Annotated in this window: 77 protein-coding genes and 2 pseudogenes (2 of these 79 running past the window's edge); 22 read left to right on the plus strand and 57 right to left on the minus strand. The window is 44.1% G+C overall.

Going from position 1 to position 53,334, the window contains the following annotated elements:
- Positions 1-349, minus strand: partial view of an MFS transporter gene (locus JOD21_RS09980; RefSeq protein ID WP_204729482.1) — the start only. It extends 875 nt beyond the left edge of the window; the window shows 349 of its 1,224 coding nt (coding positions 1-349); its start codon is at positions 347-349; its stop codon lies beyond the left edge, outside the window.
- A gap of 199 nt (positions 350-548) precedes the next feature.
- Here JOD21_RS09980 and JOD21_RS09985 point away from each other — a divergent pair, with 199 nt between their 5' ends.
- Positions 549-875 carry a winged helix-turn-helix transcriptional regulator gene (locus JOD21_RS09985; RefSeq protein WP_204729483.1) on the plus strand — a complete coding sequence of 109 codons (327 nt, stop codon included), beginning with the start codon at positions 549-551 and terminating at the stop codon, positions 873-875.
- A 91-nt stretch (positions 876-966) separates the two neighbouring features.
- The gene (locus JOD21_RS09990; RefSeq protein WP_204729557.1) at positions 967-1,254 is read left to right on the plus strand and encodes a hypothetical protein; all 288 of its coding nucleotides are present in this window, start codon (positions 967-969) and stop codon (positions 1,252-1,254) included.
- Between the two features lie 46 nt (positions 1,255-1,300).
- Here JOD21_RS09990 and JOD21_RS09995 read toward each other — a convergent pair whose 3' ends face one another.
- From JOD21_RS09995 to JOD21_RS10015, 5 genes are all read right to left on the minus strand, one after another.
- Positions 1,301-2,854, minus strand: coding sequence for a flotillin family protein (locus tag JOD21_RS09995; RefSeq protein ID WP_204729484.1), 1,554 nt, complete (start codon positions 2,852-2,854; stop codon positions 1,301-1,303).
- Positions 2,855-2,940: 86 nt separating this feature from the next.
- Entirely contained in the window at positions 2,941-3,561 is a 621-nt protein-coding gene (locus JOD21_RS10000) for a GNAT family N-acetyltransferase (protein WP_204729485.1), read from the minus strand.
- Positions 3,561-4,049: a GNAT family N-acetyltransferase gene (locus tag JOD21_RS10005; protein WP_204729486.1), complete on the minus strand. Its 489-nt coding sequence runs from the start codon at positions 4,047-4,049 to the stop codon at positions 3,561-3,563. The genes JOD21_RS10000 and JOD21_RS10005 overlap by 1 nt, the downstream gene beginning before the upstream one ends.
- Entirely contained in the window at positions 4,046-4,831 is a 786-nt protein-coding gene (locus tag JOD21_RS10010) for a nucleotidyltransferase domain-containing protein (protein ID WP_204729487.1), read from the minus strand. The genes JOD21_RS10005 and JOD21_RS10010 overlap by 4 nt, the downstream gene beginning before the upstream one ends.
- A 93-nt stretch (positions 4,832-4,924) precedes the next feature.
- Positions 4,925-5,917, minus strand: coding sequence for a YeiH family protein (locus JOD21_RS10015; protein ID WP_204729488.1), 993 nt, complete (start codon positions 5,915-5,917; stop codon positions 4,925-4,927).
- Positions 5,918-6,019: 102 nt separating this feature from the next.
- Here JOD21_RS10015 and JOD21_RS10020 point away from each other — a divergent pair, with 102 nt between their 5' ends.
- Positions 6,020-6,889, plus strand: coding sequence for a LysR family transcriptional regulator (locus JOD21_RS10020; protein WP_204729489.1), 870 nt, complete (start codon positions 6,020-6,022; stop codon positions 6,887-6,889).
- Positions 6,890-7,172: 283 nt separating this feature from the next.
- Here the strand turns inward: JOD21_RS10020 and JOD21_RS10025 are convergent, their stop codons facing one another.
- Together JOD21_RS10025 and JOD21_RS10030 are read right to left on the minus strand one after the other, a co-directional pair.
- Positions 7,173-7,793: a pyridoxamine 5'-phosphate oxidase family protein gene (locus tag JOD21_RS10025; protein WP_204729490.1), complete on the minus strand. Its 621-nt coding sequence runs from the start codon at positions 7,791-7,793 to the stop codon at positions 7,173-7,175.
- Positions 7,790-8,002: a hypothetical protein gene (locus JOD21_RS10030; protein ID WP_204729491.1), complete on the minus strand. Its 213-nt coding sequence runs from the start codon at positions 8,000-8,002 to the stop codon at positions 7,790-7,792. The genes JOD21_RS10025 and JOD21_RS10030 overlap by 4 nt, the downstream gene beginning before the upstream one ends.
- 127 nt (positions 8,003-8,129) lie before the next feature.
- Here JOD21_RS10030 and JOD21_RS10035 point away from each other — a divergent pair, with 127 nt between their 5' ends.
- Positions 8,130-8,411 (plus strand): hypothetical protein, encoded by a 282-nt coding sequence (locus JOD21_RS10035; protein ID WP_204729492.1) that lies wholly within the window; start codon positions 8,130-8,132, stop codon positions 8,409-8,411.
- Between the two features lie 82 nt (positions 8,412-8,493).
- Complete coding sequence (locus tag JOD21_RS10040; protein ID WP_204729493.1) at positions 8,494-9,627, plus strand: M14 family metallopeptidase; 1,134 nt, start codon at positions 8,494-8,496, stop codon at positions 9,625-9,627.
- Between the two features lie 111 nt (positions 9,628-9,738).
- On the opposite strand, the gene JOD21_RS10045 is transcribed toward JOD21_RS10040, so the two are convergent.
- Entirely contained in the window at positions 9,739-10,164 is a 426-nt protein-coding gene (locus JOD21_RS10045; RefSeq protein WP_204729494.1) for a DUF5392 family protein, read from the minus strand.
- Positions 10,165-10,315: 151 nt separating this feature from the next.
- Between JOD21_RS10045 and JOD21_RS10050 the strand changes: the two genes are divergently transcribed.
- From JOD21_RS10050 to JOD21_RS10060, 3 genes are read left to right on the plus strand one after another with little or no spacing between them, the layout of a single operon-like run.
- On the plus strand, positions 10,316-10,693 hold the full coding sequence (locus JOD21_RS10050) for a group-specific protein (protein ID WP_204729495.1): 378 nt from the start codon (positions 10,316-10,318) through the stop codon (positions 10,691-10,693).
- A gap of 10 nt (positions 10,694-10,703) precedes the next feature.
- Positions 10,704-11,204 (plus strand): RNA polymerase sigma factor, encoded by a 501-nt coding sequence (locus tag JOD21_RS10055; protein WP_204729558.1) that lies wholly within the window; start codon positions 10,704-10,706, stop codon positions 11,202-11,204.
- The gene (locus JOD21_RS10060; protein WP_204729496.1) at positions 11,201-11,434 is read left to right on the plus strand and encodes a hypothetical protein; all 234 of its coding nucleotides are present in this window, start codon (positions 11,201-11,203) and stop codon (positions 11,432-11,434) included. The genes JOD21_RS10055 and JOD21_RS10060 overlap by 4 nt, the downstream gene beginning before the upstream one ends.
- 226 nt (positions 11,435-11,660) lie before the next feature.
- Here the strand turns inward: JOD21_RS10060 and JOD21_RS10065 are convergent, their stop codons facing one another.
- The gene (locus JOD21_RS10065; RefSeq protein ID WP_204729497.1) at positions 11,661-12,434 is read right to left on the minus strand and encodes an arylamine N-acetyltransferase; all 774 of its coding nucleotides are present in this window, start codon (positions 12,432-12,434) and stop codon (positions 11,661-11,663) included.
- Positions 12,435-12,642: 208 nt separating this feature from the next.
- On the minus strand, positions 12,643-13,470 hold the full coding sequence (locus JOD21_RS10070) for a phosphatidate cytidylyltransferase (protein WP_239581534.1): 828 nt from the start codon (positions 13,468-13,470) through the stop codon (positions 12,643-12,645).
- A gap of 165 nt (positions 13,471-13,635) precedes the next feature.
- On the opposite strand from JOD21_RS10070, the gene JOD21_RS10075 reads away from it, so the two are divergent.
- A complete protein-coding gene (locus JOD21_RS10075) occupies positions 13,636-14,193 on the plus strand; it encodes a hypothetical protein (RefSeq protein ID WP_204729499.1) in 558 nt (185 codons plus the stop codon).
- Positions 14,194-14,211: 18 nt separating this feature from the next.
- On the opposite strand, the gene JOD21_RS10080 is transcribed toward JOD21_RS10075, so the two are convergent.
- The 6 genes from JOD21_RS10080 to JOD21_RS10105 form a co-directional block, all read right to left on the minus strand.
- The gene (locus tag JOD21_RS10080; RefSeq protein ID WP_204729500.1) at positions 14,212-14,913 is read right to left on the minus strand and encodes a GDSL-type esterase/lipase family protein; all 702 of its coding nucleotides are present in this window, start codon (positions 14,911-14,913) and stop codon (positions 14,212-14,214) included.
- 90 nt (positions 14,914-15,003) lie between these two features.
- Positions 15,004-15,282, minus strand: a complete 279-nt coding sequence (locus JOD21_RS10085; RefSeq protein ID WP_204729501.1) for a hypothetical protein — start codon at positions 15,280-15,282, stop codon at positions 15,004-15,006.
- A 9-nt stretch (positions 15,283-15,291) separates the two neighbouring features.
- Positions 15,292-15,681 carry an RDD family protein gene (locus JOD21_RS10090; protein WP_204729502.1) on the minus strand — a complete coding sequence of 130 codons (390 nt, stop codon included), beginning with the start codon at positions 15,679-15,681 and terminating at the stop codon, positions 15,292-15,294.
- The gene (locus JOD21_RS10095) at positions 15,681-16,118 is read right to left on the minus strand and encodes a DUF1801 domain-containing protein (RefSeq protein WP_204729503.1); all 438 of its coding nucleotides are present in this window, start codon (positions 16,116-16,118) and stop codon (positions 15,681-15,683) included. Before JOD21_RS10095 ends, JOD21_RS10090 begins: the two co-directional genes overlap by 1 nt.
- Positions 16,119-16,303: 185 nt before the next feature.
- Entirely contained in the window at positions 16,304-16,519 is a 216-nt protein-coding gene (locus JOD21_RS10100) for a hypothetical protein (protein ID WP_204729504.1), read from the minus strand.
- 35 nt (positions 16,520-16,554) lie between these two features.
- Positions 16,555-17,598 (minus strand): DUF2332 domain-containing protein, encoded by a 1,044-nt coding sequence (locus JOD21_RS10105; protein ID WP_204729505.1) that lies wholly within the window; start codon positions 17,596-17,598, stop codon positions 16,555-16,557.
- Between the two features lie 150 nt (positions 17,599-17,748).
- Here JOD21_RS10105 and ltaE point away from each other — a divergent pair, with 150 nt between their 5' ends.
- Positions 17,749-18,774, plus strand: a complete 1,026-nt coding sequence (gene ltaE / locus JOD21_RS10110) for a low-specificity L-threonine aldolase (protein ID WP_204729506.1) — start codon at positions 17,749-17,751, stop codon at positions 18,772-18,774.
- A gap of 135 nt (positions 18,775-18,909) precedes the next feature.
- On the opposite strand, the gene JOD21_RS10115 is transcribed toward ltaE, so the two are convergent.
- Entirely contained in the window at positions 18,910-20,388 is a 1,479-nt protein-coding gene (locus JOD21_RS10115; protein WP_204729507.1) for a DHA2 family efflux MFS transporter permease subunit, read from the minus strand.
- 119 nt (positions 20,389-20,507) lie between these two features.
- Between JOD21_RS10115 and JOD21_RS10120 the strand changes: the two genes are divergently transcribed.
- Positions 20,508-21,047, plus strand: a complete 540-nt coding sequence (locus JOD21_RS10120) for a TetR/AcrR family transcriptional regulator (protein WP_204729508.1) — start codon at positions 20,508-20,510, stop codon at positions 21,045-21,047.
- Positions 21,048-21,200: 153 nt separating this feature from the next.
- Here JOD21_RS10120 and JOD21_RS10125 read toward each other — a convergent pair whose 3' ends face one another.
- The 8 genes from JOD21_RS10125 to JOD21_RS10160 all read right to left on the minus strand — a co-directional run bounded on the left by JOD21_RS10125 (position 21,201) and on the right by JOD21_RS10160 (position 27,658).
- Entirely contained in the window at positions 21,201-22,649 is a 1,449-nt protein-coding gene (locus JOD21_RS10125) for a protein adenylyltransferase SelO (RefSeq protein ID WP_204729509.1), read from the minus strand.
- Positions 22,650-22,730: 81 nt separating this feature from the next.
- Entirely contained in the window at positions 22,731-23,348 is a 618-nt protein-coding gene (locus tag JOD21_RS10130; protein WP_204729510.1) for an HAD family hydrolase, read from the minus strand.
- Positions 23,349-23,455: 107 nt separating this feature from the next.
- The gene (locus tag JOD21_RS10135; protein WP_204729511.1) at positions 23,456-23,803 is read right to left on the minus strand and encodes a carboxymuconolactone decarboxylase family protein; all 348 of its coding nucleotides are present in this window, start codon (positions 23,801-23,803) and stop codon (positions 23,456-23,458) included.
- 111 nt (positions 23,804-23,914) lie between these two features.
- On the minus strand, positions 23,915-24,205 hold the full coding sequence (locus tag JOD21_RS10140; RefSeq protein ID WP_204729512.1) for a DUF5316 domain-containing protein: 291 nt from the start codon (positions 24,203-24,205) through the stop codon (positions 23,915-23,917).
- 21 nt (positions 24,206-24,226) lie between these two features.
- Positions 24,227-25,891: a DUF2207 domain-containing protein gene (locus tag JOD21_RS10145; protein WP_204729513.1), complete on the minus strand. Its 1,665-nt coding sequence runs from the start codon at positions 25,889-25,891 to the stop codon at positions 24,227-24,229.
- A gap of 138 nt (positions 25,892-26,029) precedes the next feature.
- Positions 26,030-26,635 carry an NUDIX hydrolase gene (locus tag JOD21_RS10150; RefSeq protein ID WP_204729514.1) on the minus strand — a complete coding sequence of 202 codons (606 nt, stop codon included), beginning with the start codon at positions 26,633-26,635 and terminating at the stop codon, positions 26,030-26,032.
- Entirely contained in the window at positions 26,617-27,132 is a 516-nt protein-coding gene (locus JOD21_RS10155; protein WP_204729515.1) for an NUDIX hydrolase, read from the minus strand. The genes JOD21_RS10150 and JOD21_RS10155 overlap by 19 nt, the downstream gene beginning before the upstream one ends.
- Entirely contained in the window at positions 27,125-27,658 is a 534-nt protein-coding gene (locus JOD21_RS10160) for a histidine phosphatase family protein (RefSeq protein WP_204729516.1), read from the minus strand. The genes JOD21_RS10155 and JOD21_RS10160 overlap by 8 nt, the downstream gene beginning before the upstream one ends.
- Before the next feature lie 169 nt (positions 27,659-27,827).
- Between JOD21_RS10160 and JOD21_RS10165 the strand changes: the two genes are divergently transcribed.
- From JOD21_RS10165 to JOD21_RS10175, 3 genes are read left to right on the plus strand one after another with little or no spacing between them, the layout of a single operon-like run.
- Complete coding sequence (locus tag JOD21_RS10165; RefSeq protein WP_204729517.1) at positions 27,828-28,253, plus strand: DMT family transporter; 426 nt, start codon at positions 27,828-27,830, stop codon at positions 28,251-28,253.
- Between the two features lie 11 nt (positions 28,254-28,264).
- Positions 28,265-28,942 (plus strand): Crp/Fnr family transcriptional regulator, encoded by a 678-nt coding sequence (locus tag JOD21_RS10170; RefSeq protein ID WP_204729518.1) that lies wholly within the window; start codon positions 28,265-28,267, stop codon positions 28,940-28,942.
- Positions 28,942-29,442 (plus strand): DMT family transporter, encoded by a 501-nt coding sequence (locus tag JOD21_RS10175; protein WP_204729519.1) that lies wholly within the window; start codon positions 28,942-28,944, stop codon positions 29,440-29,442. Before JOD21_RS10170 ends, JOD21_RS10175 begins: the two co-directional genes overlap by 1 nt.
- A gap of 50 nt (positions 29,443-29,492) precedes the next feature.
- Here JOD21_RS10175 and JOD21_RS10180 read toward each other — a convergent pair whose 3' ends face one another.
- From JOD21_RS10180 to JOD21_RS10215, 8 genes are all read right to left on the minus strand, one after another.
- Positions 29,493-29,951, minus strand: a complete 459-nt coding sequence (locus JOD21_RS10180; protein ID WP_204729520.1) for a hypothetical protein — start codon at positions 29,949-29,951, stop codon at positions 29,493-29,495.
- A 15-nt stretch (positions 29,952-29,966) separates the two neighbouring features.
- A complete protein-coding gene (locus JOD21_RS10185) occupies positions 29,967-30,170 on the minus strand; it encodes a hypothetical protein (protein ID WP_204729521.1) in 204 nt (67 codons plus the stop codon).
- Between the two features lie 78 nt (positions 30,171-30,248).
- Positions 30,249-30,752, minus strand: a complete 504-nt coding sequence (locus JOD21_RS10190) for a GNAT family N-acetyltransferase (RefSeq protein WP_204729522.1) — start codon at positions 30,750-30,752, stop codon at positions 30,249-30,251.
- Positions 30,753-30,756: 4 nt separating this feature from the next.
- Entirely contained in the window at positions 30,757-31,743 is a 987-nt protein-coding gene (locus tag JOD21_RS10195; RefSeq protein ID WP_204729523.1) for a glutathione S-transferase family protein, read from the minus strand.
- An 81-nt stretch (positions 31,744-31,824) separates the two neighbouring features.
- Positions 31,825-32,304: a GNAT family N-acetyltransferase gene (locus JOD21_RS10200; RefSeq protein WP_204729524.1), complete on the minus strand. Its 480-nt coding sequence runs from the start codon at positions 32,302-32,304 to the stop codon at positions 31,825-31,827.
- Positions 32,298-32,873, minus strand: a complete 576-nt coding sequence (locus JOD21_RS10205; protein WP_204729525.1) for a protein kinase — start codon at positions 32,871-32,873, stop codon at positions 32,298-32,300. The genes JOD21_RS10200 and JOD21_RS10205 overlap by 7 nt, the downstream gene beginning before the upstream one ends.
- A 6-nt stretch (positions 32,874-32,879) precedes the next feature.
- Positions 32,880-33,254 carry a DUF1992 domain-containing protein gene (locus tag JOD21_RS10210; protein ID WP_204729526.1) on the minus strand — a complete coding sequence of 125 codons (375 nt, stop codon included), beginning with the start codon at positions 33,252-33,254 and terminating at the stop codon, positions 32,880-32,882.
- Positions 33,255-33,336: 82 nt separating this feature from the next.
- On the minus strand, positions 33,337-33,900 hold the full coding sequence (locus JOD21_RS10215; RefSeq protein ID WP_204729527.1) for a helix-turn-helix domain-containing protein: 564 nt from the start codon (positions 33,898-33,900) through the stop codon (positions 33,337-33,339).
- Positions 33,901-34,199: 299 nt separating this feature from the next.
- Here JOD21_RS10215 and JOD21_RS10220 point away from each other — a divergent pair, with 299 nt between their 5' ends.
- Complete coding sequence (locus JOD21_RS10220; RefSeq protein WP_204729528.1) at positions 34,200-35,162, plus strand: DMT family transporter; 963 nt, start codon at positions 34,200-34,202, stop codon at positions 35,160-35,162.
- Between the two features lie 116 nt (positions 35,163-35,278).
- On the opposite strand, the gene JOD21_RS10225 is transcribed toward JOD21_RS10220, so the two are convergent.
- Genes JOD21_RS10225 through JOD21_RS10240 form a run of 4 tightly spaced genes read right to left on the minus strand, consistent with a single transcriptional unit; the run spans position 35,279 to position 37,528 of the window.
- Positions 35,279-36,145 carry an aminoglycoside 6-adenylyltransferase gene (locus tag JOD21_RS10225; RefSeq protein WP_204729529.1) on the minus strand — a complete coding sequence of 289 codons (867 nt, stop codon included), beginning with the start codon at positions 36,143-36,145 and terminating at the stop codon, positions 35,279-35,281.
- Positions 36,142-36,339, minus strand: coding sequence for a DUF4083 domain-containing protein (locus JOD21_RS10230; RefSeq protein ID WP_204729530.1), 198 nt, complete (start codon positions 36,337-36,339; stop codon positions 36,142-36,144). The genes JOD21_RS10225 and JOD21_RS10230 overlap by 4 nt, the downstream gene beginning before the upstream one ends.
- A complete protein-coding gene (locus JOD21_RS10235; RefSeq protein WP_204729531.1) occupies positions 36,332-37,066 on the minus strand; it encodes an MOSC domain-containing protein in 735 nt (244 codons plus the stop codon). Before JOD21_RS10235 ends, JOD21_RS10230 begins: the two co-directional genes overlap by 8 nt.
- A gap of 21 nt (positions 37,067-37,087) precedes the next feature.
- Complete coding sequence (locus JOD21_RS10240; RefSeq protein ID WP_204729532.1) at positions 37,088-37,528, minus strand: NUDIX domain-containing protein; 441 nt, start codon at positions 37,526-37,528, stop codon at positions 37,088-37,090.
- A gap of 164 nt (positions 37,529-37,692) precedes the next feature.
- On the opposite strand from JOD21_RS10240, the gene JOD21_RS10245 reads away from it, so the two are divergent.
- On the plus strand, positions 37,693-38,157 hold the full coding sequence (locus JOD21_RS10245) for a hypothetical protein (protein WP_204729533.1): 465 nt from the start codon (positions 37,693-37,695) through the stop codon (positions 38,155-38,157).
- A 34-nt stretch (positions 38,158-38,191) separates the two neighbouring features.
- Here JOD21_RS10245 and modB read toward each other — a convergent pair whose 3' ends face one another.
- The 5 genes from modB to JOD21_RS10270 form a co-directional block, all read right to left on the minus strand.
- Positions 38,192-38,848 carry a molybdate ABC transporter permease subunit gene (gene modB / locus JOD21_RS10250; RefSeq protein ID WP_204729534.1) on the minus strand — a complete coding sequence of 219 codons (657 nt, stop codon included), beginning with the start codon at positions 38,846-38,848 and terminating at the stop codon, positions 38,192-38,194.
- A 3-nt stretch (positions 38,849-38,851) separates the two neighbouring features.
- Positions 38,852-39,607: a molybdate ABC transporter substrate-binding protein gene (gene modA / locus JOD21_RS10255; protein WP_204729535.1), complete on the minus strand. Its 756-nt coding sequence runs from the start codon at positions 39,605-39,607 to the stop codon at positions 38,852-38,854.
- Between the two features lie 127 nt (positions 39,608-39,734).
- Positions 39,735-40,205: a hypothetical protein gene (locus JOD21_RS10260; RefSeq protein WP_204729536.1), complete on the minus strand. Its 471-nt coding sequence runs from the start codon at positions 40,203-40,205 to the stop codon at positions 39,735-39,737.
- A 108-nt stretch (positions 40,206-40,313) separates the two neighbouring features.
- Positions 40,314-40,835, minus strand: a complete 522-nt coding sequence (locus JOD21_RS10265) for a GrpB family protein (RefSeq protein WP_204729537.1) — start codon at positions 40,833-40,835, stop codon at positions 40,314-40,316.
- A gap of 52 nt (positions 40,836-40,887) precedes the next feature.
- On the minus strand, positions 40,888-41,067 hold the full coding sequence (locus tag JOD21_RS10270; RefSeq protein WP_204729538.1) for a hypothetical protein: 180 nt from the start codon (positions 41,065-41,067) through the stop codon (positions 40,888-40,890).
- Positions 41,068-41,309: 242 nt separating this feature from the next.
- On the opposite strand from JOD21_RS10270, the gene JOD21_RS10275 reads away from it, so the two are divergent.
- The gene (locus tag JOD21_RS10275) at positions 41,310-41,903 is read left to right on the plus strand and encodes an MEDS domain-containing protein (protein WP_204729539.1); all 594 of its coding nucleotides are present in this window, start codon (positions 41,310-41,312) and stop codon (positions 41,901-41,903) included.
- On the opposite strand, the gene JOD21_RS10280 is transcribed toward JOD21_RS10275, so the two are convergent.
- On the minus strand, positions 41,881-42,837 hold the full coding sequence (locus JOD21_RS10280; protein ID WP_239581535.1) for an NAD(P)/FAD-dependent oxidoreductase: 957 nt from the start codon (positions 42,835-42,837) through the stop codon (positions 41,881-41,883). The genes JOD21_RS10275 and JOD21_RS10280 overlap by 23 nt on opposite strands.
- A gap of 111 nt (positions 42,838-42,948) precedes the next feature.
- Here JOD21_RS10280 and JOD21_RS10285 point away from each other — a divergent pair, with 111 nt between their 5' ends.
- A complete protein-coding gene (locus tag JOD21_RS10285; protein WP_204729540.1) occupies positions 42,949-43,362 on the plus strand; it encodes a VOC family protein in 414 nt (137 codons plus the stop codon).
- A gap of 40 nt (positions 43,363-43,402) precedes the next feature.
- Here JOD21_RS10285 and JOD21_RS10290 read toward each other — a convergent pair whose 3' ends face one another.
- From JOD21_RS10290 to JOD21_RS19635, 8 genes and pseudogenes are all read right to left on the minus strand, one after another.
- Positions 43,403-44,344: a sensor domain-containing diguanylate cyclase gene (locus tag JOD21_RS10290; RefSeq protein ID WP_204729541.1), complete on the minus strand. Its 942-nt coding sequence runs from the start codon at positions 44,342-44,344 to the stop codon at positions 43,403-43,405.
- A gap of 206 nt (positions 44,345-44,550) precedes the next feature.
- Positions 44,551-45,201, minus strand: a complete 651-nt coding sequence (locus tag JOD21_RS10295) for an SDR family oxidoreductase (RefSeq protein ID WP_204729542.1) — start codon at positions 45,199-45,201, stop codon at positions 44,551-44,553.
- An 81-nt stretch (positions 45,202-45,282) separates the two neighbouring features.
- Positions 45,283-45,789 carry a redoxin domain-containing protein gene (locus JOD21_RS10300; protein ID WP_204729543.1) on the minus strand — a complete coding sequence of 169 codons (507 nt, stop codon included), beginning with the start codon at positions 45,787-45,789 and terminating at the stop codon, positions 45,283-45,285.
- Positions 45,790-45,878: 89 nt separating this feature from the next.
- A complete protein-coding gene (locus JOD21_RS19630; protein ID WP_204729544.1) occupies positions 45,879-46,082 on the minus strand; it encodes a GNAT family N-acetyltransferase in 204 nt (67 codons plus the stop codon).
- 32 nt (positions 46,083-46,114) lie between these two features.
- A complete protein-coding gene (locus JOD21_RS10310) occupies positions 46,115-46,324 on the minus strand; it encodes a hypothetical protein (protein ID WP_204729545.1) in 210 nt (69 codons plus the stop codon).
- A gap of 110 nt (positions 46,325-46,434) precedes the next feature.
- Positions 46,435-46,938 carry a cupredoxin domain-containing protein gene (locus JOD21_RS10315; protein WP_204729546.1) on the minus strand — a complete coding sequence of 168 codons (504 nt, stop codon included), beginning with the start codon at positions 46,936-46,938 and terminating at the stop codon, positions 46,435-46,437.
- A gap of 67 nt (positions 46,939-47,005) precedes the next feature.
- A pseudogene (locus JOD21_RS10320) lies at positions 47,006-47,737 on the minus strand (alpha/beta hydrolase); the annotation flags it as partial.
- Positions 47,738-47,814: 77 nt separating this feature from the next.
- A pseudogene (locus JOD21_RS19635) lies at positions 47,815-47,962 on the minus strand (alpha/beta hydrolase); the annotation flags it as partial.
- 122 nt (positions 47,963-48,084) lie between these two features.
- Here JOD21_RS19635 and JOD21_RS10325 point away from each other — a divergent pair.
- Together JOD21_RS10325 and JOD21_RS10330 are read left to right on the plus strand one after the other, a co-directional pair.
- Entirely contained in the window at positions 48,085-48,945 is an 861-nt protein-coding gene (locus JOD21_RS10325; protein WP_239581537.1) for an MBL fold metallo-hydrolase, read from the plus strand.
- A 72-nt stretch (positions 48,946-49,017) separates the two neighbouring features.
- Positions 49,018-49,758 carry a YqjF family protein gene (locus JOD21_RS10330; RefSeq protein ID WP_338032896.1) on the plus strand — a complete coding sequence of 247 codons (741 nt, stop codon included), beginning with the start codon at positions 49,018-49,020 and terminating at the stop codon, positions 49,756-49,758.
- A gap of 16 nt (positions 49,759-49,774) precedes the next feature.
- On the opposite strand, the gene JOD21_RS10335 is transcribed toward JOD21_RS10330, so the two are convergent.
- The 5 genes from JOD21_RS10335 to JOD21_RS10355 form a co-directional block, all read right to left on the minus strand.
- Positions 49,775-50,074, minus strand: a complete 300-nt coding sequence (locus tag JOD21_RS10335) for a putative quinol monooxygenase (protein ID WP_204729548.1) — start codon at positions 50,072-50,074, stop codon at positions 49,775-49,777.
- Positions 50,075-50,089: 15 nt separating this feature from the next.
- On the minus strand, positions 50,090-50,725 hold the full coding sequence (locus tag JOD21_RS10340; RefSeq protein ID WP_204729549.1) for a nitroreductase family protein: 636 nt from the start codon (positions 50,723-50,725) through the stop codon (positions 50,090-50,092).
- A gap of 23 nt (positions 50,726-50,748) precedes the next feature.
- Entirely contained in the window at positions 50,749-51,183 is a 435-nt protein-coding gene (locus tag JOD21_RS10345) for a MarR family winged helix-turn-helix transcriptional regulator (RefSeq protein ID WP_204729550.1), read from the minus strand.
- A 192-nt stretch (positions 51,184-51,375) separates the two neighbouring features.
- Positions 51,376-51,873, minus strand: a complete 498-nt coding sequence (locus tag JOD21_RS10350; protein WP_204729562.1) for a cupin domain-containing protein — start codon at positions 51,871-51,873, stop codon at positions 51,376-51,378.
- An 80-nt stretch (positions 51,874-51,953) separates the two neighbouring features.
- Positions 51,954-52,742: a putative hydro-lyase gene (locus JOD21_RS10355; RefSeq protein WP_204729551.1), complete on the minus strand. Its 789-nt coding sequence runs from the start codon at positions 52,740-52,742 to the stop codon at positions 51,954-51,956.
- A gap of 133 nt (positions 52,743-52,875) precedes the next feature.
- Here JOD21_RS10355 and JOD21_RS10360 point away from each other — a divergent pair, with 133 nt between their 5' ends.
- Entirely contained in the window at positions 52,876-53,052 is a 177-nt protein-coding gene (locus JOD21_RS10360) for a hypothetical protein (RefSeq protein WP_204729552.1), read from the plus strand.
- Positions 53,053-53,056: 4 nt separating this feature from the next.
- On the plus strand, positions 53,057-53,334 hold the 5' portion of the coding sequence (locus tag JOD21_RS10365; RefSeq protein WP_204729553.1) for a hypothetical protein. It continues 229 nt past the right edge of the window; 278 of the gene's 507 nt are visible here — the first part of the coding sequence; its start codon is at positions 53,057-53,059; its stop codon lies beyond the right edge, outside the window.

A 53,334-nucleotide genomic window follows, 5' to 3' on the forward strand; every position in this document is an offset into this window, starting at 1 on the left:
AAAATGCTGTAATGAATCTTGCTATAAGAAGCAATGCAAAACTGTCCGACATGGCAGCTGCTGCATTTCCGATAATAAAAACTGCCATTAAAGCCATCAGCAATGTTTTTCTGCTGACACGGTCAGTCAGTGCAGTCAGAACCGGAGCACCAATCGCAACACCCATGGCATAACCTGAAATCAATAAACCGGCAAGTGTAATAGATATAGAAAGGTCATCTGAGATTGACGATAATAGCCCGACAGGAACAAATTCAGTCGTTCCAATTCCAAATGCACTGATCGCAAGTGCAATTAATGCAAGAGTGCCTCCTTTTTGCTGAGGCTTTTCTAAAGAATGTGTATTCATCTTTTATTTCCTCCTCCAAACAAATGATCACGAAGGCGCCTTTCGTGTTGTCAAATGTCATTATGAACCCGTTCAATCCCCTTGAGAAGTACGTACTTTAAAGTGCGATAGGCACCAAAAAGTACCCTATGGACGATTTTGAATGTTTCCGTTAAGATAAATCCAAGTAAGAAATCTCTTGTTAGAAGGAGGTAAAAGAGTGGCTTATAATATTCCGGTTGAAGCGACACTCGAAGTCATCGGTGGAAAATGGAAAGTTGTGATTCTCTGTCATTTAGATAAAGGAGAAAAGCGTACAAGTGAACTGAAAAAATTGATGCCCAATATCACTCAGAAAATGCTGACGCAACAGCTGAGAGAACTCGAAGCAGACGGCGTGGTCAAACGCACTGTCTATGATCAGGTTCCACCTAAAGTTGTTTATTCACTGACTGAATATGGCTGGTCTCTGAAACCGATCCTTGACGTCATGTGCAGTTGGGGAGAATGCCATATCGAACTGACTGAAAAAGATCTTGCTCAGTAAAGCCGCCTGCAAAGTTTCTGCAGCGCGGTTTTTTTGTTTAGAATACAATCCACTGCTCCATACTATGGTTAAAAAGGCAGTGAATCATCCGATGTTTCCTGATATCCATACAAACTTCTGGGATGCAGTCATTGCAGTGCCAGTCGTAATGATACTGACTCAAATCGTTAAACTGACCCTCAGACCTTCAAAGACTTATGTCCCTTTTATTGCCCTTATATTCGGGTTAGGTATTTCTATTTTTATCAGCCACAGAGAAAGTCTGCTAGCCGGTATTTTTATGGGATGGTTCTATGGTTATGCAGCAGTCGGTTCCTACGCTTCACTGAAAACGACGATTCTTGCTTATCTTAAGAAGGTACGAAGAGAGCCATCTTGATGAAATGAAAAAAGCAGCCTCACGAAGAGACTGCCTTTGTTCTAACCTATTCTTCAGAAGTTCCTGACCCTTCTGATGCTGATGGCTTTTGATCAGTTGCATCCGGTTCTTTTGCAGGTGCAGCTTCTGCCACTGCCTGCTTTCCATCCTGATTTGTTACAACTGTGTGCGTGTTACCGCGGTTCACCATGTCAGAAAGCAGCTTGGATACATCAATACCTGTCAGCTCCTTCAATGGCTCCTGAATCTCAAGCATGGTCTGGGTGACACTCTTGCCGTAAGAGGATACGCCATTGCCACCGCCCGTATCAAGAATCTTAACAGAATCAATGTTTTCCATTGGCTTCGCAACCTTCTCAGCAAAGACTGGCAGCATGTCGATGAGCTTCTCAGCAAGGATGACTTCACCGTGCTCAGCAATTGCTTCAGTCAGAAGTCTTCTTGATTCCGCCTCAGCTTTACCGCGCTCTAAGATAACCTGTGCTTCTGCAAGACCTTCTTCACGCTTAATTCGCGCTTTCGCTTCCCCATCAATCTCAGCTTTACGCGCATCGGCTTCCGCCTGACGTGTAACAGAGTAGTAGTCAGCGTCAGCTTTTGCTTTACGGATTTTATTTTCCTCTTCTTCAATATCAACCTGACGTGAACGCTCGACCTGCTGGATGCGCAGCTCTTCTTCTTTACGTTTTGCAATCAGCATTAGTTCTTCCTGCTGAACTTCCTTATCAAGCTTGGCTTTTTCAAGCGTATAAGATTGCTCTGATTTCGCACGGGCACGCTCTGTTTCTTCTTTGATCGCTGCATCTTTCAGATCTTTATTCTTCTGCGCTGCAGCAATTTCTGTCTGACGCATATACTCCTGTTCTTTTGCTTCCTTATCTGAATTGGCGCGCTGAATACGCGTTTCTTTTTCAGAATTGGCTTCAGCAATTTCAGCCAGCTTACGGACTTCTGCGATACGCGGACGCCCAAGGTTTTCTAAGTATCCATTTTCACTATCAGCATCGCGCAGATCAGTCAGCCCGAGTGAAGTGATACGGAATCCCATATCATCAAGCTGCTTCTGTGCGACTTCTGTTACCTGTTTGTTGAACGACTCACGGTCTTCATTAATCTGCTCAACCGTCATCTTTGATAAAATGGCGCGAAGATTAGCACTCAACACCTCTGCGATTTCATCTTCAAGTTCTTCAGATTTCTTCCCAAGAAACTGCTCTGCATAGTTCGCAATCCCTTTTAATGTATCAGCAACTTTGACCATCGCAACTGCATCCGCTACGATTGGCACACCACCATTTGTGTATACACGCGGTGTTGTCAGCTTAAGCTGAAATGATGTCAGTTCAACCGGTGTCGCTGTCTGATGCATACGCAGCAGGTGTCCTCCACCACGGATAATCTTCATAGAACGGCCTTCATTGTCTGTGAAAATATTGGTTTCTTTCTCCGAATCTCCAAGCTTCGGTCCTGTGATAATCAGTGCCTGATTCGAACGGGCTGTTCGATAGCGGATTTTGTAATAGACGAATACAACTATTCCGGCAATCGCAAGCACGACAAGAATCGGAATGATAATTGATAACGCTGCAAATAATTCCATTATGTAGCCTCCCTGATAAAATTTGATTGTTCTGACTATATTTACGGTCCAAATGACAGAAAAGTTTCAAATGTTTTTACAATTTTCTATAACATCTTCACGTATCCATATACCGGCACAACCCGATCATGATCGATCTCTTCCAGACTCTTCTCGTCGAACACTTCGTAAACCGAGTCCACTAAAGCGAACCCTACTCTTTCACCACCAGATTCAGCGATCACTTCCCCGTTACCTGGCTTTACGTTCACTGGCTTCCTGATTCCTTTTTCTACACCAAACACATCAAAATAGGAAACAGTTTTCTCAAATCCCTGTTTTTCATAAAAAGTATTAGCAGCCTGATCATCCCGCGTATACAGTTCAATAAATTGAACATATTCATATGTACGTAACCTCTCCATCGCCTGATCATAAAGCTTCTGGGCAATCCCCTGCTTCTGATAATCCGGATGTACAGCGATCGTCTGTATGAAAGCTCCTTTTTCACTTCTTAAAAACGTCAACTTATTGCTTGCATCATCTACGATCATATCAAGCAGACCAACCACCTGGTCACCCTCAAGTGCAATCAGTTCAATTGAAGTCTGATTGAATACAGGTTTTTCTGTTTCCACATCCTCATAAAAAGCTGAATAAAAGTACGCGAGCAGCCTGCACCTCAGCCAGCTGTGTTCATACTGTTTATCATAGTTTACAATTTTCATCATCGTTCCCTCTCATTCTTTATCATCCTGCTCATCACCCGCTGTTCTCCAACCGGTCCGGTGATTCTTCTTCCCGTATCTTCAAAGCCTGTACTCAGATAAAGTCTGAATGCCGCATCATTTTTCAAATTCACTGACAGCACAACCTCATCACACATCGGAATTTCCTGTCGCACCCACTCCGGGAGCAGGTTCATCGCCTCTTTTGCGAACCCCTTCCCCTGCTGTCCTTTTGTAATGGATAGTGAAGCCAGCAAATATGCAGATTCATTTTGAGTGTAATGATTCAACCGCTCTGACTGCTCTAATACAAAAAAGCCGACAGCTTTCTCATCCGCTGTGATCACTACAGGCCACTGATCACCGGTTAACCTGATCAGCTGATCTGCAGGCAGCGTTGTAAATTGTTCCTGTTCTTTTGGCAGGATAAAGTTTTCGAGGTCTGCCAGATGTTCTTCTGAATAATGAACGAGCCTGACCTGATTCAACTTGTTACACGCTCGCCATCGAGTACTACAATCATCTTTTGCATAAATGTGTATGCATCAGATTGATCGCCCAATGTTTGTTCTAACCATGCAGACTCAGCTTTCAGAAGTTCAACTGTCTTTCTCATTGCCTGTTCATGGTGCTGCGGTGTGATCAGTTCCAGAATATTGATCAGCTGGTTCAGCGGTTCTTCAGGTAAAGACCGCATGGCATCCTTCATCCCAAGCTGGGCACGCTCAGGTGCATAACGGTGAAGCATGACGCGTGTCAAAAACTTCATCATCAAATGCAGCGCCTCCACTGCCCAGACATCATTCCCTCTTTTCCAGGCTTTTCTGTACTGGAATAAAAACCAGCCAATATCAAAAGCCTGCTCCTCTGTCTCTTTAGGTGACAAAGTGAGGTGCTGTTTGTCTTTGAACTGATCCAGCAGATTCTCCGGATCATATAAAACGGTAAAATAATCAGTCGTTTTGAACGTTTCTTCTGTCACTGTAAATAAATCCACATGCAGCAGGTTATCGTATACTGTAATAATCTGTGGGGCAATAATAAAAATACTGTCGTGAAACAGCATTGGTCTGTATGAAGCGAGGTGTTCCACTCTTCTTGCTAAAAATTCATCCGATTTTTCGGGGTCCACAAAGCAGTACAAATCAAGATCTGAGTGGTCATCCCCTTCATTTCTGCCAAGTGATCCTTTCAGCACCACCGCTTTGACTAACGGATCATTTTTTAAAGATTCAGTTATTTTTTCAGCTGCTTCTATCTGTATGTTCATTTGACATCCTGCCTTTCCTATAGAAAAACCCTGTTCAGTACATTGTACCGAACAGGGTTTCCAACTACTACCTTTTTATGAACCAATACATGTCTAGACCACAAAAAACGTCCACACTGAAAGCACGACTGACACACCTAAAATAATCAGAAACGGTCTCAGCGCCTGGCTGCGGATATCCTGCAGACTCACGTTCAGACCAAGTCCAACCATCGCCGCCGTTAACAGCCACGTCGTAAGGCCTGATACAAATTCAAGTACCCCATCTGACACCGGAATGACCGGGCCAATGATATAAGTTCCAGCAATACTCATCGCTAAAAAGCCAATCAAAAACCATGGAAAGGTGACTTTTGCTTCAGCAGACTGCGCTGACTTTCTGTTCATCCAGAACATCAGAATAAAGCATAACGGGATCAGTAAAAATACTCTTCCAAGCTTAGCAAGCAGTGCCATCGCAAGTCCGTCTTCCCCTGCAGGTTCCCCGGCAAGCGCTACATGCGCAACTTCATGCAGACTAAGCCCTGCCCACATGCCATATTCAATATCAGTCATCGGCAGTACAGGACGCAGTAACGTATAAATAATAGCAAATACCGTTCCGAGTAAAGCGATAATCCCGACACTCATCGCCGTATCTTTTTCTTTCACTTTTAGAATCGGTGCCACTGCAGCAATCGCGGCCGCCCCGCACACACCAGTCCCGACAGCAACAAGCATCGAGATGGCTTTATCAGCCTTGAATACTTTTGCAAGCCACACCGTAACTGCAATCGCAAAAATAATGACAGCCGCATCTCTGATCAAAAGACCCGGGCCGTCCTGTAAGACGATTTCTATATTTAACTTGAGACCGTACAATACAATGGCTGCCCTGAGCAGGCGTTTAGTTGAGAAGGTAATCCCGCTTCTCAGTCGATCCGGATAACCAAAGATCTGTCTGTAAAACACTGCAATGACAATCGCTGCAGCAAGCTGGCCAGCTCTGTCAAAACCGGGCACCATGGCAAGCAGATAGCCAAGCCCCGCAATCAAAAATGTAAATAAAACACCTGATAACCAGGCTGTTTTAGAAGATTGTTTCATATTTTCACCCCAGCCTACACTATACGCCTCGTTACATGATTAGGAAAATTAATTATAATGATGTTAACTATAAGTAATACTGATGGAAAGGTGATGAACGAAATGGACCAGCAGCTTAAAGTATTTATTGCTGTAGCGGAATGTCAGAGTTTTTCACAGGCAGCCGCACAGCTTCATATGACACAATCGGCTGTCAGTCAGCATATAAAAAGCTTTGAAAAGCAAATCGGCGCAACGCTGCTTGAGAGAACGAATAAATACGTCAGACTGAATCAGGCTGGGGAGGTTGTGTATCAACATGCTCTTGAAATCACCGGACTCTATGGCAGAATGCAGCGTCTGGTTGATGATCTGACAAACCACGCAGCAGGTCCGCTTAAAATCGGGGCAAGCTATACATTTGGAGAATATGCCCTGCCTCCTCTCATTGCCAGGCTTCATCGCCTGTACCCTGATATTGAGCCGGACGTGACGATCGGAAATACCGCTCATATTGTTGAGCTGGTAAAAAACAATCAGCTCGATATCGGCATTGTAGAGGGACAGGTGAAAGCTGGTCGTACATTGACGATTGAGGAATTTGCTGAGGATGAAATGGTTATTGTAGGCGCGCATGATCATGAGGGAATGACCCCAGACTCTGATACACTCGCCCGGCAGTTATGGGTGTGCAGAGAGCCGGGTTCCGGTACACGGGAAGCAGCCAAAGTGATCTTCAATCAATTTGGCATCACACCTGCGCGGATGATGACCTTCAGCAGTACCCAGGCGATCAAACAGGCTGTAGAATCCGGTCTCGGTCTGACACTGTTATCAAAACTCGCAATTCAAAAAGAGGTTGAATCCGGTACACTTAAAGTGATTCAGGTAGATGGTCTTCCTTATAAGCGTGCTTTCTCTACAGTCATTACGTCATCTTTCCAGACAAAAGCACTGCAGGAATTTCTAAAGCTGTTGTATGCGAAGAATTAGTTTTGGGTCCGGCTGCGGAGTGGACTGTGGAGTTAGAATTATATAAATGGTGATTGTATTACTCCCGGAGCTGATAGAATTAATCAGATTGGTGTAGGAATTCCAGGCGCTTATGGCACTGTCATTGTAATTAGTGTAAAAGGTGATTGAATAACTCATCAAGCTGATAGATATTTTCTAAAAGATGATGCAAATCCCCTTCCCTGCCACAACTACAGCCACTTAAGGCAGATCGAACCCACTTTTGACTCCACTATAAAAAGCAGGCCTGGCGCCTGCTTTTTCAATACAGCTTATTCTGATAGCTATTATTTAACCTTTCCTCGATCCCTACTTCTGTCAGATCAGGCAGCTTGGCATGAGCCTGAATCGCTTTTGCCGGTTTTGGCAGCTCTTCCTTTTTAAGCCACGAATCAGGCTTCCACAGTCCAGACCTGATAAATGCTTTTGCACAGTGAATGAAGCATTCATCCACTTGCACTTTAATTGCAAGAAGCGGACTTTTTCCGTTTACCGCCATCGACTCAAGAACAGAAGACTCTGTCACAAGTACTGCACGGCCATTAACCCTGAGCGTCTCCCCAAGACCCGGGATCATAAACAATAACCCGATACGGGGATTCTGCAGCAGATTAGAGAGTGAATCCGCCCGCTTGTTGCCAGGACGCTCCGGAATAAGCAGATGCTGATCATCCTGAACCATCACAAAGCCAGGTGCGTCTCCTCTTGGTGAAGCATCACAAAACCCGTTTTCATCTGCTGTTGAGATTGTCAGGAACGGGGATTTACTGATGAACGCGCGGCAATGTTCATCCAGATGATCAATCACTTTATTTTGAACCAGTTGACTGGGTTCACCTAAATAGTGTCTCAGCTCTTCTTCTGTTTTGATATCGCCCATCATACAGTCTTCCTCCTGATCTTTTGTGCTAATAAAAAGGCAAGACTCGCAGAACCAAGCACAACCAGACTGTTAATAAGCTTCATGTTATCAGCAAATGCCTGTGTACCCACGCCAGGTACATGTGTACTTGTCAGCCAAAGTCCTGTTCCGATTTGGTAAGCAGCTAATAATAGAATCAAGCTGACGATAAAGATAAAATACTTCTTCACGTCCATCACCTCTTATTTATTTTTACGAATGAAAGATGATTAAGTTTCAATAGACAAAGAGATCGTATTGTTTACAATAACAGGGGATAGGAGAATAATGAAAGGCAAATATGAAAGGAGCGAAAACATGAGTTATTCAATTTTCCGCTGGATACACATTATCCTGACCGGTATCATGACGGTTCCATTCACTCTATTTTTAGCTACTGGATTTATTAGTGAAAACTATGATGATGAGCTTTTCCTTGCCCCGGAGTTTCTAATACTGATCGCAATCTGGCTGATTGGAGCCATACTGATGTTCTTTTCAAAAACAAAGGTGATTGGTATGGTGCTGACGACTTTACCATCCGTTTTTTATGTAGCGATTATCGTTTATTTCCTGTTAATTCCTGCTCTGACCTATTGAGACTGGGGGTCCTGCGTGGTTTATAAATCCTGAAAAGTGGAAAGCAGAAAATAATAAGCATATACAGGAGAGGATGCAGACCATGAAAACCATTGAGGAGTATTTTCCGAATACATATATAGAGTCGAGAGAAACGTTTCGGGCTAACCTTGAACAAATTAAACAGTATTGGCCGGACGCCGAACTGACTACCCGCCAGATCGGGAAAGAAGAAGACAATACAATTGATATGATTTCTTCAGGCGGTACTGAAACGAATGAAAGAGTGCTGTTCATGACCGCTGGTGAACATGGCATCGAAGGCTATGCCGGGGCTGCCATGCTTGATGTGTTCGTTCAGGAAATGGCGAATCAAATTGATCCAAAAAGAACAGGTATCTGCCTGATTCATGCTGTTAACCCATGGGGCATGAGAAACTTCAGGCGCGTAACTGAAAATAATATCGATTTGAACCGTAATTATCTCGTTGATCCCGAAGATGTTCCCGTGGATGTTAATGAGCATTATGAAAATGTGATGAAAGTGTTTTTGCCGAACGGTGTCATTGATAACTACCACCTTGCAAGAATTGACCTTCAGACAAAGCTTGCAAAGGGGCTGGTATCTGAGGGCTACAGCGGATTAACAAAAGCCAAAGGTATGGGACAGTACGAATTTCCGACAGGGGTTTACTACGGCGGTAAAGAAAAAGAGGAGAACGCACAGTTTCTCCAGGCAATTCAGGAAAAGCTGCTTTATGAGTATCCACGCGTGATTCACATGGACTGGCATACAGCACTCGGACCGACCAATGAAGTCACAATGGTGATGAGTGAGGATGACGGCCGTACGTTAAAAGAACTGAAAAATACGTACGAGCTGAAAAACATTCAGCAGTTCACACCTGAAAAGACAAAGGGTGATTCCACCCATCATTTTCATGCGCTGAAAAACCGGCATTACCCGGATACGTATCTGTTTTCAGCATTATTTGAGTTTGGTACATTCGGAACGAGTATGAGCGCTTCTCTGCGTGAATTTATGACGATCATTCTTGAAAACAGACTGCATCATGACGGTGCGATTCACGAAAAAGACAGACAAGCGATCTTAGATGAATTTAAAGCGATGTTTTATCCGGAAGATCAGGAATGGCGGCTTGCTGTACTGACTGAAGGACGAAAAGCGATGAAGAGTCTGATGCAGAGTGAAGGATTATTTACGATCAGAGGTTAAGAAAAAGGTTGCCCGGTTTAATCCGGACAACCTTTTTTAGTTTGTAATATGATAACTGGAGGTGCCGGCTCCGGGTTTGTTTCGGGTCACAAAACCCACATCCCTCAGCGTCTATCCCCAGCGTCCCCGTTTCTCTTTCTGTAAAAATTCTATAAACAAATCCACACCCTGCAGCGCATTATTTCTCACACGTCTCAGGTATTCTTCTTTATAATCACTGTCACTCTCAGCAATCCGCTTCAGCATATAATCCTGCGTCTGAACAACGACTTCCGTCCGTTTCAGTTTTGCTTCTTTCGATAGAGCCATTCCCACTGAGCCGAGCACAGCAAACAAAATGAGTGCAGGGATAATGTCAGTTGAAACACCGAAAGGAAGAATAATTAAAAACAGATTCAATACAGATACGACAACAAGCGGTGTGCCCCAGAGCCGATATTTCATAAACTGTTTGGTAATCGGTTCAATTTTATCATTGAGTTTTGAGAGCTCCTGCCGGATATAAGGCGGGTATTGTTCAAGCTTTTTATCCATCATGGTAAAACCCTCCTCCCGTACATTTTCATTGTCTTTTTATTATACTTTTTTCATTCAGTCACAGTCAAAATAGCAGTCTTGGAAAAAGTTTTGAACCTTTTGAAGCCCCGAGTGGTATAACATGTAAATAACAATTGAAGAGGTGGAAAATATGGATACCGGCTGGATCATTTCACTTGGCGTTATGGCGGTTTGGATTACGATTATTATGGCGGTTATGATTCCTATGCACAAAAAGCACATTGTAAAAGAAAATGGAAAGATCAATTATAAGAAAACCAAGATTTTTTTAAGATGGAACCGTTTTGATACGATGACGCTGATTCTTGCTATTTATACGATTCTTTGTATTCAGGCACTCAATATGCTCCTCTCGAGCGGCTTTACAATCGAAAATCATTTTGTTCAATTCTTTACAAATCAGGGGCAGGCATGGGTCATTGTTGTATTCGCTTATCTGGTCACAAGGGTCACTGCCACATTAAAATCCATTAAAGCACATTGGGGTGATGAGCTTGAGGCAGACTGAAGAAATTGAGATGGCTGCCTATCAGGCCGGAGATGTTGAAGCGCTCGGAAGAATCTACGAGCAGTTGAAGCAGCCTCTCTATCTGTTCATCTACCGTTATACGCGGGATGAACAGCTGAGTATTGACGTTGTGCAGGATACATTTATTAAAATCCAGCAATACAAACAATCATTCAGCCCTGAAAAAGGGTCATTGAAGAATTTTTTGTTTCAGACTGCCTACCGGATCATGATTGATAAGTTGAACAGACGAAAGAAATGGTACCGGCTGATGCCCTTTTTAAAGCCCGAAGACCCTCAGCCTGCCAATACTGAAGATAAATTAACTGTGCAGCAAGCAATCAGCTCTCTTCCTGAGAAGCAGCGCGCCGTGATCCTGCTGACTTATTATCATGACCTTTCTCAGGCAGAGATTGCACAGATGCTAGAGATCCCTGCCGGAACAGTAAAATCCAGACTGCACCATGCGATATCTTCATTAAAAAACATGCTGGGAGGCGATTACCTGTGAATCAGGATCCATTTAAACATGAAGAACAGTTAAAGACATTTTTAGATTCATACCACGTTGATATACCTGAATTTCAGACAGAAAAACCCGGCAAATGGCAGCGGGTGATTCAATGGCTTGCAACACCTGTCAAAAACCCGCTTGATCCACTTGTGGAGACAGTCCGAAGCTATTCTTTAGCAGGCACACTGCCAATCGTGCTCGGTCTTGTCATTGCTGTTCTTACGTGATTATTAAATACAAAACTCTGTTAAAGATGGCTGTTGATTTCCGCTCCAGGGGGAACGCTTTCCGCAGGGCGTGCGGTGAGCCTCCTCGACGCTTCGCGCCTGCGGGGTCTCACCTGTCACGCTTCTCCTGCTGGAGTCGTCCCCCTTCCGCTGCAATCAACAGCTGTGCTAAAACAACACTGGACTTTAAAAAAGCCAAATATAAAAAGCACCTCATGATTCATGATCAATAAGGTGCTTTCCCTTTTTTCTCAGTATAGATGTCCACTGCCTGCTGATAAGTTCCCTCGTCTAATCCGAAACGTCTCACCCATTCCATCACGCCTGAATGATCAAGTGTATGATCCTCAAAACCTGTTTCCCTGAAAATACGTAGCCCGTTATTTCTGAGCGACACAGCAATTCCATCTATATAACCAAACAATTTCAGTGACTGAAAAGCAAACCCATCCTGCCAGTCATGGGTACCGCGGACATGTTCCTTCACCCATTCAAAGCTTACAGGCTCCGTGACCAGTTCTTTTACAGGACCCGGATCCCTTGTGACAATGATCTTCCTGTCACTCACATCATAGGTAAACGTTTCTGCCGGCGCAGTTACCTGGAAAGACTTATACAGCGGATACGCCTGAAAAAGCGGTGCACTGTAACCTGTATCAACATAATAGGATTCACCCTCGAGGTCTACACACAAACAAAGATGTCGCGGGTTCATAAAAAGATAACACACATCAAAACCAAGCTCTTCAAGCAGCTTGTGAAATCCTCTTGCAAGCGTGTAACAGGTACCGCCTGTCCCCTTATGAATGATGCGGTCGAGACATTCTTCTGCTGTTGGCAAATAAGCATCCTCTTCATTTCTTTCAGCATAGTCAATAAATTTTGTGATTGTCTCCCATCTTACTTTTTTCTGGTGAGCCTCAACCAGCCTGTTCAGATAATAAAGTGAGGGAGCTTCTTTCTCAAGATCTAAAAATGCCAGAAACCGTTCTGAAAACATTACCTCTGCCTCCCTGTTTTTAAAAATAGGCTATGCTAAAGCCCAATGTTGTTTTATCACAGCTGGTGATTGGAGCGGAAGGGGGACGACTCCAGCAGGATAAGTCGGACAGGTGAGACCCCGCAAGGCGAAGCCTGAGGAGGCTCACCGCCGGCCCTGCGGAAAGCGTTCCCCCTGGAGCGGAAATCACCAGCCAGATTTAACAGAGCTAAAAAATATAATAATAAACCACATGGAAAAATACAGGCGCTGTATAGGTCAGGCTCTCCACCTTGTTAATCGTCTTACTTTCAATCATCCGCCCGTTTACCGTTTCTCTGAGGAAGAAGTTGCGCTTCAGTACAGACATAACCACCGTTCCAAAGAAACCTGTTACACCGATCAGCAGTCCGGTAAAGATGCTGAAGCCAAATGACATTGGCGTAATATAAGGGGCGATCACAACTGACAGCAGCACCGTTCCGAGTAGCCCTGCAGCGAAGCCTTCCCATGTAAGGTCCGGGTTAGCAGATTCAAGCACTTTTTTCTTACCGAATTTTTTTGATACAAGCAGATGAATGACATCATTCGCCTGGGTGAGCGGCACCAGATAAAGTACCATCAGCGCGCCATACTGCTCTGCTATTCTGACGTCATGTCTGGTAATCTCCGGCATCGTCGCAAACAGGGCCAGGTGACTGATACCGAACACGAGCAGCATCAGTCCCCACTGCGTCATGCTGACTGACTTCAGGAAACCTGCGCTGCCATTTTTAAAAATTCTGACCAGCGGCAGGAATAAGAAGACATAGATCGGAATAAATACAATAAACATGCCGTACCAGCCAATATAGATCCAGTAAAAATTAATCGGAATCGCAAGGTAAGCCCAGATAAAAATCCGTCTGTCCTGTTTTCTCGTCTCAAGCATGGAAAAGTATTCACGCAGTGCCAGAAAACACAGTATCATTAGTGAAATCATTGATACCGTCGGATGAAAAGCCATCGACAGAACAAAGATGATTGCCATCCCCCACCAGAGTTTTGTACGGATCATCAATTCATCATATTTATCACTGCCCTTATTTTTCCTTTTGTGAAAATATGTTATAACAGATACTAGAAGACTGACCGATATGAGAATTAAGAAGATAAAATATATGTATTCTATTAAGTTATTCAATTCATTCACCTCGCTTTTCTGAAAGGAGTGACATCATTTTTGGATGACAAAAAGATTTATATCCTGCTGACAGATACAGGAACTGCTTTTACCAAAACAATTAAGCGCTATACTAAAGCGCCCTATAACCACTCTTCTTTGTCCCTTGATAAAGAACTGATTCAATTATATAGCTTCGGACGCAAAAATCCTAATAACCCCTTTAATGGCGGTTTCGTCCAGGAAGATGTGCTGAAAGGAACCTATAAAAAATTTCCACATACAACATGCGCTGTTTACGAAATGACAATCACTACCCGTCAATACGAAAAAATAAAGAGAATGATTCGTTTATTTCAAAAAAAAGACCGGAACACGATTTATAATCTGCTTGGCGTCCTGGGTGTTGCTTTTAAAGAGCCCTTTGAGCCGCATGGGTCCTATTTCTGTTCACAGTTTGTAGCAGAGATTCTGCACCGGGCTGGTATGAGGCTGTGGGATAAACTCCCTGCCCTGGTGGAACCTGATGATTTCAGAAGGTCAGATCAAACCACATTAATTTATGAAGGGCTGCTGACAGATTATGAGCCCGTTTTAATACGCAGAAAAGCAGAGTGAACGCGCACTCTGCTTTTTCTAAAAGTCGTATTCTTCTATCATTCTGTTTGTAATTAACTCATACCCCTTTTTATTTGGATGGAGCGCATCACTAAAATATTCAGTGCTTTTTTCTTTTAAAATGCCGTCTGTGGCAATGAATTTTACGCGCGGATATTCCTCAAGCATCTGTTTACTCAGATCATTCCAGTCATCAATCACCTGCTGGATTTCTTTATTTTCAGGGTAGGGATTATATAACCCCAGAAACAGAATCGGTGCCTCAGGATTTTCCTTACGAATGATTGCGAGTATGTTTTCCAGATTCTTTTCATAGTCTGCTTTACCTGCCTGAATCCGATCATTATATAGAGGGTTGAGATCTCCGCCGTTTGTTTTGATCAGATCATTTGTCCCAATGAACATCGTAAAATACTCTGCATTTTTCAGCGTTGCTTTCACGTCGTCATCCTGCAGTTGAGAAAGTAACCCGTCAGTCTGCTGACCAGGAATGCCATAATTATAGACTGTCAGCGGTTCCTCACGATTATCATTTATTACTTCTTCAAGGTTTTCAGCATACCCGGCTCCTGACTGATCCCCTATTCCATACGTTAGTGAATCTCCAAGCGCCACCAGTTCCTCACCGCGTTCAGGTGTATTGTGATCATAGATCCATAGCCCGCCGGCTCCCGCTGTAAGAACAGTCAGTGCCAGAAACGCCAATTTCATTTTACTCATCAGAAAAACCTCCTAAAGGATATGAATTCCCCGGGAGGCCTTAGTCAAACTTCTATCTTCACTTTGTCATCTAAAAGATATTTAATCGTATCAAAATACAAATATAATCGTATACAAAATCACTGCCACATTAACGACTGTCAAAATCGTTGCAATCGTAGTAAGAAGGTTTCTTTCCTCACCGCGAATCACTGTAATCACCATAAATATGACACAAGCCGGGGTCAGTACAACAATGGCAAGCATCATCACACTTTCAAGGTCCATACTGATCGTACGGACAGGCTCAAGCAACAGCATTAAAATCGGGACCAGTATACTTAATCCCAGGTAAACCCCGCTCATCCATGTCCGGTTTTGATCTCTCACGTCAGTCTCCTACCTTTCGTTTACCACAACAGCTGCATAACGGTCATGCGCCATGCTTCTGCCGTCTGTCCCCACGTAATCTTCTTTATTTTTCATATACTTAAATCCGCCAATTGTATCACGGTAAACCATCCGTTTTAATAGCTGTTCAGTTGTGAGCGGAAAGCCATCTTCACTTTCAAGTTTCAGCCCCATTGCCTTGTAGCCGACTGTCTGACCACAGCTTTTAAGCTGCGCCAGCTCTAACCCCCACATAACTGCAGTAGGTGTCACCAGGGCATGAAATGCTTCGTTTTTAACTTTCTTTCTGAGTACGTATTCAACACCCGCTGTTACCGCACTGGATACCGCCAAATCAATTAAAATTGCTTTAAATCTTCTTTTCTTAACGTCTTTCATTAATTGTCTGCTCCTTCCGCCGGATACATTTTTTGTAAAAATTCAATCGATTGTCTGATCAAATCCTTTAATACATCAGTATGTACATCATCAAGCTTATTGATATACACACATGCTTTACCCGAAGTATGCTTCCCCAAATCCTTCAGCAGCGCTTCCCGCTCAGGATCGCCCGTCGCAAAATACAGACTGATCTTTGCTTTTCTTGGTGAAAAACCGACAAGCGGAGCATCGCCTTCATGGCCCGTTTGATACTTATAGTGATAAGAGCCAAATCCTATAATACTGGGTCCCCACATTTTTGCTTTATAGCCTGAGGTCTCTTCAAAAATGTCCAGCAGTCTGTATGAATCCTCACGCTTTTTCGGAGATTCTACAGTCTCAATAAATTCAATTACACTGCCATCATGCTCTTTTGTTTTCTGTTCATAAGTCATCACCTGATCACCTCACATTTAAAATATAGCATCGGGCCATTTACGCCTGAAAGTTTCCCGCCTTCATCGCCGATTTGATTAAGTTTGCTAATGATTCTGCGTTCAATTTCTTCCCGGTTATTCGACCTTGTCTCAACAGACTCGATTCAGTATTCAAATTTTTTCATCTCTTGACATGCTCCTGATTATTTTATTCTTCTTTTTTGTATCAGCAGATATCCGCCCTTATAGAGCGCAATCAATCCGTTTACAGATGATGCAATCATAATAATATACAAAAAGAGTGGAACAGAGCCATCACCCACAGGACCGATTCTTTCATCAAAATGAGTGAAATAAATCAGCTGCAATGCTAATCCGGTCATCAGTATCCCGCCAATAATCAATAACCAGCCACGCATCTGTATCACTCCTTTACTTTTATACGTGCCGGCTGTTAAAAAGATTCAGTGCCCTGCCATTTTTCAGCATGCCACTCAAACCACCTGCCATGCCCATCTGTCTCACCAATTAACTGACTGGTCCGGCGTCCATTGACAAACAGATCAACGCGGAGCTTGCCATCAGTGATGTTATTAAAAATGTGTGCAGTATCTCTTTGTTCACCGAGCGCTTCGACCTTTTCCATTAAGTCCTCTCTGACATGTGCAGGCATCTGGTTCGCTACATGCGTGTGAAAAATGCACAGCAGGCTGTCCTTATTCATCTGTTTCGCCAGTTCAGGCAACAGACTGACACCATTTCCTTCTACCAGGCGTGGAGGATTTTCCCTCACGATCATTGAAGCGCGGTCAAAATTGCCTCTTCTTTCATGATGCTCAGGCCAAATCAATGCCTTCAGCCACAGGCGGTCATCCTCGTCTGTAAGATCACTGACATTCAGATCTACACCAACTCTCTCAACAACAGGAGGCACGTCTCCCGGCAGCACAGGCAGACGGCCGTTTTTTACTTCAGCGGTCAGCACCAGTTCAGCATTTTGATTCCCATAAGTTTTTCCGTGATAGGAATAGCCATACTGATCCCATAGCAGCTGCAACCCTGCGCTTGTCCCAACCTCAATCAGCGACAGCGGCTTTTTCAAATCCTGATGTAATGACGCAAATACAGGATACAAATAAGCACACCTTCTTACTTCATTCGTCTGCACGCGACGCGTTTTTAAAAGTTCACGGATCTGTTCATGGTGTGTCAGAACAAACTCTTTAAAAGCCGGAAATGCCTCCTGTCCCGTTTCTGCACGCTTAGTCAGACTAGGATAGAACGCTCTCAGCGCGTGATGCGTTTCTTTCATCAGTATATACTGAACAGCCCCGAATAAAAGGTTCGGTACCGGCTGCCCTTCGTTCGCACCCAGACAGACTTCAAGCACCTCATCATCCTGTGAAATACGCAGAGATAAAGCTTTATATAAAGGACTGGACCCTTCACACTGTTCCATTGCAAATTGCTTAAATTCCTTTGAAAGCTGGCTTTTCATATACGTCCTCCCATTCTCCCCTTTTCATTCATTTACTTCTATACAGCACAAACGAAATCCTGCATATGGAAATTCATGTTCTGATCACTTGCCCGAACTGGTGTTACAGCGTATCCTAAAAAGCAGAGAATTCGTTCAGGAGGGGTATACATGATTGATTTGCGCAGTGATACAGTAACAAAACCGGATGAAAGAATGAGAAAAGCGATGTACGAGGCAGAAGTTGGTGACGACGTATACGGTGAAGACCCGACAGTTAACCGGCTTGAAGAAATGGCAGCTGATCTGCTCGGAAAGGAAGCTGCACTCTTTGTCACAAGCGGCACACAGGGAAACCAGATCGCAGGACTTGTGCATTGCAGACAGGGTCAGGAAGTCATTATGGAATCGCAGGCACACCTGTTTTTATATGAAGCAGCTGCCATGTCCGCGCTTGCAGGCGTTCAGATTAAAACACTGGAAGGTAAGCGTGGTGCAATGAACCCTGCTGAGGTCGAAGCAGCGATTCGCGGCGCGGATATCCATGAGCCCGAAACCGGACTGATCACACTTGAAAACACGCATAATAAAGCTGGCGGTGCAGTCCTCCCGCTTGAAAATATGAGAGACATTCATGAGATTGCCAAAAAGCATCATATACCTGTCCATTTAGATGGGGCAAGACTCTTTAACGCTCAGGCGGCCACCGGTATTTCAGTAAAAGAATACGCGCAGGATACCGACACGGTTCAGTTCTGCTTATCAAAAGGGCTCGGTGCACCGGTCGGGTCGATCATTGCAGGATCACGTGACTTTATCAAGCAGGCCCGCAAATGGCGCAAACGCCTTGGAGGCGGTCTCAGACAAGTTGGCGTCATTGCCGCACCAGGCATCATTGCCCTCAGTGAAAATGCTGAACGTCTGAAAACAGACAACGCCAACGCGAAAAGACTGGCTGACGGCCTGCTGAATATTGATGGGGTTGTCATTGATAATGAAGTGGAAACAAATATTATCTTAATGAACTTATCTGACTCAGGTATGGAAACAGCAGTGTTTCTTGAGCAGTTAAGAGATAATGGCATTATTGCCGGTGGATTCGGTCCCGGCATTGTCAGGTTTGTAACAAATAATGGCGTTTCTGAGGAAGATATTGATGAGACACTTTCTGTTGTGGAAAAAATCGTGCGTGGTTGATGGTTGAGGGTCTTATATGGCTGCGCGGAGGTCGTATCACACTCCGTGATAGCCGTCCCAACCCGTGCCACTAACCAATCACAGCTACAGAACCAAAAAGGTGTCCGGCACTCAAGCGCCGGACACCTTTTTATCTTATGAAGTCATTCTTTTCTCTTCAACAGACTCCGCTTCCACAGCATCTTTCCTTCTTTCTTTCAAAAACAGCACCAGAATCCATCCTACAAGTGCCATCCCTGTTGCGACTGTGAACGTCAATCCGTAACCTGAGTACAGCGCATCAGCAGATACAGCGGCTTCAAGCTGTTCAGCACCAAGCCCTGCATAATTAGACATATCAGGTTCAAAGTTCAGTGAAGCCTGCGTCATAATCGTGATCAGAATCGCTGTACCGATCGCAGCACCTACCTGCTGCATCGTATTTGCCATCGCAGAACCGTGTGCATTCAGCTTTGCAGGAATCTGATTTAATGCGTGTGTCATCACAGGCATCATACCAAATGACAAGCCGAACATCCGGATTGCATACACGACTGTGATCGTCGTAATTGATGTCGTGGCATCAAGCGTTGTGAAGAAGAATGTTGTCACCACAACGATCAGCATGCCTGGGATCGCAAGCTTTTTCACACCAAACTTATCAAACAGAATACCTGTAATCGGAGACATAATTCCAATTACAATTGCACCAGGAAGCAGCATTAATCCCGAATCAAGTGCAGTCATGCCTCTCGCTGTCTGCATATACATCGGCAGAATCGTTTCTGCACTGATCATCGCAATAATCACAAATACTGAAACCGTTAAGCCAAGGGAAAAATCTCTATTTTTAAACACCCTGAACTCAAGAAGAGGCGTTTTAAGACGAAGCTGCCTCAGGATAAACAGTCCAACGATTATGAAACCTCCTGCCACACAGGTGATGACCAGGCCATCATCCCAGCCCCGCTCAGATCCTGCACTAAAACCATACAGAAGACCGCCAAAGCCAAGGGAAGACATCACAATCGAGATCACATCCACTGACGGATTGGTCTGCTCTGTTACGTTTTTAATAAAAATAAATGCCATAATCCATGTCAGAATGGCAATCGGCAGCACTGCGTAGAACAGCATGCGCCAGTTATAATACTCTACTAGAAATCCCGATAATGTCGGACCGATTGCCGGTGCAAATGAAATCACAAGCCCCATAAGCCCAAGCGCAGTTCCGCGTTTTTCAACCGGGAAAATATTCAGAAGGACGGTCATCATAAGCGGCATCATCACGCCTGAACCCATCGCCTGAACTATCCGTGCAACAAGCAGCAGCTCAAATGAATCTGAAAACGCAGCTACTGCAGTTCCAAGTACAAATACCGTAATGGCTGTAATAAAAATCTGTCTTGTTGTAAATTTGCCGATAAAAAACGCTGAGATCGGAATCATGATTCCATTCGTCAGCAAGAATGCGGTTGTAAGCCACTGCACCTGATGCGCGCCAATATCAAAATGCACCATAATCTGAGGAAGTGCAGTTGCAAGAAGTGTCTCATTCAGTAATGCAAAAAAGGCGCCCATCAGCATGACTGCTACCATCGGGCCTTTACGTATATGCTGAAAAGATTCGGTCATTCGAATCACCCTTTCTATAGATAAAAATCACAAACTTTATCATAAAGGATTCAATAGTGGTTTTGAATGATCAATTTTCATATAATGTACAGATAAACGACAGTGTAGGAGATATGTCTATGAAAAAAGAAGATTTGCGCGTGAAGAGAACAAGGAAACTCCTGTTTGATTCCCTGATCCGTCTGCTCAACAAACCCGGCATGACATTTGAAGACGTAACCGTTCAGCAGGTCTGTGAAGGAGCAATGGTTCACCGGTCAACGTTTTACTCACATTACACGGATAAATATGATTTATTTACGGTTGAACTGGGCAGGCTTGATGATGTGCTCAATGAAACAGAACGTGCTGTCAGGCTCACAAAGCCCTTCAGTATTATGCAAAAGCTTGATTACCTTGAAGAGCTTGAACATGTTTTTCTTGCTAACCAGAATGACACCTATCTCGCAAACCGGCTGCAGCAGGCTTTTAAAAAGAATATTGAGCGTGACCTGACACTATTGAGTGAAGAAGCAGGCAGGTTAGGTGTACCGCTTGAGCTGTATGCAGAACACCATGGCAGCACCGTTGCGACACTCCATATGTGGTGGCTCAGACAGGAGAAGTCAATTACAGCGGAGGAGATGGATGTGTATTTTGAGCGTTTGATGCGGGGGTAAGTTCGGGATGGGGTTCATGAGATAAACTTTTATGTTCATGAAATTACTCGTGCTGTTCATGAGATTTTCCCCATGGCTCATGAAATCGTGACAAAAGACTCACTCTATATCCACACAAAAAGCTGCCCCTCACAGGCAGCTTTTTACCTTTAATCATGTTCCGCAAAATGTCCGGTAAGGCCCTGCATCAGAATCCGGACCCTCGCAGTAAGGCGTCTGTTCATCACTATACGCATAAGGATCCTTTAACACATTAAGCAATTTGTGCATAACACTCAAATCATCACGCTCAACCGCTGCGCTGATCGCCTCTTCCACGCGGTGATTCCGCGGGATAACGTTCGGATTGTGTGCCTGCATGACCTTCCGTACCTCTTCAGGCGAAGCATCCTGTCGCTCAAGGCGCTTATTCCAGCGAGCGAGCCATTCGGCGAACTCCTCACCCTGAATCGGCACTTCACCGAGCGTCAGTTTTCTGAATGTATTCGTAAAATCGGCTTTATTCTTATGCATCAGGTTCATAAGCTGCTCAATCAGCTGCTCATCCTCAGTCCCTTCATTGATCAGACCAAGCTTTTGACGCATCCCGCTATGCCAGGCATTGAAATAAAAATCTTTATACTGATTCATTTCATGCTGGGCAAGTTCGATCGCTTTATCCTGATCATCGTGTAAGACAGGCACCAGACTTTCAGCAAACCGCGCAAGATTCCACCCGCCGATATGCGGCTGGTTCCCATAAGCGTAACGTCCCTGCACATCAATTGAGCTGAAGACAGTTGACGGATCATATTCATTCATAAATGCACACGGGCCGTAATCAATCGACTCACCACTGATCGTCATATTATCCGTATTCATAACACCATGGATGAAGCCGACGTGCTGCCAATTTGCAATCAGTTGAGCCTGCTTTTTCATGACTTCCTGCAACAGTCCCACATATGGATTTTCCGTTTCTTTCACATGTGGAAAATGCCGGTCAATTGCATAATCTGCCAGTGCTTTCACGTTTTCTGCTTCTGTCAATCTGACGGCATACTCGAATGTACCAACCCGCAGATGACTTGATGCCACACGCGTCAGCACTGCCCCGGTCAGCATTCTCTCACGCATCACAGTCTCCCCGGTAAGTGTGACAGCAAGACTTCGGCTGGTCGGAATCCCGAGTCCATGCATTGCTTCACTGATGATATACTCTCTCAGCATCGGTCCAAGCGCCGCGCGTCCGTCTCCTCCGCGTGAAAACTTCGTGCGGCCAGATCCCTTCAACTGAATATCCTTTCGCTCTCCGCCTGGCGTAATCTGTTCACCAAATAGCAGCGCACGCCCATCACCAAGCATTGTGAACTGACCAAATTGATGACCTGCATAAGCCTGTGCGATCGGTTTTGATCCTTCAGGCACTTCATTACCTGCAAGGATGTCCTCTTCATCTTCAAGTACTTCAGGGTCCAGTCCAAGTTCTGCTGCGAGCGGTTCATTCAAAACGATTAACTCAGGGCTCGCGACAGGATTTGGCTCCATCTCCGAATAAAAAATCTCCGGCAGCGTGGCATATGTCTGTTCAAGCTTCCATCCTGCTGTTGTTCGCTGTGTCATCGTATATCCCTCCTCTGGCTATTATCTCCTGATTTCAGTGTAACATGCCGGGGATCGTTTTACGTTTCAAAGGACTGAGTGTTAAAAATGCCTTTTCAAATCAGCCAGGTTTTCAATTTCATATTCATAATCACCCACGTCACCAAATCCATACTTTGCATATACAAATGGCACACCCGCTTTGCGTGCAGCATCACGGTCACCCTGAGTATCACCAACATATACAGGGTTCTCCAGTCCATTCCGTTCAATCACCAGCTTAATGTTCTCGCCCTTTGAAAGCCCGGTTCTCCCCGGATTTTCAAAATCATCAAAGAACCGGTCAAGTTTATGGTATTGGTAAAATGCCTCTATATAACCTTCCTGGCAATTACTGACGATGAATAAACGATACTTTCCAGAAAGATAAATAAGTGTGTCTTCAAGACCCGGATACAGCTCCCCGCCGTTTTCTGCAACATACGGAATTTCAATTTCAGTCAGATAATCCATTACTGACTTCTGATCTTCTTCACTCAGTTCAGGGAAAAAGATTTGTGAAATCTCGTGCATCTGCTTACCCATCGTCTGCTTCAGGTCATCAAGCGTCAGTTTTTTATTCACTTTCGGATGTTCATCAATGGCCCTGTTCCAGGACGTCAACACGGTTTCCCGCGGGTCCCATAATGTTCCGTCAAGATCAAAAATAATACTATCCATCTGTCATTCCTCCAAAAGAGCTTTTGTTTGGGTTTACCCGAATTACTACCATCATATGTATGGGCATGAAAAAAGCCCGGCAAACATCTAAGCTGCCAGGCCCTTCTTTACCGGTTACGGAACTGATTCAGCAGTTCCAGCCCCATCGTCACACCATGACTCATCGCAGACCCGCCGCCGTAAGCAGCTGCAACCATCATCGTTTCATGGATCTGCTGGTCGTTACAATCATGTCCTACACATTGATCCATATGGTAAGCGATGCTTGATTCATCTCCATCTTTCACTGCAATCGCGAGTGCAGTCAGATGCTTTTGTGCACGGTCAATTTCTCCGCTCTCGAATGCTTTTCCAGTAAAGCGATTATACTCGCTTACTGCCTCCGGTAAAGCATCATGCACCTCTTCAATCCCTTTTCTGTAGCGGTCTAAAATCTTCTCTCCATTTAAAGTCATCATACCACTCCTTCACTGATTTCAATATTATGCCATTCCTTCTAGAAAAGGTGGTTAAACAATTGAATGTGTTCAGGAAATAGGATGACCTTCAGCGTCTATCTGTATACTTTAATGAATTGAAAAATATAATAGCCCTGCAACTATCAGGTTCGGTAAAGCCAGTAAAGCTGAAGCCTGCGTAACCTTTATCCGGTCCCGCCGTCCTTCCTTAGTCTCGGTGGCAAAGTTCGCTCTCATTTCCCTGCCGCTCGCCATTGCACCTGAAGAAAACATCGACACGACCAGAAACAAGATACCAAGTCCTGCAGGAATCGTATAAATTTCTTCAATTCCCCAGATGATCCATGACAGCACAAGTCCCACCAGTGTGAGACTACTGCCGATACCGAGTGCTTTCATCCAATCACCCCTTATATTGTCTTAAAACGCGCCCGATCCACCGCCGCCTCCACCAATACCACCTGCAGATCCAGTGGAGACACTTGAAGAAGCGCCAGTACTTGATGCAGAAGCGTTGGCTGCGTTGAAGCCCGGTGAGATCGCAGTAGACAGCAGCATAATCGTTGCAATATCAACGGTGTTTGGACTGAAAGTAGGCGTTGCACCTGCAAACTTCTTTTCAACCGGACCGGAAATTTTTTCATCCTGGGTACCTAATCCGTATAGATAGACACGCATCTGCTCATCCTTTGTCCATGTGTCCTGCATAGGATTCTCCTTGATATGGTGCCATTCCCTTTTGACCATCATCCCCTCAAGTGTCCGCGGATAATAAACAAACGCGAAAGTCAGCGCTGCACCTAACAGAAAAATGGTGAAGAACAGCCCTGGCAGTAATTCAAACAGCGGAAATAAAATCAGAAATGGAATCAGCAGTGAACTGACTGCAAAAATCAGCGTTCGCTGCTTCTTCACATTCTTCATCAGATCATGTGATTTCACTTCTTCTTTAATTGCCGCACGCCAATCTGCTTCGTACTTTCTGTAAGCCTGCTGATTGGATTCTTTAGAAGCGTACGTTTCCAGTTCTTCCACTGTGAATATTTCGCCGTTACCGATCTCATCGAAAAGCCATTGAATTAAAATCAATTCGTGGTCCAAAAGGCCATGTCGGCTGACAACCCGAAACTCTCTTTCCGTTACCTGAACCACTTTCCCTTTTCGTACAAGATCAAGCAGCGCTGTACTCAGCGCATTCCCGGAAAACATATGATGATAATTATAGGAGATCGTTGCCATCAGCGACATGACTTCACGTGGCGCTCCATTCAGCGGCAGTTGTGCATCCGCCTCGCTTTCAAGCTTCTTACCTCTGATGACAGCTCTGATCCACATGATTGTCAGCATAAGCGCATGAAGAGAAAGCAGAGCTATTCCTATATACATGATCCAGCCGCGTGTTTCTGCAAAGGCGGCAGCCTCTTCTGCCTGGCGATCTATTTCGCTGATCAGTTCTGGACGGATCTCCCCACCTGTCCCTGCTGCAGCAAAAATCTCTGCATCCCATGCTGCACGGACATCTGCATTTTCACCACTTGAGACAGAACCCATATTGAATGTGACGACACCTGAAGATGCGGTTTCAGCTGTTCCTTCAGCTTCATCATAACCAAGCGCAAGCACATCCTGCGTCGGGGAAGGCGGCGTTAATGTAATGGTCATGTTTTCATAATCAGACTCATTTTCTTCACTGAAAAATGGCCAGTAAAACTCCCCCATGTCTTCATATACTTCTACACCGTCTTCAATGACATAGGACAATGTCACAGAAATGATTTCATCCTCACCACCACGGTAAATGCGGTAAAGATTCCCTTCCTGCTCCACCTTCAGCGAGTCGCCGTTTTCTGATGCTTGAAAATCAGTAATCGCTGATCCATCCTTTGCGATCAATTCACGGGTAATGCCATTGAATTCTCCATCAAATTCATAAGTATGTGTTTCTGTCACAGTCACATCTCCGGACTCCTGAATACGCGCATCAATATCCGTGTTTTCTATTGAAAATTCCACTGCAAGCGCCTGTCCCGGAAAGATTAGGAATAATCCGAGCAAGACAGTTATCATAATTTTTAATCCGTTCATCTCGTTCACCTCTTACATGAAATACGTACATTGAAGTGAAAAGGTTTCAATTTTCTGTCTTTACCAATCATTCCAAAAACAAATAAACATACTCATTTCTAATGAAAATGAATATGTTTATTTGTTTTAAAGTTGATTTCATCTGTATTGATCAATTCGCTCAAGCACAGTCAGATAAAATGCCGCCTGATGCGGAACAAAAGACGCCTGACTGACCATCTCGTCTACCTTCATTTTTTCTCCATCCATGACCTTAAATCCCTCTATCCTGACCTCATCACATTCACCCTTACAGAGACTGCGAAATGCCTCAAAATCAGTTCTGACAATACCGGCTACTTCATCCTGTTCAAGCATAAAATGTTGATCTGTAAAAGCACCCTTCAAAAGAAACGAATGGGCAAATTCACGGTCAATGAACCCTTTTCTTTCAGCAACACATTCAATGACGCCAAGAGACTGAAGCTGCGCGAAAGGAACCCTGATGCCAATCTCTTCTTCCATCTCTCTAATCCCGTCTTCAACTGTCTCACCAGCAAGCAGGTGACCAGCTGCAGTGATATCCAAAAGTCCGGGATAATCTTTTTTCTCTTCACTCCGCAACTGAAAATAAAGTGAATCTTCCTCCACCAGCCAGCAATGAAACGTTTCATGCCAGAAGCCTTTTTCATGTACCTCTGACCGCATTTTTTCACCTATGTATTCATGTTGCTCATTAAATATGTTTAACCGTTCTGATTCCATGGGGCCTCCTCAGACTGCTCAACTACCCGCCATTCTTTGTATACAACCGGTTCCGCTGAACATTGTTTGTTTTTGATCCAATTGAAGGCTTCAATCACTAAAGGTGATGCCTGATCCTGTGCAACCTCTTCTTCCGATATCCATGACGTGCCTAGCGCGTCCTGTCCATCAAACTGAATTGGCGCAGCAAGCGCACCCTCAACCCGTTCCACCTCATAAAATACCGCGATATGGTGAACGTGAGTGTGCTGTTTCCATGACCAGGGAAGCTTAAAATCTGCTGTGCCGATCTGGTTTTTACGAATCACTTTCAACCCCGTTTCTTCAGCGAATTCACGCTGCAGCGCCTCTGTAAGACCTTCTCCCTCTTCAAGACTTCCTCCGGGCAGGTCGTACCTGTTCCGGTAAGGGCCGCGGCTTTTCCTGATCACAAGCAGTTTATCGTTATAGATATACAAGCCATATACACCAAAAGCTCTGTGCCAGGAATTATTCATGCCACACCCGCTCCACCGTCTTCTGTTCACTGTCAAACACATACACATCCGGATTACTGAGCCTCTGCCATCCACCGAATCCGAATCCAGCATCATACTTACTCAGGAAATGGGACAGGATCCCACCGTGCGTCACAATCAGCGTCGTGCCTTCCTTTTTGCTTTCAGCATCTACCACTTCAGATAATCTCTCTTCTGCCGCTCTTGCTGATTCCCCACCTTCAAACACAAGCTCCGTATCCGAAAATGATTCCTCAAGCTTTTCAAGCCAGTCCGGCAGAATGTCAGCACTCAATACTCTTTCTGAGAGCTGCGGATGGATCTGTATGTCCAACCCTTTACTTTCAGCTAATGGCTGAATAGAATCAACCGCTCTTTTGAATGGACTTGAGATCATACGATTCACTTCAATTTCTTTAAAAAACCTTATTAATGACTGTGCCTGCTTCACTCCGTCTTCTGTTAGACGTGCTTCAGGCTCCTGACCTTCAGCCTGGCAGTGTCTGATCAGATATACTTTTGCCATGATCTCACTCCCTCTTACACATTTCTTTTCAGTATACAGCATTTTTTTCCATCACTAAAAATGATCCTTTACTTCACTTAAACAATGCTTCACACTAATTGGGACATATGTCCTTTTGAAGGTGCATGCTACGTTATACAGTTGTCCTGACAGAAAGGTGGAGAAGCAAATGAAAGGTGTTCTCTTTGCACTGGCAGGCGGATTTTTTCTGACCTTTCAAAGTGTAGCGAATGCAACAATCAGTAATCAGATCGGCACCTGGCAGGCCGCTGCGATGACACAGCTTACAGGCTTTGTGCTAGCGATCATGATCGTACTTATATTAAGAGACCGCACATATAAAGACCTCGGACAGGTGCCAAAGCTGTATGCCTCAGGCGGCGCGCTTGCTGCGATTGTCCTTTTCAGTAATATCACAGCTGTGCATCTGATGGGTGTTACACTTACGATTGGTATTTTCCTTATTGCACAGCTGGTCGCAGCCATTATCATTGACCGGTTCGGCTGGTTCGACATGTTGAAAAAGAACATCAGCACCACACAGATTATTGGTGTTGGCCTGATGATTGCAGGCGTGATCGTGCTGAAGATCTAGGAGATGAGGATATGACAGAACAGCTTTCACATTATCTAAAAGAATATAAACTCGACCAGCTCTTTACCGATCCGGTCTGTAAAGAAATGAAGCTGCAGACTTATCAGGCCGGCCAGCGTTTATTTTCCCAGGGCGAACAGTCAGACAGAATGCACCTGTTAGTTGAAGGAAAGCTCAAAGTCTCTATGCTCACTCCAGAAGGAAAACGGCTGATCCTGGCATTTAAAACACCGCTGGATATCGTCGGCGATATTGAATATGTCCGGGACTGTCCATTAATTAATACCGTAGAGAGCGTCATGGAAACAACCGTGATTGAAATCCCGTATGCGATCCTCAGAAAAGAAATGGCTCATCATGCGCCATGGCTGCAATTTCTACTTGATACAGTAACTAAGAAATTTGAAATGAAGTCACATACGATGAATTTCAACCTGCTCTATCCGGTCGACGTACGCCTGGCAAGCTACCTGCTTTCGATGACGCCGGTTCAGCCAGTGATTACCTCTGCATCCCTGATTGATATCGCAGACTTGATCGGCACGAGTTATAGACATCTAAACCGTGTGCTGCAGCAATTTCAACAGGACGGATGGATTGATAAAAAGCGTGGATCAATTGAAATTAAAAATCGCCGCGCCTTACTTGAACTTGCCGGCGAAAACATTTATGAAAAGGAGGCGTTCTGATGGTTATCGGTATTTTACTTGCACTGTTAGGCGGCACGCTTGTCTGCCTTCAAAATACATTCAACGCAAATGTAAAAAAACAGGTCAGCGTCTGGTCGACGACGATGCTTGTCCTAGCACTCGGATTCCTTGCTTCATTTGCAGCGGGGCTCGCATTTGAAGGCACTGCCTTATTCAGCTTCAATGCAGAGCCATGGTTCTGGTTCAGCGGAGTCGTGGGTGTTGGTGTTGTGGCCTGCGTCACACAGGGGGTTCAATCACTCGGACCCAGTCGTGCGATCTCACTCGTCATGGTCTCCCAGATCTTCTTTGGACTCGTGTGGGACTCACTTGGATGGTTCGGACTTGAACAGGTCCCTTTCACACTGCAGTCATTTTTAGGCGTGCTCCTGATCTCAGGCGGAGTCCTGTTATTTCAGCTCGGACCTGCCCTGGAAGAAAAAGTGCGCGGACGAAAGCGGCAGACTGCTGCAAGGCGTACAGTGAAGGTGAATGGTTGATTGAATAGAAAATGCGTACCGGATTCAAACGAATCGGTACGCTTTTTCTATTATCCTGAACGGTTGCGGGAGATCTTTCTGAACTGAAAAGCTGTCACCCCGATGAATAAAGTGATAAAAATCAGAGCAGCTATACCGATTTTCATCCCGGGATCACCGTTTAAACCACTCGTCTGATATTCATGTTCTCTGTAAGCTTTGACGTACTGATCACCTGTGACTTCTACTGCGATCACATCAGCTGAATCTGTACCTGCAATCGAATAATAGTGAGTGCCTTCTTGATAAGCGTTCGAAAAGTTCCCCGAAAGTGATTCCATATCAGAGTAAGCAGTCACTTCCCCGATCTTCTCACCAACTTCTTCAACCGGTTCATCCGTGACCTGATAGACAAAACCGTCCCATACGACGAATGGATAGGCCCACGATGTGGCAAGAATACTTTGAGGAAAAAGGTTAAAAAAGAAAATGAATAATCCTATTATGGTAATGACAAGCGACTTTTTCATTCTGTTTCCCCCTTTTTATATATGACGTTCCGCTGGCTGGTTGGTTTCTTGTTTGAAAGTATTCTTTTTCCACATAATAAAACCCTTATTACCCCAAACAAAAAAGCCGTTCATCACGACTTTTTGTTTGAAACTATATAGGTCATATTTCACTTTTCTGCGAACATGGGTGGTTTTTCTTTGAACCTCACCCGGATTTCTCCGAACACCAGCGATCAAACGCCGAACATCCGGCATTTTTCTCCGAACTTACCGCCGCGACCTCCGAACCAAGACCCCGGAACTCCAACACCAACCTCAAATCATCTTCTTAAAAGCCTTCACAACAATCCCGTCATCAGCCGGAACAAAATCATACTCAGGCATCCGCTCGAAACCATATTTCCCCTGGTAAAGACCAATGGCATCATCCATAAACGATCCTGTGTGCAGCCCGATCGCATCAAATCCTTTTGCCTTTGCACGCCTGATACATTCATCAATCAGCGCTGAGGCAACACCCTTTCCGCGTGCGGTGCTGTCAACAGCAAGCACCCTGATTTCCGGATAATCCATTTCATCCACATAGCCTTCATAAGCATCCGTTTTAGCCGGAAACAATGCCACACTGCCGAGAATCACGTCATTCACCTCTGCAACGATCAGATCCACATTTTCCTGCTGATCAGCTTCAGAAGAGATGGCTTTTTTCAACGCTTCCCAATGCTCAGCCGGGACTTTTTCAATGTGATCTTCATAGGCTTTTACACGCTGCTCACGAATGAATGGCAGCTCTTCTTTTCTCGCGTCACGAATCATCATATGCTTATCCCTCCTCAAACCGCAGAAACTTATCTGACGTTCCAAGCTTCTCCCTGTCATGCGGCTCATTCCAGACGGTCAGGTCAGGCCCTTTTGGCAGGATACGCGTTTCAGACTGATCAGGATTAATGGTAATTGATACATGGTAGTGCTCTTTAATCGCATCAAATTCAGTCGTATCACCAAAACCTTCTGTCTGATAAAGATCACGCGCATAACCCCACAGATTCGGAAACTCACGCAGCAGATTGCGGTTTGTATTAAAGCCGTTATAATACGCTGCATCGAAACGGGCAAGCGTAGTATATAGTCTCACGTCAGAATCCGTTATGAAATCCCCATGCAGAAATCGGCGGTCAGCAAGACGTTCTTCGAGTGCATCCAGTCGTTCGAAAAGTGTATCAAACGCAGCTTCATACGCCTCCTGAGACTGTGCAAAACCGCATTTATACACGCCGTTATTCACTTCATGAAAAATCACTTCATTTAATTCATCTATCTCAGTTCGCAAGTGCTCAGGATAAAGATTCGGCGCATGTTCTTTATGAAATGGACGCCAGACCGTTTCAAAGTAATTCGTCATGTTAAAATAATCATTGTTCACTGCTTTTTTCGTCTGCAGATCGACCATTACCGGCACAGTTGGCCTCCCATCATAATCAGGATCAGCATTGAAATAGACGTCGCTTACATATTCAACGTCTAGAACCGGGTCACGGCCGCCTTCATCAAGTGTAAACGCCCAATCTACACGGCCAATTCTCGGGCGGAGCGGACTTGCTTTACCGAGGCTGATTGCATTTTCGAGTCCAAGCACCCTGCGCACAATCACCTGGCGATGCGCCCATGGGCATGCAGCTGACCATAATAATCTGTAGCGTCCGCTTTCAACAGGCAGCTCGCCTTCCCCGCTGCCAAACGGTGTAACAAAACGGTTAACCTGTCTTTTAAATGAACCATCCTTACTGATTTCAGCAGGCTTTTTTGACATCCAAATCCCTCTTCCCTTTTCAGAAATTTCAGATCTGTCACTGTTATCTCATTTCCGAGTAAAACAATCAAGAATGATGGACTAGAGAATGCGCTGGGTCATTAATTCCTTAAAATGCGTGTAATCACGATAACGATCAGTTTTTAAAAAACCATGTTTTTCATAAAAATGTGCGGCTTTTACAGTGTCCGTGAATAGTACGATCCTATGAAAGTGATCAGCAGATAAAGAAAGGATATGTGCAAGCAGAATCGCCCCAACACCTTTTCCCCGATCAGCGCTCCTGACATAAAAACGCCTGAGCCTGCCAGTCGACATATCGCCTGCTGACTTCTGACGATTGATCCCACCAATCGCAACCACATCACTACTCGAATTCATGATGTACCAAAGCCCTTCACCTTCCAAAGAAAAACGGTTTGACTCACTCTCATAGTCATCTTCAAGCCTTTGCAGAAAACGAAAACCTTCCGACAGGCTTTCATCTATCAGGCTGCTAATATCCGGCAGAGGGTCTGCAGGATTAACTCTATGTATATGAATATCATTGTTATTCAACATTTCCCACACTCCACACAGCGCCGGTCCAGATCATGCTCTCCGTAGATTCGGAGCTCTTTTTCAATCCCGCAAATTCGGCAGACTTCGAAATAAATCTGCGGAATCACCCCGGCATCCGCCTCCGGTACCCACTCCTGTTCATACCGCTTTTTCGTCATACCATAATCAATGAATACCATTCGTGAGGAAGCATCCACACCAAAGTTTCCGCTATCCTTCAGATCAAAGCTGTCAAACTCACGATCCAGCAGTTCCAGCAGTCTAAGATGGTCAGCAGTCAGCCTTTTATCATCAGCAGAAAGGTCATATGTCTGAAAGTCCTTCAGGTCAAGCGGACTTGCAAACGACTGGACCGCATATTCCTCATGCACTTCTTTCACTTCTGCAAAATACGAACGATATCCACGACGCTCCATTTCCTGATAGATCAGCTTCTCCTGCATCGACTGCTCATAACCGACCTGATGGAGATGGACTTTGATTACTTCATTCCCGGCCCGGTACACTTTTCTTGTAGATCCAATCCCGAGGAAATTCTCTTTTGTACAATAAGCTTTCCAGTTCTTCAACTTTCTTTACCCCCAGATCCGCCTTGCGCTCTCCAGATCATTGGGGGACACAGGCATCTTCTGAAGAGGCGGCGGACAGGATTTATTGTGTTCAGCTATTTTCTTATTAATCTTTGATACTTCTTTTTTTAGATGAGCTGCGTCCAGACTTTCAAGACCTCGCAGCCTGTCGCTGATCTCGTGCTGCAGCTTTAACCAAAGCGGCTTATATCCGGCATCTTTTGCGATTTTTTGAAAATGCTGAAACGTATCTCCGGAGAAATACTCTTTCGGAATCTTTTCTCCCGTTCCTTTCAGATTGTCCATGCCGCCGGTTTTTGAGTAGTCCTTTAAGATATCACCAATCAGATCATGTTTAGGCTGCTGTTCAAAATCACTCATTTGAAACACCCCTTTATTTTCCTTTTTCCAGCATACCATATCCCTTTTTAAATAATCTGACTATTCACTAATTCTCCATATCTCAAATGGTGTAAATCATGACAAAATGTAATACTGCTCTTTCATTTGACCGGTTAATATACGCATGTTTCTGATCCGCATTGAATTTGATCGAATCAAACTGCTCCAGTTTATACTCATCTTCTCCAACTCGGACAATCACCGCTCCTTCCATGACAGTAATATATTCCTTTACACCAGGCTGATGGGCATCCGCTTCATACACACCTTCCGGATTCAGATAACCTTTATGCAATTCGATTGATCCCTGCACCTGGGTTGTAAAAATCGGTTCCAGCTTAAGCGACTGATCTTCACTTAACACGCTGTTCCCGCTCTTTTTAAGCAGCGTGACTTCCTGGTTTTCTACTAGTAATGAGGAGATCGGAATCCGAAGACCATTTGCGACCTTCCATATAATCGCCAGCGAAGGGTTCGCTTCTCCACGTTCAATTTTACCGAGTGTTAATTTGCTGACACCTGTCAGATCAGCCAGGTTTTCTAGTGTCAGCTCTCTTTCTTTTCTCAGTTTCCTCAAGATTTTACCGACCTGTTTTGTGAATTGATCCGGATTGATGTGTTCCAATGATTTCCCTCTCCATTCTGATGTCTTTGATGAATTTGGCTGGTGATTTCCGCTTCAGGGGAACGCTTTCCGCATGGGTGCGCCGTTTTGTGGCGCCATCTCGCCTCCTCGCGCTTCGCACTGCGGGGTCTTACCTGTCCGACTTCTCCTGCTGGAGTCGTCCCCTTCCGCTACAATCACCAGCTGCGCTAAAACAGCGCTTATTTATAATAAATCTTTAAAAAGCTTGCACTAATCACCAAAAAGTATATTATAGTATACATTATATCATTAATCAGATACTGAAAGAGGTGTTTTAAATGAAGGCTCTGCTGATTGGTGTATTGTCCTCAATGTTTTTTGCTGTCACCTTTATATTGAACCGATCGATGGAAATGGATGGTGGCAGCTGGCTGTGGAGCGCATCACTTCGCTTTATCTTCATGGTGCCGTTTTTAGTGGGAATTGTCTGGATCAGGGGTAACTTGAAAGGATTGTTCAGCGAAATGAAAAAACATCCGCTTGAGTGGATGATCTGGAGCATCGTTGGATTTGTGTTATTTTACGCACCTCTTACATATGCAGCGGCTTACGGTCCCGGCTGGCTGGTTGCCGGCACGTGGCAATTTACAATCGTAGCCGGGCTTTTATTGGGACCTCTTTTTCTGAAAGCTGATGGCAGCAGACATCCCATTCAATTCAGAGCTTTACTTATTTCCTGTATCATTCTGACTGGTGTCATACTGATTCAGGTTCAGCAGGCTGATGAGTTAAGTGCAGGTGCATTATTGATAGGCGCACTCCCGGTTATTGTGGCGGCATTTTGTTATCCGTTAGGCAACCGTAAAATGATGGAATTATGCGGAGACCGCCTTGATACATTTCAGCGGATACTCGGGATGACGTTCGCAAGTCTTCCTGTCTGGCTGATTTTAAGCGGAATCGGGTTTGTGCAGACTGGACCCCCATCCTCAGGTCAGGTCCTGCAGACTTTTATCGTCGCAGTCAGCTCAGGCATTATCGCGACCACGTTGTTTTTTATCGCAACGAACAGTGTGCGGCAGGATCAGGGAAAACTTGCTGCGGTTGAAGCCACTCAGGCGACTCAGGTGCTTTTTGTCATTGCAGGTGAAGCACTGATTTTATCCAGTCCACTGCCAACAGGCATTGCTTCTGCCGGAATCGGACTGATTGTCGTTGGAATCATCGTACATACGTTAAACATGAGGATGGCAAGACGCGGGGTGGCTGTTGTGGCGAAGGGTTCAGGAAATAATAAGTGATGTTCAGAAGATTGCTGGGGTGGTTCAGGAGATTTCACAGCAGGTTCAGGAAATTTCCCGGGTGGTTCAGGAAATCATGACTATGTACCTAATCCCCTCTGCCCACCCACAACGGCTCAAAAAATCTTTCCCGCATTTGCATGGAGCGTTCGGACGCGTCCCACATAGTGCAGCATCGCTTCTTCATCTTCCACAGGATAATGTAAGCCTGTCCGCTCAGCTATTGTTCTGCCGAGCAGCCCAAAAAGCTCAGTCGCTGCATCTACAGCTTCCCACGTGTCTTCTGAGTAAGTTTGTTGGTACAGCTGCCAATAAGATTCCGGTAAATACTGCTTGAAATACTTCCCCATTTTACCCACTGATACCCGGTAATCGTTGTCTCCGCCAATCCACCACTCAATCACCTGATCAAGCGCAGCACGCGTCGTCAGTTCATACATGTGACGCGCATATGGCAGCTCGTCCCGCCATAACCCCTTGGCTACATTCTGCAGACACCACCAGAAATCATTCGTCACACTGTTGAACTCCCCTTCTGAAGGTCTTTTCACATGATAATCCACATCAGAAGCTTCAGGAATCTCCGGTAACGTACCGTCCTTATCCAAGAGCGGAACCGTCAGCGAATCTTCCTTAAAAACCATCTTCATATACTCAAAGGTCTGATAAGAAAGATCAATCCGGTTTCCATCATCAAACAGCATCAGAAAAGCATATCGACCTGGATCCGTTTCAATTCCTTTTCCAGCATCAAGTTCGTCCGGCTGTTGCATCATCAGTAGGGTCCCGAAGTGATTGATCCATGACTGATCATTAATAAATGGTGAGATATCCTGCATGACATACACAATATCGTAATCCTGAAAAATATCCTTAGGTGCGTTAGGGTTTGTGCGTGAACCATTCATATAGACAGCACGGATCCGCTCATCATGTTCTGCAAAACGTAAAATCAGCCCCATCATTTCACTCGCAGACCTCATTTTCTTTCCTGCCTGTCTTCAAGCAATTCAATAATACGGTCCAGCTTCTCATTTGTCTCTTCCGACTTTCTATTTTGTACAGTTTTTGTTACCAGCATCCTCCTGATAAATAGACTGAAAGAAATGACAAACAATACAAGCAGACCTAGCATCATGACTTGAAAAATTATATCCCCTGTACTGAAGTTATCCATTTTTTATAACCTCCCCAACCATCACAATCTCATCACCAACAGACACAACACCCGTCTTTCTGATCGTCGCATACATACCGAAATTATTACCGTGCTTTTGATACACGGTTTTCAAGACAAGCGGATCAATTGCTGTGGATGAAGGATCGATATTTATAATACTGCAGCGCTCACACGGTCTGACAATTTCAATTTCAGCTGAGCCGATCTGCAGCTTCTTACCTGCCATGTGTTCTTCAGAAAAAGGAACGCCATCGGATAGTGTTACAACAAAATTTGGCCGGAACCGTCTCCAGTCTATCTGCTTCCCGGTTTCCTCTTCCAGTGCTGTAACAGATGCTTCGTTGACGATCAGAATATGCTCCTCCTCAATTGCCCCAAGCGGAACGTGCTGTGGTGTATGTACTTCTTTTAAGAGAGTCTTGCCTGCAAGCTGCTGAAATTCTTCAAGGCACCTGTCTTCATGCCAGTAAAACCTCTGCCCATCAGGTGAAGTGATCCGTACTGGCGGATAACTGTTATCTGATTCCTCTCCTTCAAATGCAGCCGAATACCCAACCATTTTAGGGTTCTGGGTAGCTGTATGATAACGTTCACCCTCTAAAAAAGCGTGACTTCTGTCTCCATACAAACCATACGACATCAACCTGGTTTTAACTACCTCTTCACCGCTCAGCGATTTTACAGGATGACGGATAATCGTATGTAATCGCCCGATTGTCTTCATGTTTATTCCTCCTTATAAGACTTAATTCACATCTCCAAGATACACAGCTGTCTTGTCAGTTTCCTGAATAACACGAATCAGCGCCTTAGGGTAAATTCTGTATTGATGAAGTTCTTTTATCGGGAGCCATTCAACACCTGTCTGGTTTGCATCCAGTAAAACCGGCTCTTTCGCTTCCCCACTCACACTGCACTGAAAATAGGATTCAATCTGGTGCACATGCGAGTCGAATGCAGCATATTCATGGTTTTTTCCTATGTATTCTCTTACGTATAACAATTCTCCAGGTTTCACAGTCAAACCCGTTTCTTCCATGCATTCTCTTATACATGCTTCATGCATCGTCTCCCCGTCTTCCTGTCCGCCGCCAGGGAAAATGTAAAATGCACCCTGCTGGTCTTCGTTTTTCGTTAATAAAACTGAATGATCTTTTATGATCAGCGCTTTTGTAGAGTGTCTCATAAATGTAACCCTCCTAATTAGTCGTTCATGTTAACTTTACCATAATGAGCAGCCATTATTTTCTATGACTATGTTACCATTGTCAGTAACAGACTGATTACTTCAGAGGGTCATTCCAACCGTAGTGCAGTAATTCTGTCCGAAACAACGCTGAAGGAGCTTATATGAACAAGAACATACTTAAAAAACTGACCATCCCACTCCTGATCATTTCGCTGGCAGCCGCCATCCTTTTAGGGTTTCAGTATTCCACACAAAAACAGGAAATCTATTATCAGGCCCATCATATGACGCAGAATCATCTTAAACATCTCGATCAATTCCTGGATTATCAGGAATCATTAATTGACGAAGAATGGTCAGCAGCGCAGCAACAGGAGTATGATGCAAGGTATAAGGCGCTTGAATTACATAGTGGATCAACATGGATTTATATTGACCTGAATGATCCGGAAATGACAAAGTATCGCTTGGCATACAGGGATATTGTCATTGAAGCTTATTATTTCTCAGAAGCAGCAACACCTGAAGAACGTACATGGCACCATGAGAATATACTGAAGCTGCGCGGAGATCTTCAGTCTTACTTTGACTATTTGCAGGAAAACCATTCTCCGCCTGAAGCTTAAAAAACAGCATTCGTCACCTCTGACGAATGCTGTTTCATTTCCTTAATCCCTGCACAAGCACCAGCATCACAAATGAAATGCCGACCATACTCGCAACCCAGAGCCAGGCCATCTGCATATTGCCGGATTCTATCGCAAGGTATATAGCTGTTGAGGCAGTCTGTGTGCGTCCCGGAATATTCCCGGCGAACATCAGTGTTGCACCAAATTCCCCGAGTGCTCTTGCAAAGCTTAAAATAAAGCCTGCTATAATTGCTTTCCAGGCAAGCGGGATCGACACCATCAGGAACAGCTTCCATTCCCCGGCACCATCCACGCGTGCTGCATACTCGATTTCTTCATCAATTGATTCAAAACCGGTTTTCGCTGATTGATACATAAGTGGAAATGCCACTACAACAGCTGCAATCATCGCAGCCCACCATGTAAAAATAACCGGCTGCTGAAACAGCCATTCTATGAAATGACCTGCGGGGCTGTTTCTGCCAAAAATCACAATTAATAAAAAGCCGACCACTGTTGGAGGGAGAACCAGCGGCAATAGAAAGATTGTTTCAATGATGGCTTTACCCCTGAAATGCCGGTTCGTCATGATCCTTCCTGCAACGAGACCAAGGATCATGACGACTAAACTCGCAGCAGTGGCAATTTCAAGTGACAGTCTGAGCGGCGACCAGAAATCTGAAGGCATCTGCTAATTCAGCCTTTTAAAGCCAAGCTCTTCAAAGATCGCCATCGCTTCATCACTTTGAAGGTAATCTAAGAAGGCTGCTGCATCTTCAGGGTGCTCAGCATCTGATAATATGCCTGCCGGATAGATAATCGGGCTATGCCACTCTTCATCTGCTGTTGCAGCAATTTTCAGCTGATCTCCTGCAAGCGCATCTGAATGATAGACCACACCTGCATCTACATTACCGGACTCTACATAAGTCAGCACCTGGCGAACGTCTTTTGCAAAGACTATCTGCTCCTCCAGCTCTTCCCAGATTCCGAGCTCCTCAAAAACTTCCTGACTATACTGACCTGCAGGAACAGTTTCCGGCGTTCCGATCGACAGACTTTCAGCCTCTGTCAAATCTTCAAATGTAGCAATATCAAAATCATCGCGAGGCACGATCAGGACGAGTTCATTTCCTATTAGACGGACACTGTCCGACTCGTTAATCACGCCGTCAGACACAAGGTCATCAAAATGATTTTCAGCAGCAGATATAAAAAGATCAACGGGCGCCCCCTGTGAGATTTGCTGTCTCAGGCTGCCTGACCCGCCATAATTGAAGGTCACATCTATATCTGTCTCTGCTTCAAACTGCTCTTCTATTTCTGCCAGTGCATCTTGAAGGCTTGCAGCAGCGGATACAGTCAGCCCCTCGCTGCCTTCTTCTGGCATGCTGGTACACCCGCTGACGAACACCAGCGCACTAAGTCCTAACAACCATTTCTTCATGATCTAAGTCTTCCCTCCGAAAATAAGTTGTTATCAGTATAGCAGAATTCCAACCATCATGATTCACACTCGTTTTCCTGAAAAATAAAAACCCATCCTTTACACAGGAGGGGTTTGAAGATCACGCTTAATCAGCAACCGTGCTTACTGTTTGGCGGTAAGCAGCAGGCGGCATCAGCACGATATTTTCTTTACATTCAATAATGGTATGACAACGTGTAATAAATTGACGGACAATCTCAATGATAGAAAGGACTTCTTTGGGAGAATAATGAATCTGGTGGGCATGCTTTTTTAAGTAGTGTTCAGCTTCATTGCCAAGTTGTGAGATTAAGCAGGTCAGATATGAAGTGGAGCAGCCCAGTACAATGACTTGAGAGGTTAACGCAGACAAATAGCGTTCTTCTTTGACACTCAGGCTGTAACGGCGGTAAGCAGTTGCTTTTAACAGGTAAACCGTATAAGAAAACCATGTCTCGATTTTTTCGCTGTAGGCATAGAAACGGTATTCTTTTTCGGTCAGAAACTCTTCCAACAGCTTCTCAGCTAATACAGACAGACTGAATACAGGAGGATGAAAGCTCTGATTTACGCCCATATCATTTTCCTTTCCTTACATATTTAGACCTATTTTACACCTTACAGAAAATTCATTAAACTGATTTTTCATACATTTAATCCATTTGTAATATTTGTTACAAAATGGTTATTTTTCTTGCAGCTGTTTCCATTGTACTGCTCTGGATTCAAGCTGCTGAACAAAGTCATTTTTTCCATCAATATAGCTTTCTATGTGGTTTGGGTAGGCTTCAGCGAGTTTAACTTTTAAAGCACCATATTCCGCTGCGGCTTCAGGATGCTGTCTCAGATAATCACGTACTGCAACGTGCCGCTCTATCTCATCATTACTTGAAGGGTCATACATATGAACATGGTGCGTACGGTTATCCGCTCCTTTTCTGAAATACCGTCTTCCCGGAAGGCCGTATTCTCCAAGCGCTTCATAGCCAAGGTCTTCCATTTCACTTGCCAGCTGATCTGCAATTTTAATATCTTTCAGGACAGGAAGCATATCGATAATCGGCTTGGCGTGCAGTCCGGGCACAGAAGTACTGCCAATATGATAGATATCAATCAGCTGATCTCCAAATATCACTTTTAATTTTTCAGCTTCTTCTTTGAAAAGGTGAGGCCAATTACTGTTATATGCGCGAACTGTTACTTTCATGTCTGTCTTCCCCTTTCGCCTAAAGTAAAAATAGACTGGCAGCCGCAGTCTATTACTTTACCTTATATTTTTCAGTAGCTTCTTTAAAACGCTGTTCCGGCGAAACAGATTTGCGCTCAAATTCACTATGCATCGTAGAAATCAATAAATACCCGTGAACGATCATCGCGGCTAACGCTGCACCAATCAGAATAAACCCTGCCGGACCGAGAAATGCCAGAGCGGCCCACATAACAGCACCACAAATAATAAAAATCACAAAAAACCCGATATCTCTCACCTCTTTTAAATGGAATAAAATATGTTAATTGGTGAATATTATATCAGATTTTACTTCATGAATGGTTTGAATCCGGTATCTCTTTAAATAGTCAGTACCATTTACACCGGGTATTTCGCATTGCGGATTTTTTTGTTTTAGTCACTTAACTTTAGTATACTAAAAGATAAGACGACTTCAGGAAGGATGATCATATGAAACATTCTCTTCCAGACCTAATAGAAGCACAAAGAAACGTACATGTGCTTTACTCATACGGCGAAAGAGAAATCTATCTTCAGACAGTTTTAACATACATTTTAGACAGCATCAGTGCTAAAGAAATGATCGTTTTGATCGAGAACGAACGGAATTTCCGCCAGCTTATGATCAGGTTAAAAAAACTGGTATCAGTTGAACAATTGGAATATGTTCACTTCATTAACAGCTTTGATTTTTATTTTTCAAGCGGTGATTATAATCCTTCATCTATTACTGCTTATTTTGAAAAAGAAATCGAGCCCTATTTGAATAATAAAAAACCGTTTCGTTCCTGGGCGCATGTTGAATGGAATTCTTCCGATATGCCTTACGAACTCATACATAGTCTGGAAAAAACAATTGATGAAACCGTTAATCAAATTGGCTTTCCTCTTATATGTGCTTATAAAAAAACAGATATGCCTGCAAGTCTGCATTCAATCCTGATTCAGTCACACCCTTACATACTTTCAGAAAATATGTTAAGTCCTGATTGTGAACAGCTTATAGTAAAGCCAAACATGGTCAACTCTGAGCAAAACGGATAATCTGTTCCGCTACTTTTTTACCTGAAATATAAGCACTTTCAACCCGGGTGTGTCCAGATGGATCATCCGGATCGAGAAAAGCATCTCCGCACAGCCAGACTGGATGCTGCTCCAGCTGATAGTATGGAGCATTAAACACCTGTTTGGCCTGTGCATAGCGCCAGCGCTTCAACTGCTTTGAAGCAATTGACAGATCGCCAAGCTGCTCAACTGACAGACGAACAACTTCTTCCATCGCCGCCTCTTCGCGATCAAACCACTTTTCACTCCACTCACCAGTCATGTATATGCTTAAAATCGGGTTGTTAGAAATCCCTTTTTCACCATTATTCACGATTTTCAGGATGCCTTCCGGTAAATCCTGATCCAGCAACCCATATTCTCCAACCTGGATGTTTTCATTTAACTCTATTAACCCTACAAATGCAGGTTCAAATATGTATTCTTTAAGCTTTTGATCTTCCTGTGTCAGATTAAGTGGTGAACCCTCAAGCAATGCTGCCGCCTGAGGTATAGGAGCTGTTATAATGACAGCATCATAATGCAACTGTTCAGAACCTGTAAGCATGATACCACCCTCTTTAGCTGCGATGGTTTCAATCTTTTCATTCAGACGGACATCTAATCCTTCTGCAAGATATTTACCGATTTTGTTCATTCCGTTTGAGCCCACGTATCGCGGGTAAGGGTCCGCAAACCATTCCTTTACAACGCCTGCAGCCTGCCACTCTTTTACCTCCTGCTTCAGTTCATCTGAGCGCACGGTAAAATATACTGCGCCGTGATCAGCCTGACCGTCATTCATTCTTCTTGTCGCCAGCCTCCCGCCGACACTTCTGCTTTTTTCAATGATTTCGACTGTATGTCCTGCTGACTGTAAATCTCTTGCTGCTATTAAGCCTGACATACCGCCGCCGATAATACCGATTTTCAATATGACCTTCCCCTTTCTACACAATAAATTATATCGGAAATTTTTTACACAGGCAGTTATCAATATGCTACACTTTAATGGGATTTAATGTAAATCAAAAGGAGTGTCAATATGTTTAAAGTAGGCAGTGTGTTTATTCCCGTAACTGATCTTGAGTATGCCGCCAAATGGTATCAAAAACATTTTCATGTCAGACTGATTGAACATTTTGAAGGCGGCGCGGGCTTTTACTTCCCTGATAGTGCTGTTCAGCTTGGGCTGATAAAAACAGATTCTCCACAAGATCCTCATTTCAGAGATCATCATGGACAAAAAAATTCATCTTTTAACTTTGTAGCTGATGATATAGCAGCTGTCCATGCTGATTTCACAAATGAAGGGATAAAGGTCAGTCCGCTCAGTGACTTTGGAGGAATGAAGTTTTTCGAATGCACGGATCCGGATGGAAATATTCTAAGTATCGTTGAAGAGGTGCCTGGGTCTCCGTATCATTCTGATGAGATTAAAAAACTTCAGGCAAAATAATTTAAAAAACATGTGACCAGTTCTGCTGTCACATGTTTTTTCAGGTATACTGTTTATTCAACTCTTTATCTTTATACATATTCTTATCTGCTAAAGAAAATAAATCCTTCATCTGTCCATTAGAGGAGGCGGTATATGCCGCTCCAATTGATAGAAAAATCCCGGCTTCTTTACAGCCTGCTCTAACGCGTGCCAACTGTGCTGTCAGGTCAGCCTCATGAATATCCTGAAGCAGCACGACGAATTCATCACCGCCGATTCTTGCAGCGATCGCAGGTTCCTCTACACAGCTTGCCAACTGGTCAGCCGCCTTTTTGATCAGTTCATCTCCTGCAGCATGACCGAATGTATCATTCGTATATTTGAGCTGATCCAGATCACACAGCAGCAGGCCTGCAGATACTGATTTCTCCTCATCAAGCAGTTCAAAGATTTCTTTAAAGTATGTACGGTTATACAAATCAGTCAGACTATCATGATGCAGCTGATATTCAAGTTTTTCCTGCATAATCACACGTTCATCTATATTCCGGAGCATTCCCTGAATCGCAACCAGCCTGCCATGTTCATAGACCGGAGTAGCATACTCTTCAAACCAGCGGTATTCTCCACTCTTATCTTTCCATCGCTGAATAAGGGGCTGATTAAAATCTACCTCGCCAGCAATTTTCTTTAAAAGCAGATCTTTATCATCCGGGTGGACATCCCTGAAAACCACTTCCGGATTCACATAAGCATCTTCATTACTGCCTTTACCAAAAAAATTCTCAGCTGACGGGCTCAAATATTTAAACTTCACGTCTGGATAGACTTCAGCATAATACATAAAATCATTTGGTGTCTCGATTAGATGAATGAACTGCCTATGGTGATCGATGAGTTTAACATATTTTCTATTCAATCGAATATATAGCCACAGGTTTAGCGCACCCGCAAACAGCACGACTGCAATCACTAAAAGCATAGCCTGAGTTTCGCTCATCATCTTCACCGCCAATCATTCACAGAATTTTCCCTGTTATTCACTATACTCTGCTAAAGCATCAGGGGCAACAAAGGATTGGTCATATAAATGAAGAATTATCCAATATGTGAAAATTACCCTTTCGAATCATTTACCCACTAGTACCGGAAACTGAAAAAGGTGCCCAGCTATCAGCTGGACACCTCTTACTTTGCTTCGATTGATTATAGTCCTTTCACAGCTTCTGATACGTCTGTATCTCCGCCGATTACCTGAAATTCTTTCCTGATCGTTGAGTCATTTTCAAGAACTGCAAGCAGAACACGCGCGACATCCTCACGTGGAATCTCACCGCGGTCAACTGACTGTGCCGCCTTTACTTTGCCTGTTCCATCATCATTTGTCAGACCGCCCGGATGAACAATAGTAAAGTCCAGTTCGGTGCCGCGGAGCCATTCATCTGCATAATGCTTTGCAATCACGTATGGTTTAAATGAATCAGGTGCATTTTGAATTTCTTCACGTGTTGTATCATATGAGCTGACCATAACATAACGCTTCACGCCGGCTTTTTCAGCTGCTTGAATCGTCTTAACTGCAGCATCGAGATCAATGGTAGCTGTTTTGTCATCACCTGTATTCGGGCCTGATCCGGCAGTAAATACAATCGCATCTACTCCTTTAGCAGCTTTTACCATATCATCTACTTCACCTTCAAGGTCTACTAATACAGTTTCAGCACCGAGATCCTCAAAATAAGATTTCTGCTCTTCTTTACGGATCATCGCCCGTGCTTCAAAATGATCTGTTTCCTGAATCATCTTTGTTAAGTGTTTACCAACCTGTCCGTTTGCTCCAATAACTAATACTTTCATCAATAACATCCTCCTAGAATATATTACGATTTAATAAGTTCTGTTAAAGCTGTTTAATAAGTAAGCTGGACAATCAATCTGCTATTTCAGATTCTTTCTGATATATGAGATCGTTTTTCTCAGCTCTTTTGCATGCGGGCGTCCAAACGGGTTTGTCTGCCGCTGCTGATATAATACTTTTCCGTGCTCATTCAGCAGGAAGTAGGCAGGTTCAGCATGCTCGCCGTGATCTTCATACGGTGCATCTTCCCCGTGATAGTACACGTCATATGCCTTCAAAAAGCTGAACTCTTCATCAAGCAGTACCGGGAAACTGAACTGATGATCTTTCATCATCTTTTCAAGACTGCTTTTTTCATCATGTGTAATAGTAAGTAATTGAATGTTGTGCTTATCAAAATATCCCATTGTATCTTCAAGCTCATCTAATTCCTCCATACAGGCAGGGCACCATGAGCCGCGGAAGTATATTAGCAGAAACCATTTTTCATCATTCTTTTCAAGCATGTCAGTTAAATGGTACTCTTTTCGATCAAGACCAGTCAGCTTGAAATCAGGTGCCTGATCATTTAACTTGAATACACTCACCAAACCACTCCTCAAAAAGTCAGTATATGTGGTGTATACCCGAATCGTGTCTTTTAAATCAGAGGAATGTGCTCAGTTAACTGTTTCACTTAATTGTGAAGTACATCCTGATATTCTTTATGCTTGTCAAATTCTACTTTTGCGAACGTACAAAGCGGCATGAATTTCTGTTGATCCTCTCTGGCTTTTTCAACGATATGTTTTATAAGCTTTCCGGCAACACTCTTCTGCGGACTGCCGGGTTTGCCATCATTATTGCAGGGTTGTATGTGATCATAAAAGGTCGCAATCAACAGTAAAGGGAAGCCATTATGACGGCTTCCCTTTACTCCTGCTTTAACCAGTATTTAATACGTTTACTTCCCAATACCGCTACAATCAGCAATGCAAAAAGCGTGAGTACCCATACACCCATCTGTCCAGCTTCCCGGATCTTTTCTGAATTCCACAAAACAAATATAAGTGCCGCTGTAAAAGCGATATAAGATAATATATTCGGAATGATCCACATCACAATCAGTCTTTTAGGACTCATGAGTCTCTCCCCTCTCTATTTAGACCTATAAGCTCTTCATTCTCTTTTTCTCGTTATTACTCCTGCTGTTAAAATAAAAAAGCCACTTTTTACAGTGACTTTTAATAGTTTTATGAGGGTGAAATCACCACATTATGACGAACTTCTGATTCATTTTTCCAAATCACGATTGTACCAGGGGAAACGGTGATATCTTCGCCGAATTGAAAGTCCACAATCTCAGATTCAACAGTTCCGCTTACTTCACTGCCTTCTTTTACAGTCACAATCATTTCCATGCGTGTATGAGGATCACAGTTGATGACATACGTTCCCTCCTGATCAAACTGATAGGCAACCTGCTCACCCGGTGGAAATAGTTCTGAAGCAGTTGCACCAGCTACAACTTCTGCCTCGACAGCATCAGCTTCTTCCAACCCATCAGCAGAATCGCTTTCTTCATCAGCCATTGTTTCATTTTGATGTTCCTCATCGGAATCATGGTTTTCCTGAACAACGGTTTCCTCATTTGATTCAGCTTCAACAGCTTCTCCAGTATCTCCTGCAGCACCTTCACCCGAACAGCCGGCCAATGGAAGGGTCAGTAAAAGAGCAATCAACCATCTTTTTCTCATGTCAGCACACTCCTTTTGAGAAGCTAACGATGAAAATGTAAAAATCGATCACTTCATTGATCTTTTCTTACATATAGCTGCCTACAAACCCCCATACCTTATTCCAATAAGTTTCCGGATCAACCTTTTCAGCCTCACCGTGCCCCGCCCCTTCGATAATCAGCTGATCTTTTTCAACGTCAGCCGCTTCATACACATCATCAAGCATCTCAAACGGTACAAATGTGTCCGCGTCTCCGTGAATAAACAGGGTAGGCGTTTCACTCTTCGCCACCTGATCAACAGCGGATGCCTCATATAAATCATAGTCAGCACGAATATTTGTAACCGTATTGGCAGCATTCAGTACCGGAAATTCAGGCAGGCCGAACAAGTCGTCCAGCTGATAAGTAAACACATCGCTCACTGAAGAATAACCGCAGTCCTCCACAATCACTTTTACATTCTCAGGGAGGTCTTCACCTGAGGTCATCATGACTGTCGCACCACCCATAGAAATTCCGAATAAAGCAATCTCAGCATCAGGGTTAAGTTTCACTACTTCATCAATCCACTTCAGCATATCAAGCCGGTCATGCCAGCCCATCCCGATATAATCTCCTTCGCTGTCGCCATGCCCGCGCAGGTCAGGAGCAAGCACGTTATAGCCCTGTTCATGAAAGTTGCGAATATATCTCGTCATACCTGAAGCATCCATCATATAGCCGTGGGCCACAATCGCCCATTTGTCACCTGCTTTATCGTTTTCATAGACATCAGCTGATAACTTAAGGCCATCATCTGACGTAATTGAAAGATCTTCCGGCTGGTGCTCCTGTTCAAACGCTTCATCAGCTGCATCGAGCGCTTCCGCCACCTCAGCCATGACTGCCTCACTCTCAGCCAGGTTCGGGTTCCCTTCCAGAAACTCTTTTTCATCTTTGGCGCTTAGTGCGTAGTTGTAAAAGTAATTTCCCACTGCACCGTACAAAACTACCAGTAAAACTAAAAAAACTGCCGGTATCACAATCCATTTCTTTTTCATTTTGACATCCTTCCATTATTTCCTTGTCTTCCCATTATATCTGTAAGACTGAAAAGAATCTTCTTTTACTGTTTCGAAAAACAAGTTATTCTTTACTCAATGAATAGAAAAGGAGCACGCATATGACTCAACAACTAATGACTTTATCAGACCGCATTTCCTACCTTACCCCCGTCGGACCGACAGACAGACCGATATTAATGTCAGTATCCGGAGACAGACATACATTAATGATTGATGGCGGTAATTCAAAAGCCCATGCTGAATTGTTTTTGGAAAAGCTGAAAGACGAGGGGAAACCTCTGCCTGATCTGACAGCAGTTACACACTGGCACTGGGATCACAGTTTCGGACTTGCTGCACTTTCAATTCCCTCTATTGCATCTGAGGACACGAAAAAAGCGATGAAAGAGCTGATTAATTTTTCATGGGACGATGCGGCACTTGATGAGCGCGTTGCCTCCGGCGTGGAGATTCAATTTTGTGCTGATGCGATCCGTGAAGAATTCAAAGAGCATCGTGATATCAAAGTCGTACTGCCTTCTATTACATTTAAAGATGAGCTGACAGTTGATCTGGGCGGGGTGACATGTGTGTTAAAGCAGGTCGGCAGCGATCATGCGAAAGACAGCACAGTGGTATATGTAAAGGAGGAAAAACTACTCTTTCTTGGCGATGTAACCGCCCCGCTCATGTATGCACCAGTCTGGCATTTTACAGCAGAAGAGACGTTGAAGCTGCTTGACCAGTTAGATCAATTCGACGCAGATACATATGTGATCTCTCACTACAAACCGATTTCGAAAGCGGAATATCAGCAGGAAGCAGCACTTTTAAGAAAGGCTGCAGCGCTGGTGACTGAACATAGAGGTGATCTTGATCAGATGAAGACAGGGCTGTCCACCTTTTACAACAGACCGCTGATTGAAGATGAAATAGACATTCTCATTTACTTTGCTAATGGTGTACCTGAAAAAGCATAAATACATTCACAGCACCTCGATATTAGAAAATCAAAAGCCGCTTGATTATGCTTTTTTCAGGTGGTGATTGATGTGACTAACCCGACAAACCGTAAATGGATCATGGGACAGACCTGGAATGACCTGCTGTTTGCCCATTATCCGGTCAATGAGAAACATCTGCGTCTCCTGCTCCCTGACTGCCTGAGATTAGATACGTATGAAGGGCAGGCATGGGTCAGCGTTGTCCCGTTTGAAATGAGTGATATCTACTTCAGAGGTTTATCTGCAGTGAAATACCGGAAGCGGTTCAGCGAGTTGAATGTCAGAACCTATGTCACATTTAACGGTGAACCGGGCATCTACTTTTTCAGCCTTGATGCCAATAGCCCGCTGGCTGTACAGCTTGCAAACTTATCTTATGCTCTGCCATATCTGCATGCGGATATGAGTGTACAGAAGCATGGAGATACCATTCAATTTAAAAGCAACCGGACTGACAAGCGAACATTAGCCGGCTCTTTTTACGGAAGGTATGCACCTGATGGAGATCCGTTTCAAACGACACCCGGGACGCTCACCTGGTGGCTGACTGAAAGATACGCGCTATATACTGTTAAAAATAACAAGATATTAAAAGGCTCTATTTTTCATGAACCATGGAAGCTGCAACCCGCAAAAGCTTCATTTACATTAAATAATGTTGCTGAAAGCGCAGGGGTTGAACTGCCGCAAACGCCTCAACTTCTCCATTTCGCGCGGAAGCTGAACGTACGTGTCTGGCCTCCTGAGCAGATTGGCATTTTTCATAAAGAAAAGAGATCCGGCACATAACCGGATCTCTTTCACATTAAGATAACTTCAATTCTTCACCCTGAAACATCTGAACAGAAAGCGGTGCGGCCAGAAATGCCGGCGCTTTTTCTGCAAATGCTTTGAAGTGTGCGCTCTCATTATGGTGCTGAACAGCATCCATTCCTGTCCAAAGCTCTACCATCGTGAATGTGTGTTCCTGCTCGATATCTTTTTTCAACGTATAAGAAACATTGCCTTCCTCCTGCTGGGAAGCTTCTGTTAATAGCTTCGCAGCATCAAGAAATGCCTGTTCTTTTGAAGGCTGGATCTGTAATTGTGCAAGTGTAATAATCATCTGACTCTCTCCTTTTTACTTCCACTGAGCGATTTCTTCAATTGGCAGACGGACAGATTGATAGCCTTTTTCTGCTGCCTGACCAATCGAGATCAGCATAACCGGCTGATAGCGTTCTTTATCCATGCCATATGCTTCAGCAATCTGATCTTTTTCATAGCCGCCGATCGGGTTCGTATCATAACCATGAGCACGCGCAGCAAGCATCAATTGCATTGACACAAGCCCCGCATCAATCAGATTCATTTCTTTCATCTGCTGTTCAGGAACTGCGCTTAGCATTCCTTTAATACCAGGAACTTGACGATCTCTAACTTCAGCAGGCATTAATCCTCTTTCAACCGCTGTATCATAAATATCCTCAATATACGCCAGGCTGTTCATATCCACAAATACTGCGATCACAGCAGAAGACGTTTCCACCTGTCTTTGGTTGAACTTTGCAAGCGGCTTAAGCGTTTCTTTTCCTTGTTCGCTGTCAATGACAAGAAAGCGCCAAGGCTGAAGATTAACAGATGAAGGTGCAAGCGTTGCTTCTGTCAAAATCTCTGTCATTTCTTCTTTACTGATTTTTACCGATGGATCATATTCTCGGATTGAACGTCTGCCTGTAATAATGTCTTTAAAATCGTTTGTGATTGTTTTGTTCATTGTAAAAACTCCTTGTATTTAAATTAATCGTTAAAATCATTAACATTCTGCTGGATCCTCGCCAGCTGACCTGATAAATGATTGATTTCTTCTTCAGAGAAATCTTTCAGCACGTGATCAACAAAGCGGTCTTTTTCAGCTTTAAAAGAATCAATCTGATCTCTACCCTGCTTCGTCAGCCTGACAAAGGTGACTCTGTTATCTGCAGGATTTTTCCTGCGGGAAACCATTCCCTTTTCTTCAAGCTGTCTGAGATGCCTGGTTACTGCAGCGTTGTCAATACTGACTTCTTTCTGCAAAGCTGACTGGTTGATTTCATCCACTTCAAAAAGCGCATTCAGCAAGTCCAGCCTGGACTGACTCATGCCTGTGCACCGTTCAAACTTCGGACTCATAAATTTATAAATATCATTTAATTGATAAATGATTTTTCCTTTTTCTGAACAATGTTTCCTCAAAGCATGCACCTCCTGCTAATCATTGAGGGGTCAATTAATCGTTTAAAGCTCTTCATTCGATTGACTTTTACACTATAACACCTAATCATTTGAGGGGTCAAAGGTTTTGCTTAATCATAAGAAAAAGCCTGAAATACGCCTTTTCCCAAGGCATATTTCAGGCTTTCATTCACTTAGAAGTTCTTAAAAGAACTAATAATCTCCCTCAGCTGCCATTGCATCTGCTTTCGTCTGATGAACGGTACCAAACGGGTGATTGGGCGGGGCATAGATTGAATACAGCTTCAGCGGCATACAGCCGGTATTCGTCAGGTTGTGCCACGATCCTGCCGGAATGACGATTGCACAATCTTCAAACACATGGCACATATAGTTCATTTCGTCTTTCTTCGCACCCATTTGTACCAGGCCTTCCCCATGCTCCACTCTCAAGAACTGATCCACATTTGGATGCATTTCAAGACCGATACACTCTCCCGGCATCAGGTTCATGAGAGTTACCTGGAGATACTCTCCTGTCCACAGTGACCTGCGAAATGCATTGTTTTGCATCGTGTCAGCATGAATATTTGTGACAAACGGTGCTGGTCCATGATCCCTCAGGTTATAATCGTGTCCCTGGCAGTGATGATAACACTCGTGATCCGGCATAGCCATCTGACCGGGCATTTGTTGATATCCGTTATGCATATGCAACGCATTCAAATCCTTTCACACGTGATAACCTATTTTATGCTCGGATCAGCAGAGTGTTCACCTCAGTGGTGGAATTATAGGATTGAAAACTCGTCATTCTTCAAATCAGTGATCAGCATATGTCCCGGCGCATGGGTAATCATTAAGCTGGGCTTTACCTGCATGGCAACTGCCTGCGGTGTCACGCCGCAGGCCCAGAATACAGGAATTTCTCCATCCTTCACTGTCACAGCATCACCAAAGTCAGGCTGATTTAGATCCTGAATACCGATTTTAGACGGATCTCCGATATGAATCGGTGCACCATGAACAGATGGAAATCGGCTTGTGACCTGAACCGCCCTGATCGCCTGTTGCTCTGTCATCGGACGCATACTGACAACCGTTGGCCCTTCAAACCGGCCAGCTTTTGTACATTGAATAGAGGTCTTATACATTGGTACATTACAGTTCTCTTCTATGTGTCTGATTGGAATCCCATTTTTCATCATAGCCTCTTCAAAAGTAAAACTGCAGCCAATCAGAAAACCGACCATATCGTCTGTCCAGAGGTCTGACACGTCATCCCGTTCTTCTGTGAATTGTCCATCACGATAGACACGATATTTCGGAATATCTGTCTTTACATTGCTATCAGGCGCCGCAATCGCTGCAGCCTGAGCACCCTTTTCAATCACATCAATGATTGGACACGCCTTTGGATTCCGCTGACAGAAAAGCAGGAATTCAAAAGCGAGCTCCTTTGGCAGGACTGCAAGGTTCGTTTGAATATAACCGTTTGCCATGCCGGAAGTAGGCTTCTTCCATTCGCCGTTCCTGATCATTTCTCTTGCTTTTGCGGGAATCAGCTCTGAGATGTTCATATTATGTATGCCTCCTGTATCGAATTTTTAAGTAACCTTATTCGTCTGATCATATCATACTTCCATAATTGGTATTTCTTTTCCTATCCCCTTCCACTACAATAGAAACAGGGAAAACGTCAGGAGGAATTGGATGACATTCATAACCGGCTTACTGATTGCGCTGTTCGGTATATTTTTGATGAATCTGACCGTGGATGGGCTTGGCACGTTAGGAAACGATATCATGCATGGGACAGGGCTGGTCCTTACGATGGGTGGGATGTATATGGCTGTGAAAGGCCGTAGTGAAGGGGAAAAGAGGGTGTGAAACAATGAAGATATTACCTGCTATTATCATAAGTATAGTTGTAACCTTGTCTCTCATAGCATTCCCGCTTTTTTTCATCTTCTCACAGGTTACTCACGAAGATGGTCAAATTGACCGTGCAGAAGCAGGCGGGTACCAGCTTTCCATTATTCAGGATCAACAGGAGCGGGCATTTCAGTGGACCGTCAGTAATGGAGAACAGACATTAAAGATGAATGAAACAAACTTAAATGAAAACGATTTACTGAATTACAGAGACGCTGTTTATGAAATGGATGGGGC

This window comes from Jeotgalibacillus terrae (assembly GCF_016908195.1).
In the GTDB taxonomy this organism is placed as follows: Bacteria; Bacillota; Bacilli; order Bacillales; family Jeotgalibacillaceae; genus Jeotgalibacillus; species Jeotgalibacillus terrae.

Bases quoted from the DNA above. Each gene is read 5' to 3' on its own strand.
- JOD21_RS10220 (WP_204729528.1), top strand. From the start codon at position 34,200: ATGAAGGCTCTGCTGATTGGTGTATTGTCCTCAATGTTTTTTGCTGTC.
- JOD21_RS10105 (WP_204729505.1), bottom strand. From the start codon at position 17,598: ATGAAAAGCCAGCTTTCAAAGGAATTTAAGCAATTTGCAATGGAACAG.
- JOD21_RS10325 (WP_239581537.1), top strand. From the start codon at position 48,085: ATGACTCAACAACTAATGACTTTATCAGACCGCATTTCCTACCTTACC.
- JOD21_RS10035 (WP_204729492.1), top strand. From the start codon at position 8,130: ATGAGTTATTCAATTTTCCGCTGGATACACATTATCCTGACCGGTATC.
- JOD21_RS10245 (WP_204729533.1), top strand. From the start codon at position 37,693: ATGAACAAGAACATACTTAAAAAACTGACCATCCCACTCCTGATCATT.
- JOD21_RS10070 (WP_239581534.1), bottom strand. From the start codon at position 13,470: ATGATCCGTACAAAACTCTGGTGGGGGATGGCAATCATCTTTGTTCTG.
- JOD21_RS09995 (WP_204729484.1), bottom strand. From the start codon at position 2,854: ATGGAATTATTTGCAGCGTTATCAATTATCATTCCGATTCTTGTCGTG.
- JOD21_RS10200 (WP_204729524.1), bottom strand. From the start codon at position 32,304: ATGTTGAATAACAATGATATTCATATACATAGAGTTAATCCTGCAGAC.
- JOD21_RS10115 (WP_204729507.1), bottom strand. From the start codon at position 20,388: ATGACCGAATCTTTTCAGCATATACGTAAAGGCCCGATGGTAGCAGTC.
- JOD21_RS10140 (WP_204729512.1), bottom strand. From the start codon at position 24,205: ATGAAAGCACTCGGTATCGGCAGTAGTCTCACACTGGTGGGACTTGTG.
- JOD21_RS10050 (WP_204729495.1), top strand. From the start codon at position 10,316: ATGGATACCGGCTGGATCATTTCACTTGGCGTTATGGCGGTTTGGATT.
- JOD21_RS10240 (WP_204729532.1), bottom strand. From the start codon at position 37,528: ATGAGACACTCTACAAAAGCGCTGATCATAAAAGATCATTCAGTTTTA.
- JOD21_RS10235 (WP_204729531.1), bottom strand. From the start codon at position 37,066: ATGAAGACAATCGGGCGATTACATACGATTATCCGTCATCCTGTAAAA.
- JOD21_RS10335 (WP_204729548.1), bottom strand. From the start codon at position 50,074: ATGATTATTACACTTGCACAATTACAGATCCAGCCTTCAAAAGAACAG.
- JOD21_RS10100 (WP_204729504.1), bottom strand. From the start codon at position 16,519: ATGCGTGGCTGGTTATTGATTATTGGCGGGATACTGATGACCGGATTA.
- JOD21_RS10145 (WP_204729513.1), bottom strand. From the start codon at position 25,891: ATGAACGGATTAAAAATTATGATAACTGTCTTGCTCGGATTATTCCTA.
- JOD21_RS10170 (WP_204729518.1), top strand. From the start codon at position 28,265: ATGACAGAACAGCTTTCACATTATCTAAAAGAATATAAACTCGACCAG.
- JOD21_RS10340 (WP_204729549.1), bottom strand. From the start codon at position 50,725: ATGAACAAAACAATCACAAACGATTTTAAAGACATTATTACAGGCAGA.
- modB (WP_204729534.1), bottom strand. From the start codon at position 38,848: ATGCCTTCAGATTTCTGGTCGCCGCTCAGACTGTCACTTGAAATTGCC.
- JOD21_RS10260 (WP_204729536.1), bottom strand. From the start codon at position 40,205: ATGGGCGTAAATCAGAGCTTTCATCCTCCTGTATTCAGTCTGTCTGTA.
- JOD21_RS10275 (WP_204729539.1), top strand. From the start codon at position 41,310: ATGAAACATTCTCTTCCAGACCTAATAGAAGCACAAAGAAACGTACAT.
- JOD21_RS10165 (WP_204729517.1), top strand. From the start codon at position 27,828: ATGAAAGGTGTTCTCTTTGCACTGGCAGGCGGATTTTTTCTGACCTTT.
- JOD21_RS10225 (WP_204729529.1), bottom strand. From the start codon at position 36,145: ATGAGGTCTGCGAGTGAAATGATGGGGCTGATTTTACGTTTTGCAGAA.
- JOD21_RS10130 (WP_204729510.1), bottom strand. From the start codon at position 23,348: ATGGATAGTATTATTTTTGATCTTGACGGAACATTATGGGACCCGCGG.
- JOD21_RS10090 (WP_204729502.1), bottom strand. From the start codon at position 15,681: ATGAAAGACGTTAAGAAAAGAAGATTTAAAGCAATTTTAATTGATTTG.
- JOD21_RS10055 (WP_204729558.1), top strand. From the start codon at position 10,704: ATGGCTGCCTATCAGGCCGGAGATGTTGAAGCGCTCGGAAGAATCTAC.
- JOD21_RS09990 (WP_204729557.1), top strand. From the start codon at position 967: ATGTTTCCTGATATCCATACAAACTTCTGGGATGCAGTCATTGCAGTG.
- JOD21_RS10190 (WP_204729522.1), bottom strand. From the start codon at position 30,752: ATGATGATTCGTGACGCGAGAAAAGAAGAGCTGCCATTCATTCGTGAG.
- JOD21_RS10210 (WP_204729526.1), bottom strand. From the start codon at position 33,254: ATGAGTGATTTTGAACAGCAGCCTAAACATGATCTGATTGGTGATATC.
- JOD21_RS10155 (WP_204729515.1), bottom strand. From the start codon at position 27,132: ATGAATAATTCCTGGCACAGAGCTTTTGGTGTATATGGCTTGTATATC.
- JOD21_RS10135 (WP_204729511.1), bottom strand. From the start codon at position 23,803: ATGACTTTAAATGGAGAGAAGATTTTAGACCGCTACAGAAAAGGGATT.
- JOD21_RS10095 (WP_204729503.1), bottom strand. From the start codon at position 16,118: ATGACTTATGAACAGAAAACAAAAGAGCATGATGGCAGTGTAATTGAA.
- JOD21_RS10015 (WP_204729488.1), bottom strand. From the start codon at position 5,917: ATGAAACAATCTTCTAAAACAGCCTGGTTATCAGGTGTTTTATTTACA.
- JOD21_RS10045 (WP_204729494.1), bottom strand. From the start codon at position 10,164: ATGATGGATAAAAAGCTTGAACAATACCCGCCTTATATCCGGCAGGAG.
- JOD21_RS10270 (WP_204729538.1), bottom strand. From the start codon at position 41,067: ATGTGGGCCGCTCTGGCATTTCTCGGTCCGGCAGGGTTTATTCTGATT.
- JOD21_RS10230 (WP_204729530.1), bottom strand. From the start codon at position 36,339: ATGGATAACTTCAGTACAGGGGATATAATTTTTCAAGTCATGATGCTA.
- JOD21_RS10040 (WP_204729493.1), top strand. From the start codon at position 8,494: ATGAAAACCATTGAGGAGTATTTTCCGAATACATATATAGAGTCGAGA.
- JOD21_RS10120 (WP_204729508.1), top strand. From the start codon at position 20,508: ATGAAAAAAGAAGATTTGCGCGTGAAGAGAACAAGGAAACTCCTGTTT.
- JOD21_RS10350 (WP_204729562.1), bottom strand. From the start codon at position 51,873: ATGCATAACGGATATCAACAAATGCCCGGTCAGATGGCTATGCCGGAT.
- JOD21_RS10180 (WP_204729520.1), bottom strand. From the start codon at position 29,951: ATGAAAAAGTCGCTTGTCATTACCATAATAGGATTATTCATTTTCTTT.
- JOD21_RS10025 (WP_204729490.1), bottom strand. From the start codon at position 7,793: ATGATGGGCGATATCAAAACAGAAGAAGAGCTGAGACACTATTTAGGT.
- JOD21_RS10195 (WP_204729523.1), bottom strand. From the start codon at position 31,743: ATGTCAAAAAAGCCTGCTGAAATCAGTAAGGATGGTTCATTTAAAAGA.
- JOD21_RS10010 (WP_204729487.1), bottom strand. From the start codon at position 4,831: ATGAACATACAGATAGAAGCAGCTGAAAAAATAACTGAATCTTTAAAA.
- JOD21_RS10080 (WP_204729500.1), bottom strand. From the start codon at position 14,913: ATGAGTAAAATGAAATTGGCGTTTCTGGCACTGACTGTTCTTACAGCG.
- JOD21_RS10290 (WP_204729541.1), bottom strand. From the start codon at position 44,344: ATGAGCGAAACTCAGGCTATGCTTTTAGTGATTGCAGTCGTGCTGTTT.
- JOD21_RS10020 (WP_204729489.1), top strand. From the start codon at position 6,020: ATGGACCAGCAGCTTAAAGTATTTATTGCTGTAGCGGAATGTCAGAGT.
- ltaE (WP_204729506.1), top strand. From the start codon at position 17,749: ATGATTGATTTGCGCAGTGATACAGTAACAAAACCGGATGAAAGAATG.
- JOD21_RS10310 (WP_204729545.1), bottom strand. From the start codon at position 46,324: ATGAGTCCTAAAAGACTGATTGTGATGTGGATCATTCCGAATATATTA.
- modA (WP_204729535.1), bottom strand. From the start codon at position 39,607: ATGAAGAAATGGTTGTTAGGACTTAGTGCGCTGGTGTTCGTCAGCGGG.
- JOD21_RS10065 (WP_204729497.1), bottom strand. From the start codon at position 12,434: ATGTTTTCAGAACGGTTTCTGGCATTTTTAGATCTTGAGAAAGAAGCT.
- JOD21_RS10285 (WP_204729540.1), top strand. From the start codon at position 42,949: ATGTTTAAAGTAGGCAGTGTGTTTATTCCCGTAACTGATCTTGAGTAT.
- JOD21_RS10000 (WP_204729485.1), bottom strand. From the start codon at position 3,561: ATGAAAATTGTAAACTATGATAAACAGTATGAACACAGCTGGCTGAGG.
- JOD21_RS10150 (WP_204729514.1), bottom strand. From the start codon at position 26,635: ATGGAATCAGAACGGTTAAACATATTTAATGAGCAACATGAATACATA.
- JOD21_RS10160 (WP_204729516.1), bottom strand. From the start codon at position 27,658: ATGGCAAAAGTATATCTGATCAGACACTGCCAGGCTGAAGGTCAGGAG.
- JOD21_RS10295 (WP_204729542.1), bottom strand. From the start codon at position 45,201: ATGAAAGTATTAGTTATTGGAGCAAACGGACAGGTTGGTAAACACTTA.
- JOD21_RS10315 (WP_204729546.1), bottom strand. From the start codon at position 46,938: ATGAGAAAAAGATGGTTGATTGCTCTTTTACTGACCCTTCCATTGGCC.
- JOD21_RS10355 (WP_204729551.1), bottom strand. From the start codon at position 52,742: ATGAACATCTCAGAGCTGATTCCCGCAAAAGCAAGAGAAATGATCAGG.
- JOD21_RS10175 (WP_204729519.1), top strand. From the start codon at position 28,942: ATGGTTATCGGTATTTTACTTGCACTGTTAGGCGGCACGCTTGTCTGC.
- JOD21_RS10360 (WP_204729552.1), top strand. From the start codon at position 52,876: ATGACATTCATAACCGGCTTACTGATTGCGCTGTTCGGTATATTTTTG.
- JOD21_RS10265 (WP_204729537.1), bottom strand. From the start codon at position 40,835: ATGAAAGTAACAGTTCGCGCATATAACAGTAATTGGCCTCACCTTTTC.
- JOD21_RS10125 (WP_204729509.1), bottom strand. From the start codon at position 22,649: ATGACACAGCGAACAACAGCAGGATGGAAGCTTGAACAGACATATGCC.